This is a genomic window from Cognatiyoonia sp. IB215182 (assembly GCF_033963905.1).
GTDB lineage: Bacteria > Pseudomonadota > Alphaproteobacteria > Rhodobacterales > Rhodobacteraceae > Yoonia.
This window is the reverse complement of sequence record NZ_JAXBMB010000008.1, coordinates 221,655-273,701: the sequence shown is the minus strand read 5'-3', so window position 1 is coordinate 273,701 and position 52,047 is coordinate 221,655. Positions and strand designations below refer to the sequence as shown.

Annotated in this window: 50 protein-coding genes (1 of these 50 cut by a window edge); 22 read left to right on the top strand and 28 right to left on the bottom strand. The window is 57.7% G+C overall.

The features are described 5' to 3' along the window. The first annotated feature begins 673 nt into the window (after positions 1-673). Positions 674-1,534 (top strand): sulfotransferase domain-containing protein, encoded by an 861-nt coding sequence (locus SLH47_RS18285; protein ID WP_320241477.1) that lies wholly within the window; start codon positions 674-676, stop codon positions 1,532-1,534. Positions 1,535-1,572: 38 nt separating this feature from the next. On the opposite strand, the gene SLH47_RS18280 is transcribed toward SLH47_RS18285, so the two are convergent. After that, positions 1,573-2,247, bottom strand: coding sequence for a hypothetical protein (locus tag SLH47_RS18280; RefSeq protein WP_320241476.1), 675 nt, complete (start codon positions 2,245-2,247; stop codon positions 1,573-1,575). Positions 2,248-2,785: 538 nt separating this feature from the next. Between SLH47_RS18280 and SLH47_RS18275 the strand changes: the two genes are divergently transcribed. The 7 genes from SLH47_RS18275 (at position 2,786) to SLH47_RS18245 (ending at position 14,004) form a co-directional block, all read left to right on the top strand. Next, the gene (locus SLH47_RS18275) at positions 2,786-4,606 is read left to right on the top strand and encodes a CDC27 family protein (protein ID WP_320241475.1); all 1,821 of its coding nucleotides are present in this window, start codon (positions 2,786-2,788) and stop codon (positions 4,604-4,606) included. A 107-nt stretch (positions 4,607-4,713) separates the two neighbouring features. Continuing rightward, positions 4,714-7,173 carry a hypothetical protein gene (locus tag SLH47_RS18270; RefSeq protein ID WP_320241473.1) on the top strand — a complete coding sequence of 820 codons (2,460 nt, stop codon included), beginning with the start codon at positions 4,714-4,716 and terminating at the stop codon, positions 7,171-7,173. A 290-nt stretch (positions 7,174-7,463) separates the two neighbouring features. Next, positions 7,464-9,164, top strand: a complete 1,701-nt coding sequence (locus SLH47_RS18265) for a glycosyltransferase (RefSeq protein ID WP_320241472.1) — start codon at positions 7,464-7,466, stop codon at positions 9,162-9,164. Continuing rightward, a complete protein-coding gene (locus SLH47_RS18260; RefSeq protein ID WP_320241471.1) occupies positions 9,161-9,970 on the top strand; it encodes an ABC transporter permease in 810 nt (269 codons plus the stop codon). The genes SLH47_RS18265 and SLH47_RS18260 overlap by 4 nt, the downstream gene beginning before the upstream one ends. Beyond that, complete coding sequence (locus SLH47_RS18255) at positions 9,967-10,632, top strand: ATP-binding cassette domain-containing protein (RefSeq protein WP_320241469.1); 666 nt, start codon at positions 9,967-9,969, stop codon at positions 10,630-10,632. The genes SLH47_RS18260 and SLH47_RS18255 overlap by 4 nt, the downstream gene beginning before the upstream one ends. Before the next feature lie 260 nt (positions 10,633-10,892). Beyond that, positions 10,893-12,185 carry a hypothetical protein gene (locus SLH47_RS18250; protein ID WP_320241467.1) on the top strand — a complete coding sequence of 431 codons (1,293 nt, stop codon included), beginning with the start codon at positions 10,893-10,895 and terminating at the stop codon, positions 12,183-12,185. Positions 12,186-12,768: 583 nt separating this feature from the next. Then, the gene (locus tag SLH47_RS18245; protein ID WP_320241465.1) at positions 12,769-14,004 is read left to right on the top strand and encodes a class I SAM-dependent methyltransferase; all 1,236 of its coding nucleotides are present in this window, start codon (positions 12,769-12,771) and stop codon (positions 14,002-14,004) included. 224 nt (positions 14,005-14,228) lie between these two features. Here SLH47_RS18245 and SLH47_RS18240 read toward each other — a convergent pair whose 3' ends face one another. From SLH47_RS18240 to SLH47_RS18220, 5 genes are all read right to left on the bottom strand, one after another. Next, positions 14,229-17,498, bottom strand: coding sequence for a carboxypeptidase regulatory-like domain-containing protein (locus SLH47_RS18240; RefSeq protein WP_320241464.1), 3,270 nt, complete (start codon positions 17,496-17,498; stop codon positions 14,229-14,231). Positions 17,499-17,500: 2 nt separating this feature from the next. Then, a complete protein-coding gene (locus SLH47_RS18235; protein WP_320241462.1) occupies positions 17,501-18,364 on the bottom strand; it encodes a hypothetical protein in 864 nt (287 codons plus the stop codon). A 4-nt stretch (positions 18,365-18,368) separates the two neighbouring features. Beyond that, the gene (locus SLH47_RS18230) at positions 18,369-18,860 is read right to left on the bottom strand and encodes a hypothetical protein (protein WP_320241461.1); all 492 of its coding nucleotides are present in this window, start codon (positions 18,858-18,860) and stop codon (positions 18,369-18,371) included. A 43-nt stretch (positions 18,861-18,903) separates the two neighbouring features. After that, positions 18,904-19,281 (bottom strand): hypothetical protein, encoded by a 378-nt coding sequence (locus tag SLH47_RS18225; protein ID WP_320241460.1) that lies wholly within the window; start codon positions 19,279-19,281, stop codon positions 18,904-18,906. 110 nt (positions 19,282-19,391) lie between these two features. Then, the gene (locus tag SLH47_RS18220; protein WP_320241459.1) at positions 19,392-19,817 is read right to left on the bottom strand and encodes a hypothetical protein; all 426 of its coding nucleotides are present in this window, start codon (positions 19,815-19,817) and stop codon (positions 19,392-19,394) included. A gap of 268 nt (positions 19,818-20,085) precedes the next feature. Here SLH47_RS18220 and SLH47_RS18215 point away from each other — a divergent pair, with 268 nt between their 5' ends. Beyond that, entirely contained in the window at positions 20,086-20,814 is a 729-nt protein-coding gene (locus tag SLH47_RS18215) for a helix-turn-helix transcriptional regulator (RefSeq protein WP_320241458.1), read from the top strand. Between the two features lie 543 nt (positions 20,815-21,357). Here SLH47_RS18215 and SLH47_RS18210 read toward each other — a convergent pair. The 3 genes from SLH47_RS18210 to SLH47_RS18200 all read right to left on the bottom strand — a co-directional run bounded on the left by SLH47_RS18210 (position 21,358) and on the right by SLH47_RS18200 (position 24,428). Further along, positions 21,358-22,155 (bottom strand): ATP-binding cassette domain-containing protein, encoded by a 798-nt coding sequence (locus SLH47_RS18210; RefSeq protein WP_320241456.1) that lies wholly within the window; start codon positions 22,153-22,155, stop codon positions 21,358-21,360. Beyond that, positions 22,155-23,309, bottom strand: coding sequence for an ABC transporter permease (locus tag SLH47_RS18205; RefSeq protein ID WP_320241455.1), 1,155 nt, complete (start codon positions 23,307-23,309; stop codon positions 22,155-22,157). The genes SLH47_RS18210 and SLH47_RS18205 overlap by 1 nt, the downstream gene beginning before the upstream one ends. Before the next feature lie 99 nt (positions 23,310-23,408). After that, a complete protein-coding gene (locus tag SLH47_RS18200) occupies positions 23,409-24,428 on the bottom strand; it encodes a sugar ABC transporter substrate-binding protein (protein ID WP_320241453.1) in 1,020 nt (339 codons plus the stop codon). Between the two features lie 179 nt (positions 24,429-24,607). On the opposite strand from SLH47_RS18200, the gene SLH47_RS18195 reads away from it, so the two are divergent. Further along, entirely contained in the window at positions 24,608-25,780 is a 1,173-nt protein-coding gene (locus SLH47_RS18195) for an ROK family transcriptional regulator (protein WP_413785656.1), read from the top strand. A 39-nt stretch (positions 25,781-25,819) separates the two neighbouring features. Here SLH47_RS18195 and SLH47_RS18190 read toward each other — a convergent pair whose 3' ends face one another. Together SLH47_RS18190 and SLH47_RS18185 are read right to left on the bottom strand one after the other, a co-directional pair. Further along, positions 25,820-26,302, bottom strand: coding sequence for a protein tyrosine phosphatase family protein (locus SLH47_RS18190; protein ID WP_320241450.1), 483 nt, complete (start codon positions 26,300-26,302; stop codon positions 25,820-25,822). Positions 26,303-26,314: 12 nt separating this feature from the next. Then, positions 26,315-26,569: a DUF1272 domain-containing protein gene (locus SLH47_RS18185; protein WP_320241449.1), complete on the bottom strand. Its 255-nt coding sequence runs from the start codon at positions 26,567-26,569 to the stop codon at positions 26,315-26,317. Positions 26,570-26,631: 62 nt separating this feature from the next. On the opposite strand from SLH47_RS18185, the gene SLH47_RS18180 reads away from it, so the two are divergent. Next, on the top strand, positions 26,632-27,627 hold the full coding sequence (locus tag SLH47_RS18180; RefSeq protein WP_320241448.1) for a GlxA family transcriptional regulator: 996 nt from the start codon (positions 26,632-26,634) through the stop codon (positions 27,625-27,627). A 16-nt stretch (positions 27,628-27,643) separates the two neighbouring features. Here the strand turns inward: SLH47_RS18180 and SLH47_RS18175 are convergent, their stop codons facing one another. The 7 genes from SLH47_RS18175 to SLH47_RS18145 all read right to left on the bottom strand — a co-directional run bounded on the left by SLH47_RS18175 (position 27,644) and on the right by SLH47_RS18145 (position 32,852). Beyond that, positions 27,644-28,552, bottom strand: coding sequence for a metal ABC transporter substrate-binding protein (locus tag SLH47_RS18175; RefSeq protein ID WP_320241447.1), 909 nt, complete (start codon positions 28,550-28,552; stop codon positions 27,644-27,646). Further along, complete coding sequence (locus tag SLH47_RS18170) at positions 28,549-28,884, bottom strand: hypothetical protein (RefSeq protein ID WP_320241446.1); 336 nt, start codon at positions 28,882-28,884, stop codon at positions 28,549-28,551. Before SLH47_RS18170 ends, SLH47_RS18175 begins: the two co-directional genes overlap by 4 nt. After that, on the bottom strand, positions 28,881-29,651 hold the full coding sequence (locus tag SLH47_RS18165) for a DUF4198 domain-containing protein (RefSeq protein ID WP_320241443.1): 771 nt from the start codon (positions 29,649-29,651) through the stop codon (positions 28,881-28,883). The genes SLH47_RS18170 and SLH47_RS18165 overlap by 4 nt, the downstream gene beginning before the upstream one ends. A 15-nt stretch (positions 29,652-29,666) precedes the next feature. Then, positions 29,667-30,836 (bottom strand): ABC transporter permease, encoded by a 1,170-nt coding sequence (locus tag SLH47_RS18160; protein WP_320241440.1) that lies wholly within the window; start codon positions 30,834-30,836, stop codon positions 29,667-29,669. Continuing rightward, positions 30,833-31,501: an ABC transporter ATP-binding protein gene (locus SLH47_RS18155; protein WP_320241438.1), complete on the bottom strand. Its 669-nt coding sequence runs from the start codon at positions 31,499-31,501 to the stop codon at positions 30,833-30,835. Before SLH47_RS18155 ends, SLH47_RS18160 begins: the two co-directional genes overlap by 4 nt. After that, positions 31,501-32,079, bottom strand: coding sequence for a hypothetical protein (locus tag SLH47_RS18150; protein ID WP_320241437.1), 579 nt, complete (start codon positions 32,077-32,079; stop codon positions 31,501-31,503). Before SLH47_RS18150 ends, SLH47_RS18155 begins: the two co-directional genes overlap by 1 nt. 86 nt (positions 32,080-32,165) lie before the next feature. Then, positions 32,166-32,852 carry an endonuclease/exonuclease/phosphatase family protein gene (locus SLH47_RS18145; protein ID WP_320241435.1) on the bottom strand — a complete coding sequence of 229 codons (687 nt, stop codon included), beginning with the start codon at positions 32,850-32,852 and terminating at the stop codon, positions 32,166-32,168. A gap of 46 nt (positions 32,853-32,898) precedes the next feature. Here SLH47_RS18145 and SLH47_RS18140 point away from each other — a divergent pair, with 46 nt between their 5' ends. Beyond that, positions 32,899-33,567, top strand: a complete 669-nt coding sequence (locus SLH47_RS18140) for a hypothetical protein (RefSeq protein WP_320241433.1) — start codon at positions 32,899-32,901, stop codon at positions 33,565-33,567. Positions 33,568-33,574: 7 nt separating this feature from the next. On the opposite strand, the gene SLH47_RS18135 is transcribed toward SLH47_RS18140, so the two are convergent. Beyond that, positions 33,575-34,582, bottom strand: a complete 1,008-nt coding sequence (locus SLH47_RS18135; protein ID WP_320241431.1) for an FAD-dependent oxidoreductase — start codon at positions 34,580-34,582, stop codon at positions 33,575-33,577. Positions 34,583-34,629: 47 nt separating this feature from the next. Between SLH47_RS18135 and mnmD the strand changes: the two genes are divergently transcribed. Continuing rightward, positions 34,630-35,310 carry a tRNA (5-methylaminomethyl-2-thiouridine)(34)-methyltransferase MnmD gene (mnmD, locus tag SLH47_RS18130; RefSeq protein ID WP_320241429.1) on the top strand — a complete coding sequence of 227 codons (681 nt, stop codon included), beginning with the start codon at positions 34,630-34,632 and terminating at the stop codon, positions 35,308-35,310. Next, on the top strand, positions 35,300-36,160 hold the full coding sequence (locus tag SLH47_RS18125; RefSeq protein WP_320241427.1) for a DMT family transporter: 861 nt from the start codon (positions 35,300-35,302) through the stop codon (positions 36,158-36,160). Before mnmD ends, SLH47_RS18125 begins: the two co-directional genes overlap by 11 nt. Positions 36,161-36,181: 21 nt before the next feature. Here SLH47_RS18125 and SLH47_RS18120 read toward each other — a convergent pair whose 3' ends face one another. Beyond that, on the bottom strand, positions 36,182-38,188 hold the full coding sequence (locus SLH47_RS18120) for a lytic transglycosylase domain-containing protein (protein ID WP_320241426.1): 2,007 nt from the start codon (positions 38,186-38,188) through the stop codon (positions 36,182-36,184). 148 nt (positions 38,189-38,336) lie between these two features. On the opposite strand from SLH47_RS18120, the gene dapA reads away from it, so the two are divergent. Beyond that, complete coding sequence (gene dapA, locus SLH47_RS18115) at positions 38,337-39,209, top strand: 4-hydroxy-tetrahydrodipicolinate synthase (protein ID WP_320241424.1); 873 nt, start codon at positions 38,337-38,339, stop codon at positions 39,207-39,209. A 30-nt stretch (positions 39,210-39,239) separates the two neighbouring features. Here dapA and SLH47_RS18110 read toward each other — a convergent pair whose 3' ends face one another. Continuing rightward, on the bottom strand, positions 39,240-39,446 hold the full coding sequence (locus SLH47_RS18110) for a hypothetical protein (RefSeq protein WP_320241422.1): 207 nt from the start codon (positions 39,444-39,446) through the stop codon (positions 39,240-39,242). Between the two features lie 484 nt (positions 39,447-39,930). On the opposite strand from SLH47_RS18110, the gene SLH47_RS18105 reads away from it, so the two are divergent. Continuing rightward, on the top strand, positions 39,931-40,923 hold the full coding sequence (locus SLH47_RS18105) for a hypothetical protein (protein WP_320241420.1): 993 nt from the start codon (positions 39,931-39,933) through the stop codon (positions 40,921-40,923). A gap of 28 nt (positions 40,924-40,951) precedes the next feature. On the opposite strand, the gene SLH47_RS18100 is transcribed toward SLH47_RS18105, so the two are convergent. Then, positions 40,952-42,148, bottom strand: coding sequence for a winged helix-turn-helix domain-containing protein (locus SLH47_RS18100; protein ID WP_320241417.1), 1,197 nt, complete (start codon positions 42,146-42,148; stop codon positions 40,952-40,954). Further along, positions 42,145-42,588: an ion channel gene (locus SLH47_RS18095; protein ID WP_320241415.1), complete on the bottom strand. Its 444-nt coding sequence runs from the start codon at positions 42,586-42,588 to the stop codon at positions 42,145-42,147. The genes SLH47_RS18100 and SLH47_RS18095 overlap by 4 nt, the downstream gene beginning before the upstream one ends. Before the next feature lie 60 nt (positions 42,589-42,648). Here SLH47_RS18095 and smpB point away from each other — a divergent pair, with 60 nt between their 5' ends. Next, complete coding sequence (gene smpB, locus SLH47_RS18090) at positions 42,649-43,122, top strand: SsrA-binding protein SmpB (protein ID WP_320241413.1); 474 nt, start codon at positions 42,649-42,651, stop codon at positions 43,120-43,122. Here the strand turns inward: smpB and SLH47_RS18085 are convergent. Further along, positions 43,119-43,760 carry a LysE family translocator gene (locus SLH47_RS18085; protein WP_320241411.1) on the bottom strand — a complete coding sequence of 214 codons (642 nt, stop codon included), beginning with the start codon at positions 43,758-43,760 and terminating at the stop codon, positions 43,119-43,121. The two genes, smpB and SLH47_RS18085, sit on opposite strands and share 4 nt — an antisense overlap. 113 nt (positions 43,761-43,873) lie before the next feature. After that, positions 43,874-45,058: an LLM class flavin-dependent oxidoreductase gene (locus tag SLH47_RS18080; protein WP_320241409.1), complete on the bottom strand. Its 1,185-nt coding sequence runs from the start codon at positions 45,056-45,058 to the stop codon at positions 43,874-43,876. Between the two features lie 205 nt (positions 45,059-45,263). Here SLH47_RS18080 and sseA point away from each other — a divergent pair, with 205 nt between their 5' ends. The 3 genes from sseA to SLH47_RS18065 all read left to right on the top strand — a co-directional run bounded on the left by sseA (position 45,264) and on the right by SLH47_RS18065 (position 48,444). Next, a complete protein-coding gene (gene sseA / locus SLH47_RS18075) occupies positions 45,264-46,130 on the top strand; it encodes a 3-mercaptopyruvate sulfurtransferase (RefSeq protein ID WP_320241485.1) in 867 nt (288 codons plus the stop codon). Next, positions 46,130-47,314 (top strand): amino acid aminotransferase, encoded by a 1,185-nt coding sequence (locus SLH47_RS18070; protein WP_320241407.1) that lies wholly within the window; start codon positions 46,130-46,132, stop codon positions 47,312-47,314. The genes sseA and SLH47_RS18070 overlap by 1 nt, the downstream gene beginning before the upstream one ends. Before the next feature lie 173 nt (positions 47,315-47,487). Further along, positions 47,488-48,444: an L-malyl-CoA/beta-methylmalyl-CoA lyase gene (locus tag SLH47_RS18065; RefSeq protein WP_320241405.1), complete on the top strand. Its 957-nt coding sequence runs from the start codon at positions 47,488-47,490 to the stop codon at positions 48,442-48,444. A gap of 10 nt (positions 48,445-48,454) precedes the next feature. Here the strand turns inward: SLH47_RS18065 and SLH47_RS18060 are convergent, their stop codons facing one another. Next, positions 48,455-49,480 (bottom strand): hypothetical protein, encoded by a 1,026-nt coding sequence (locus tag SLH47_RS18060; RefSeq protein ID WP_320241404.1) that lies wholly within the window; start codon positions 49,478-49,480, stop codon positions 48,455-48,457. Between the two features lie 149 nt (positions 49,481-49,629). Here SLH47_RS18060 and SLH47_RS18055 point away from each other — a divergent pair, with 149 nt between their 5' ends. Continuing rightward, positions 49,630-50,592 (top strand): acetyl-CoA carboxylase carboxyltransferase subunit alpha, encoded by a 963-nt coding sequence (locus SLH47_RS18055; RefSeq protein WP_320241402.1) that lies wholly within the window; start codon positions 49,630-49,632, stop codon positions 50,590-50,592. Further along, on the top strand, positions 50,593-51,270 hold the full coding sequence (locus SLH47_RS18050) for a M50 family metallopeptidase (protein ID WP_320241401.1): 678 nt from the start codon (positions 50,593-50,595) through the stop codon (positions 51,268-51,270). Between the two features lie 96 nt (positions 51,271-51,366). Here SLH47_RS18050 and SLH47_RS18045 read toward each other — a convergent pair whose 3' ends face one another. Both SLH47_RS18045 and SLH47_RS18040 read right to left on the bottom strand, forming a co-directional pair. Continuing rightward, positions 51,367-51,615: a hypothetical protein gene (locus SLH47_RS18045; protein ID WP_320241400.1), complete on the bottom strand. Its 249-nt coding sequence runs from the start codon at positions 51,613-51,615 to the stop codon at positions 51,367-51,369. Between the two features lie 3 nt (positions 51,616-51,618). Next, positions 51,619-52,047: the 3' portion of a pyridoxamine 5'-phosphate oxidase family protein gene (locus SLH47_RS18040; RefSeq protein WP_320241399.1), read on the bottom strand. The gene runs 180 nt beyond the window's last position; the window shows 429 of its 609 coding nt (coding positions 181-609); its start codon lies beyond the right edge, outside the window — the gene reads right to left on this strand; its stop codon occupies positions 51,619-51,621.

Sequence of the window (52,047 nt, the reverse complement as noted above, 5' to 3'; positions counted from 1 at the left end):
CTGCGCCAGATCGCCATAATCAGGGCATCTGTGACCATCTGGGAGGTCATCTGATCGCTCATGCGAACGCCCAGAAGGTCGGTATCTCGGCGGTCCGGCTGAAGCCAGCAAATGATCCCACGAGGATTATTCCGCAAAACGTGTAAGCTGCAGCAGGAAGTGGATAGAGTGTGATCGCGCCTCCGGCAATCATGCCCGCCGCCAATGCGATAAGGAATGACTGCAGGAGACCATCGGCTTCCGGAAGAATGGTCAATCGCGGGCATGCCCAGAGTGCCCCTAGAAACGCGGCCTGGATCACACTTCGCCTGTACGGGACACTGGATTTGGTATCTCAGGCGGGAAGCGAAAGTTCGTTGTAGCTCCCAAATGACCTATTCATGCCAATCAAAACGGATGTTTTTTCACGATCAGATGGTTGAGTAATTGGCGGTTGAGGTCTTTCCCGCTTTGACGCCTAACCACCTCTTATTTGCCTTGAACGGCCTCTTGGCTTTAGTGATCGTTGTATCTTCTTCCCTCGCTTCGAAGGAAGGGCGTCCTGAAGTCAGTCTTGTTTCGGGGTCTACAACCGTGCTCCTATTTCAATCCATGAAGCCGCTTCTTTTGGGGATAATAGCCAGCTAAGAAGACATCCGTGACGGCGAGGCACCTCTGGCGGCTGGAGAAACACATGGCAGAAATGCAAGATTTGTCGAAAGAAGCGCGGGACGTGCTCAGGTGGACGAAAGCTCCACGCGGCCAGATCGACATTTCAAAGTTCCCCGATTTCCTGATCGTTGGCCCGCAACGTACCGGCACAACTTGGCTTCATGCGAATCTGACAGTTCACCCTGAAATTTTGATGTCATACCCAAAGGAGATACTGTTTTTTAATCGACTCAAGAAAGTCGATGCCCCAACATTCCAATCGGATGAGCTTGCGTGGTATCTGCAGCATTTTGAGGAGACGACTGCACGAAAACTGCGCAAAAACGCAGCGTGTTTGTGGCGTTACCGTCAACCATACAGACCGGTCTTCAGAGGAGAAGCAAGCGCGAGCTACGCGGCATTGGATCCCGACCTGATTGATGAGGTCGTTGCCATAAACCCAGCCATAAAGATCATCCTGATGTTACGAGACCCGATAGACCGCGCATGGTCCCATGCAATTAAGGACCTCGTATGGCGCCCAGGACGCGAGCCGGACGATGTTGCTGATGCCGAATTTGTCTCGTTCTTCAAAAAATCCTATCAGTTGCGTTGTGCAGCGTACGTCAACAATCACGAGAATTGGACATCACGGCTCCGACCAGGACATCTGCAGGTTTGTTGTTTTGAAGACATTGCAAACTGCCCCGCATCTTTGCTGATCCAAGTCTTCACATTTCTTGGCGTTTCAGCCGACAGGAAGTATGTTTCTAGACGTGCCGGTAAGGTGGTGGGCACATTCGGCAAGAAGGAAATCCCTGATCGTTGGCGTTCATTTCTACTTGAGTTGCTGGGGGACGAACGCAAACGAGCGGCAGACTTCTTCGATAGGCCATGGCGATAGGTGATTCAAACTGGATGTGTTCGGTGCCGGGGTGTGGATTAGCGTAAAGAATGCAACGGTTGCGCCGATGTCTGCGCAGCATCTGACTGAACACTGTCCTTGATGTAGCCGTCTTCGACTCTTTCGGTTTCGCCGACAGAGTCCTGGTTTAACATCTCTTCGAGGAGCGCGTCTGTCTCGCGTTTTCGCAATTCCGCAATCGATTGCATCGTCACTGGTTCTTTGGCACCGAGGAACGCATCATTGGCACGGTGTCGTTCTAGCAGCCAGCTACGCGCTGGACCCAATATCTCCTCAATGGTCATCCGATGTAATTGACTGTCAAGGAGGTGATCGCGCATGCGCCAAAAGTGCAGAACACGCGGCGCGGCAAACCGGTCGGACAGGATGTCGATCATGGTGGGTTCGTTAAAGTTGTATTCGTAAGGTAGGGTCACAACGCGAATGTCACTTTCGAAAAGCATCTCGCGCATCATCGATTGATCACGGTCAAGGTTTTCGGCAATCATCGTCGCCTCCGCTTGCTCGAGGAAGGCGAGCATGCGTGGGGTGTTCTGGATACCTATCAATCCACAATTGTATCGCGGGACGGACAGCGGAAGTTCTTTGCGCCAGATCCGCCGGTTTAGCGCAAAGTTAGTTCGAATGACCGGCGCGGCTGCAAACTCATGATGCTCAAGTACATCAAAAATGTCACTGATATCCGCGACCACGAAAGTGTCAGCGTCAAGATAAACCGTACGTTCAAATGGTGATCGACAGAGAGCCTCAAACTTTGGTCGAAACCATGAGCGTCGTAGAGTATTGATTTTATCGAACGGATGATCCTCCGGAACAGATCCGTCGGTGAACAGTTCGATCTTTGCTTCTGGTGACACGGCTCGGAGGCTCCGCGCCGACGTGACTGCAAGGTCAGTGTATCCTTGACCACTCGCGCCGTAGACAAATCCGTAGTTCCGCGAGGGTTCGTGCAAATCAAGTGTTCCGTCTGTTGGCGAGAGCGGATGGCTCATGACGCTATGGATGTTTCTTTGAGCGGGAAACACAAACAACTTTGTCGCTCACACGCCCCGATAGCGTTAATGGACCCGCCTCAAGAGGACCACAAGCAGAAAAGCCAGGGCCAACGAAACGATGCCAAACGTAAGATCTGTCATTGCATTGTTGTTGTTTCAGGGAAACGTTATGCGGTAGCTGATATCGGCGATTGGCCGAACAACAGCCAGATGTACCAACAAAGGGACTATTACGGTGACGCTGCAAAAGACTCCCGATTGGACACTGCTTGATACTGCCGATATCGACCAGGCAGCCGGGCGGGCCGCCTTGCGTCAAGGAATCATCAAGCCCCTGGTCATGCGCGGCGACTATAGACGCGCCATTTCGATCCTTGAGGTGATCGTTGAGAATGGCGATGAAAAGCAGGACTATCTGCAACTGGCGCGGCTAGAGGGGCAAGCAGGGCATCCAGAGAAAGCTTTCGAAACGCTCAGAGCAGCGCTTCGCAATCAGCCGGGCGATCTGGATATTAGTAGAGCATACCTTGCGGCCAGTTTGAAACTGGATGACGTTCATGTTGCAGATGCCGCTGCAAGGGAACTGATGCATCTTTGGGACAAAGACGGCAGCATCGCGGATAGTGCAACAAAAGCGCTTTATCGGGCGGGCGATATTCCCGCAGCACTGGACGCCGCTGACGTTTCCATCCGGCTCAACGAAAGCGACTCAGCAGCGATCACCTTTGCTGCATCGGTCTACAACACCGCCGGACAAGCCACACGCGCACGCGCAGCCTTGGTCCGAGAAGGTGGCGCAACCTCGCAGCCACAAACTGGAAAGCGAGCGTTCGAACTGGCCCGGGCACTTTACCAGCTGGATCCGGCTGCTGATGACGCACGCCTGTTCCTCAAAAACTGCTATGACGCAGAGCCGCAGAACTATCGCTACGCACACTTGTTCTCAAACTGCTTGTACTCACGGGGAGAGTATCAGGCGGCATTGGAAGTGATCGAAGCTGCCCGCACCATGGAACGGTCGTTCGTCGCGGCAGTACTTTATGCCAAATGCCTGAGGCAGTTGCGGCGCTACGACGAGGCGGTCGCGGTTCTGGACCCGATCGTAGAAGCACCGGACGTCGCCGAAAGCGTTCTGCGTTTTGCAACAGGTGTCTATCTTTTGGCGGGAGATGCGCGGAAAGCAGACACGCTGGACGCGCGCTCAAAATCCTCTGCCAAACGCAGGATTCCGAGTAACCTTATGACCGCTTTGGACGGTCTTTCGGCCCGCTTGCCGCAAGCAGACATTCGTCAGGCACGCCTCGATTGGTCCTGGCAACATGTGCGCGCAAGTGCCAAGGTTCCGGTTGATCAGCAAGCCTGGGAAGATCAGGTGAGATGGATAAACCTAGCGGACAATTTGTTTCGCGACTGTCTTGAGCATGTCCCATCGGAGATCGGCGCAATTGCAGATCTGATTGATGGGACCGCCGAGAATACACGCGTACTTACTGAAGCACGCCGAGAGGAACGCGGGGTCATTCTGGCAACTGCACATGTCGGTGCTCTATTCGCTGGACCTGTTGCCCTCGCTGAAACCGGACTGCCAGTTTCTATTGTTGCATCGACACCCGACGTGGATGGCGGTCGCGTCTCCGCATATGAGAATGCGCGATTGATCTCGGCCACGTCTAATGATGTGCTTTCTTTGACGCGAACGATCTTGCGTCACCTTGCCGAAAACCGTGTCGTAGTTATTGCGATCGATGGCACGAGTTTTCCTGGCATGCCACGATACGACCTGTTCGATCGCTCGATTGCACTCAGCGACTTTGTTCCGCGACGTGTCTTCAAGGCAAATGTTCCAAGCTTTTATACGGATGTGCGTTGGTTGAACGGAAGGTTGCACGCTGAACTGACCCAGATGCCAGTCCCAGTTGACCAGGACTCTGAAGCCGAAGACAAATTTGTGGCGCAGTGGATGAGGGCCTACGTAACCGAGATTGAGCATTTGTTCGGCAACAGCTCGCATAATTTGCGCATGAGTGGTGGCTTTTGGAACACTATTAAGATGTAGTATTTCACGGCCTTGCGCCAGATCTTAATCATCTGTTAACGATTGGGGGGCGGCGCGAGCAGTCACGTGCTGTCACAGAAGGCATTTTGGATAGCGGTCTCTCGCGCATGCATTTCACCTCGACGGCCAGGGAGCGCTTTACGGTTACCGGAATAGGGACTTGTCGTATCGACGGGCCACTTCGCGTCGGCGCACAAAAGCGTGGCTATCAACGCATTATGTCCCGCGTCTATGGTTACTCGCACGCGATATCGGAAGTCGTGCAGCAGGTCAGATACTTGCATGGTGACTATCAGCCCGATCGCGCTTTGTGGCACATTATTGCACAGCGCGACTTTCAGAAAGTTGATACAGAAGTCTTCAAACCAGCTGATTTCAATCTGATCGAAATCTCTTCACGCAAACAACTATCCGTCGATGGGCATTCCGTACAGATTAATCACCTGAAGGCCGCATGCGCGCCATTCTTTGACGATGATGCACGCAAGTCCCGTTTTTGGCATGCTTTACGCGAGCGGGACACGGTGTCCCAGCGTTCCATGATTGCAGATTTCGGCGACAAGTTTACGCTTTCAGGCGACCAAAAACATGTGCTGAGCCGTCTGCGCCTAACTGAAACCACTGACGAGGAGTTGGCTCGGGGGCTAGCCTTTGTCGGTGACGCTCTTGGGCAAATTCTAGTCGTGACCCATGTGAATGCGGTACGACGCTGCGGGAGACTGATCAAAAATCGCGACATCTGTGTGAGCCAAGTTGAACGCGTTGCGACTGAGGCTGGATTTGCCGTCTTCAATCCAACGATGCTAATGCATAAAATCGGGCAGGACCGAGCCATTGAAGATGAAAGTGAAAGCTTCGCCCATTTTACAGATGAGTTTTCGGAGCAGCTGTTCTGCGCGTGGCAGTCAGAACACCTTGATCGCATGATCAATGACAGGTTCGCGGTCAGCACATCTCGTTCAGATTTGCGAAAACTTGAAAGCCATTTGTCCGCACGCCTCACATTCGATGGCGTGAAAAAGATGATGCCGCGTGTAAACGCGCTGACACCTCGTGTGGAACTCACAGCAGATTTTGAGATCATCAGGATGCGCCTGATGTTCAACGCCAACCTTGTGCCGGATGCGCAAACGCTCGCCGCCGCGGTCGTCAAGAATGGCACGATCGATCGCAACCTATTCTTTCATGCGACGCGGCACGCATACACTCGCAAGGATGCGGAACTTTTGTGGCATTGCCTTTCACTCGTGTGCAGCAAAGGACTGGCGAATGAAAACCCATGGTTGGATGAGGCGCTTGAGTGGCTGGCGATGCTTGATCCACGCTCAGCCATTGTTGCCTACCTCAGTCTTTTCGCAGAATACCCAAATCAAATTGGCACATACGCTGAACGATTTCGCGACCTAGTTCTCGCGCATCCCCATCTTATGCCGAGAGATGAGGTCAGTACCTTGGTTACGGCGCTCACCTCAAGACGAATTCACCCGAGCATTTCAGCAGATTTGGCTATTGCTCTTGGTGTCGATGCGCTGGCGATCCTTTGTGAAATGATGACGCAGTCGAGCGAACGTTTCATGGCGGCGTATTGCGTTCTAGCAAAGCGTGACATGGCCAATGCAACACAAGCGGTTCAGGCAGTCTTGTTGGCCACAGCGCAGACGGCACAGCAGTGTGATGCAAGAGTTCAGGCCATGCTAAAGCAGTGCCAGGTTGTGTCTGATCCAGCTAGGCGACACGTGTTGCTGCGCGATGTCCTTGCCTGGCAACCGGAGAACCTCAAAGCGGTCTCATTGATGGCCGACCTCACGGAGAATTGCCGCCAGGCTGGCAGGGCGGCTTACCAACAAAGAGATCTTGAGAGGCTCAAATCCATGCTGTTGCAAGCAGGGAGGCATCTTCCGAAAGTGGACGAAATTCCCTACTTCATTTCCCGTATTCACTACGAAAGAGGCCTGTATGCCAAGGCTTTGGACATGGCAAATCTGGCAGTCTCGTGGGGACCCAACCGTGCGCGCAACTGGAGCGTTCTTTTGCGCCCTGCAGTCAAATTGCGGCGACATGAAATAGCCGAAGAGGCCGCATCCGCAATGATCCGCTTTGCTGCAAGGGATGAGCAAAAGCTGGTCGCTGAAGCAGAAAAGCGTCTCAGTTGGGCACGAGAAAAGCTATGGGCACGTGCGCTGGTCGTCGAAAATGCCAATGACGCTCTGGCCATTGCCAACAGGATTGCTTCAGCGCCCGAGTTGGCCAACAGGGTTGAGCATGATCTGCCCATTATGATGAACGAGCTGTGCGTGCAATTCGCGCGGCACCTGACCTTCGGTGAGGTGTCTGAGGCAATTGCCATATTACGAGGCATCGCCCCGATCTATGCTGCGTTTCCAAGCTGTTGTGGGATCGTATTTGAAACCGCAAGGCGCGTGCGCTCGTTGGCCTTGCTGCAGCCGCTTCTTCAGCAACTCGCCATGCCAACTGATGGAAACCTAGCTGATGACTTTGCTGTGCGAGCTTTCGGTGCAGCCTTGCTCAATAGCATCAAGACGAATCAAGTGACGGGGCTCGGATGAAGCACGAACAGATTTTTGAGCACTGTCGCCTAGCAGCCGATATTGGCGCCGCGCCTGTCACCGCTGAAGACTTAGAATTTGCACAAGGGCTGCAACGTACCGCACGACAAACGCACGAACTGGAGCACGCGATAAGTGCGCTTACGGCCCTGCTTCGCGAACGGCGCGAAGACGAGACACTGCTTGTCATCCTTCTGGAACTGATGGAGCGCAGAGGCGAGAACCCTGATATGTTCCGGAATTGGTCAGTGCTGGCAGAGGCCTATCCCGAGAACGAAACTTGCTTTCGCATGCAAATCCGCTGGATGCGGCGAGAAAAGCGTGTGGCCGAAGGGCTCGCGTTGGTGTGTGCACGCTATCTGAAGCGCGATAGCATATCTGATGACGCTGCCGGTTTTCTCGTGGGTCTTCAGGAACTGAAGCTACGCGAGGAAACAGACAAATTCTGGCTAGAACTCGCACCAGAAACAAAACAGTTTCCGCAGGTACAGTTCGCCTATATGCGGAACCTGCTGGATCAGGAGCGGTATCTTGAAGCTGCCGAAATCGCAAAAAGGCTTGCTGGCACATCACATCAACAGGCAGACGATCACCCGTCAGTGCAAAAGGCGCTGTATTTCGGAGAAGTTTGCAAGCTACTGGCGCGTTCCGGAGTCGAATCTGCGCCTGCTTTGCTAGCAGACGCGTTCGTTTCACGTACGATTCAAACCGAGCTCTCGGGCAAAATTGGAACTTTGGCTATGTTCAGTAGTCAACTTGGCGCGGGTGGTGCAGAGCGTCAGTTTGTACGCATCGCGGCTGCCTTGAATCAGCTGGCAGACGTCGGTCAAGTGGATGCCCGTTACGGGCTTGTTGGCCCATTGCAATTGGCCATTCATCACTCCGATCCTTCCGTGGGCAAAGACTTCTTTCTGCCTTACCTGACAGATGCGGGGCTCGATGTGGCGGTTCTGGACAACATGCGTGAGCCTGAAGTGCAGAATCCTTTCGAGGAGATGGGTCCAACGGGAGGCGTTTTCCATCTTCTCCCGAAGAAGGTGCGCAAGGGCGTTCGCCGCCTGGCCGCCAAATATCGTGCGGATCGACCGGACACCGCATATATCTGGCAAGACACCGGCATGCATGTTGCCGCGCTTGCGGCACTGGCAGCGGGCGTGCCACGCATTGTGCTTTGTTTTCGAAGCACGCCGCTGAAGATTCGCAAAGACTTCTTCAAACCGAGTTTTGAAGGGTATTTTGAAAGACTCGTGCGCGTTCCCGGTGTCTGCGTCGCCTGCAACAGCAGGATCATGGCCCAAAAGTACGCCGATTGGTTGGGAATCTCGGCCGACGCCGTATTGGTGATCCCAAATGCTGCGACCGCACTTGCGTCATGCGGCGATGACGATGAGGCATCGGCTTGGCGGAGCATTTGCGACGCATCGCAAGGCTGCTCAAAGACCGTTCTAGGGGTCTTCCGACTGCACCCGGTCAAACGGGGCAGCCTTTGGATCGAAGTCGCAGAGAGATATATCAAAAGAGACCAGCACACCCGTTTCGTGATTGTTGGAGCGGGCGACGAGCATCAGCGACTGCAAGCGCTCATCGATGAAAAGGGTCTTGGCAACAGGGTTTTTCTGGCGGGACGCCGCAAGGCCGTGGGCTTTTGGCTGGAAAAAGCAGATGTCGTCTTGCATTGCGCTCGCCATGAAGGGTTGCCCAACGCAATACTTGAGGCACAACTGGCGGAACGACCTGTGATTGCGACGCCCGCTGGTGGCACACGGGAGGCACTGCTCCATGGTCAATCGGGTATCTGTCTGTCCGCAGTTGAACCGTTCCCTTATGATGAAGCTCTGGAAGCGCTGGAGACGTTGCTCTCAGATCCTGCGAAACGTGCTACGTTTGGATCGAGAGGGAGCGACTTTGTTCGGGACAACTTTTCCATGGATGCATCATTGAAACTAACGTTGAACCTATTGGCCAGCCCGATCACGGGCGCAGCAGAATGATCTCGACAGGGCCAGCACCAGCTGGTTTGCAGCATGGCTCAACAATTGTTGGCCGCGTGCACGCTCTTATGTTGCGCGAACAGCGGACTCGTTTTGCGGGGAGCATTTTTGGCTATGGATGGGCTTACTTCACACCGATCGCATGGATCGTTACGATAGCGCTGTTTTTTGATTTTCTTGGTCGAACGTCGCCACTGCTTGTACCAACGCCCATTTTTGTGGCGACAGGTATCCTACCCTATGTGCTATTTCGCCAGACGCTGACGTCCATGATGCGTGCGCCCAAGGCAAACCGTTTTATGGTCTATTTTCGCCCCACATCGCTGTCGGAAACCCTGCTGGCCAGCGGGCTGCTGGAGCTGATGAACATGCTCATCGTCGCCTTTACGCTGCTGACCACCATATCGCTGATGTATGGGGTGGCACCGCCAGATAGTCTTTTCAAGGTTGTCATTGCCCTTTTGGTGACGTGGTGTTTTGCATTTGGGTTCGGTCGCTTTTTCGGGATATGTGGGCGATTGAGCCCAACGTTTGAGCGGGTTCTTCCTATCCTCATCAGGCCGCTTTTTTGGGTATCTGGCATATTCTATATCGCTTCCGAGCTTCCTGGCCCGGCCCAGTCTTTGTTTTGGTTTTCCCCTCTTTTTCACACGATTGAGTACCTGCGCGAAGGTTTCTTTCTTGGGTTTTCTTCGCCGATTTCGGCTATTGGCTATCCAATGTCATTGGGTTTGGGTTTCTTGCTCGGCTCCATCGCACTTGAAAACTATTGGTTGCGCAGCCGACCAGACCGGGGCGTGCTATGATTGTGTTTTCGAACGTCTCCCGGTTCCATCGGAACGAACGCAAGGTGGCTGTTGTGCTAAGAGACATCAGCCTTGTAGTCCCGCCTGGTGGACGTGTCGGGATTTTCGGATCATATGGTGCCGGCAAATCAACGCTTGCTCGACTAGCAAGCAAGGTCGAATATCCGGACGAAGGCACAATAACACAAGTAGGCCACGTTTCGTGGCCGATCGGATTTTCTGGCTTCCTCCAAAAGGAGATGACGGGCGCCGACAATATTCGCACCGTTGCAGGCTTGATGGGATGCAACTCCAGAAAACTGTTCGCTTATGTGACGGCGTTCACCGGTCTGGGCACGATTCTTGACTTCCGCGTAGGTACCTACGCGGCTTTCGAGCGTGACAGACTTGCAGTTGCACTTGCTTTGGCATTCCCTGCAGACACCTACGTGATGGATGGCTTACCCGGTCTGGGCGGCACAGAATTTCAGTCACGGTGCTTAGGGGAGTTGGATAAACGGCTTCGCCATGCGAGCCTTCTTCTCTTGTCCCGAAACAGGCGACATCTGGAGTCTTTGTGTGATACCTTCTTTGCACTGAATGATGGGGTTCTGTTAGCAGCTGCTTCTGCAGATCATGCCGAGGCACTCTCGATGCCTGTAATTGGGGAGAGGACTGCGTGACCAAATCCTCGACTGAGCAAAATACTGATGATGACAAGCAGCGCAGCGCAGCCTGGAGTGATCACGTTTCTGCTGCGTCGCGCACGTCAGCGTCTTCAACAGCGAAGCCGGACGCCTCATTGGATGAAGATGCCTTGATCGACCGATGGCGCGCACGCGTCATATCCGCAGATAGTGGCGACACAACGCAAGAGCGACAGCACACTGCAGACGGATCAGCCGGAGATAAGCAGTCATTTGCGAAGCAACGCCGGGCAAAGATGCCGGAAGTCAGAGGAAATTCTGTCGAAACAGATGCGGCAATCCCGACACAACCAGAAGGCTTACTGCACAAACTGCGCCATCGCTTCACCCGAGGAAGGCATCCGACACAGCTAGAGAAGCCCGATGATCAATGGTTGCCCCGTTCCACCGAGGCATCGCAAGATTGGCAAGCCGCCGATGCAGTCCTGCGACAAACGGCTGCGAATCGCCGCAAGCTGCACGCACGTTTCGCAGCAAAATTCGTCGTCGCGGTGCTGCTGCCAACGGTCGGGGTTTGGTACTACGTCAGTCACGTAGCAATACCTCTTCATACAGCAAGCGCTGTCATCTCAGTGACCAAGCCCTCACCTGACGCCAATGCAGCTGGACTGGGAATTCTAGGCGCGGTCAGTGGTGGTGGGCAGATGCGTGAAGCATTCATGGTTCTGGAATACATGCGCTCGCCCGCGGCTTATGCCGCACTTGAAGAAGATTTGGGTCTTATCAGCTATTATAGCGGTGATAACATGGACCCCATAGGGCGCGTGCGGGATCTCGACGTCGTACAAATCACGCAGGCCCAAAGCCTTGGTCGCTACATCAGGTCATCAATTGATGTCCAGAGTGGATTGATCTCTACGAGCATTCGCGCGCGCAGTCGTGAGGACGCGCTCGGGTTCCTGACGGCGCTGTTGGCCACCGCCGAACTGCATATGAACGACCTGTCTGCGCGCCTGTTCGACGAACGGATGGAGCAAGCCAACCGGGCCGTCACTCGAGCCCGCGATCAGCTAGAAAGTGCGCAGCTGCGTCTTGTAGAAGTTCAGATCGAGAACGGTGAGGTTGACCCGCAGGCAACGGTGGCAGGCATCTATGAAGCCATCAACCTTCTGGAAGCAGATCGTTTGGATTTGGAGAGGCGTATTCTGGCCTTGGAGGCTGCTGGAAACGACGGCTCGCCGATTGTGTCGCAGTACAGGAGTTCGCAATGGGAGATTGATCAACTGATTGCTGTCCAGCGCGCGCGCCTAGTCGACAACAGTAGCGGCAGGTCGCTGAACGAAAAACTCTCCGCGCATGAAGCGGCAAAGGCTTCCGTGTTAGTCGGTGAGCAGATTTTGGCCGCCGCTCTGGCAAGCCAAAACGAAGCGCGGCAAGCGGCCGAGCTTGGCGTCAGCCGCTTTCAGATTGTCGTTCCGCCACAGGCCCCACAGATTGCGGACTACCCGCAACGTTGGCAAACGACGGCACTTGCCCTATTCATATTTATCTCCTTGCTTGCTGTCTTCAGTATCGTCAAGCCAAGATGAAACCGAGTGTCAGTTCACGCGGTTAACAGCGCGCCGAGACTGGCCAAACATGAACCAGCAATCCCTGGAAAGTCCAAACATGACTGCAGAAGAGCCAATCGCATTGCCACGCATGACAACGGACGCTGACCTTGCGAGAGTAAAGACCGCGCTGACGCAGGTGCCGGAGGGTGCCATCGCTGTTGAATTCGGTCCCTGGCTGGGCGGGCTTTCGCTGACGCTGGCAGAGAAATTCGACCTCCATGTTGTCGACAGGTTCTTGTGGACGTCAGATCATGCCAAGAAAGCCCCGCAAACTGGGTTGGCTGTGGGTAATGACTTCGCCTCGCAACTTCAGCGGAATTTGGAGAGTGCCGGAAGGTCCGCAACTTTACATCGATCACTGTTCGAGAACTTCGTCTGGTCCGGAGAAAGTATTGGTCTGATTATGATCGACGGCCCAAAGACCGCGCCAGCGCTTAGGGCTTGCCTGTCGGGCGTAGCAGCAGAATTGGCGACAGCCGGGTCTCTTTTGATAAAGAACGGCCTCAATCCACTTTATTCTGACCTCGCAACATATCTCGAACGCCTTGTCGCCGCTGAGGTGTTTGCGCTGCCTGACCAATCCGTTTTGGCCGACTGCAACATCATTGAGCTCAAACCCGGCCGTTACCTGAAGATGATCAACGAAATCTCGCCATCTGATCCCACATGGAAGCTTCGCGCGACACTGCGAAGAGAGATTGCGCTTGCCGATGATCATCCGTATCACTTTCTAGAAGTTATCGCCGCGATCGGTGCCGCGAAGTGGGACGAAGCCTATGCCGCGCTTTCGGTAATGCATCCTAACACGAAGCTTGCGGAAACCTGGAATACGATAAACCTCCGGCCGCTCAAGACACAAAGCAATGCGTCGCTCATCGATCAGATTTCGGATGCTGTGGGCTTCCATCACCAAGAGAGGCAAGCTGGCGATCTCCCCATCGACTTGGGCGAAAGTCGCGACGAAGCGCTTTGTGGCTTTTGGGTCAATGCACACCGTCCAGAGAGGCAGGCACCAACATACCACCCGCAAATTCTGACGAGGGCATTTGAGTTTGGCTATATGCGATGGCCAAACAGAATTCGACAACATGTCTACGGCAAAGACGTCCTGGATGTTGGCTGTGGCCCGGGACTTCACGGCCTTGGATATTTGGCGGCTGGCGCCAAGTCCTACGTAGGTGTTGATCCGATTTTGATCGGCGACCGAGACCGGGCAAAGAATCTGACGAACAAAAGGAAGATGCCCTTTGGCTGGACACCAAATCAGATCTCTGAGGTAATCCCGAACTGGTATGCATCTGCAGAGGCCATTGGCGATACACCCTTGGAACGCCGTTTCGATATCTGCACACTTCACAATGTGACTGAACATCTTCATGGGCTGGACGCAATCTTTGACGATATTGCGGCACGGTTGCGGATTGGTGGAAGAATCCTGTACCATCACCACAACTTTTACGCGTGGAATGGGCATCATTTGCCTCCAAAAACCGTTTCAAACATGGACCAGACAGATCCAAAACAACTTGAGATGATTGACTGGCGACACATCAAGTATGTGCCCGAGCCAGACCATTATATTTCACGTGGCCTGAACCGGATCAGACTGGATGAATTGATCGCAATTACCCGCAGGCGCTTCATAATTGAAGAGTTGATAGAAATCCCATCACAGCCTCAAACCGGACTTGGTCGCCTGACAGATGAAATCAGGGCGCAACACCCTGATCTGACGGAGCGTGAGCTCACCACGCAAAACCTGTTTTGCGTAGCTAGGCTTGCTGCACGTGCGTGAAACCTGCCAAAACCCGCAACTCCAGCGAAATGCGGTTCACCTAAACGTCTAGCATCGTTTACCGTGTTGAAATCTTTGATTGCAGGCAGCGTTACGTCATTCAGTTTTTTGCCTTTTGCTTTGGACTTATACGCACGAGCAGCAACTTGCCGGAAACGAACTTAATCTAAACGCCCAATTAGAGAAGCAGACATCTATTTGAAAGTCGGTTTGACCTAACACACCTAATTCATCACTCGCAAAACCACGCGGCGGTTCAATGCGCGACCGGCATCCGTATCGTTGGACGCTGCAGGTGAGATTTCGCCGAGCCCTGCTGCTTCCAATTGGCTGGCGGGAATGCCATTGGACACCAGCCAACGCACGACGCTTGCCGCGCGTCTTTCAGACAGATCCTGATTGAACGCGTCGCTACCCGTTGAATCGGTGTGGCCTTCTACGGTGAACGTTGCGCCTGCCGAGGCTGCTACAAAGGCTCTGACTTGCTCCAGCGTCGGCAGCGAGGCCAGAGTGAATGTGTCCTCACCGAAGTCAAAGAATATGCCATAAAGATCGATTTCACCTGTACTTGTGATCGCTGTAGCAATGTCCTCTGCCGTCTCGGTCCGGGTTTCCATAACCACCTGAACGCTTGCCTGCTCAGCGGATGCCAGAACGAGGCTGGATGATTGATCGGCATATCTTGGGTGGCGCAGGATCAGGTCAGTTTCTCCGGGCTGGACACCGTCTGCGATGAAGCGCCCCGTCGCATCCGTTTCAACGATAACACCACCGATCTGGACTTCCACACCGGCGAGTCCTGTGCCCGTGCGGCCATCTTCAACAAATCCTGTAATCGTGCCCGGTAAAATTGGATCGAGTTCAAGGCGGATTGTCTCGCTTTCCCCAGGGCCGAGCCGCAGGCTGACGCTGCCGTCGACATAGTCGCGCGCACTTCCAGCGATTGTCAGATCGCCGGCCTGCACACGCCCGAATGTGAAAGTTCCGTCGCTGGCGGTCATCACTTCTCGATCCCCCAGGCGAAGCATGGCCGCTGGAATGCTTTGCCCAGAAAGGCGGTCCACAACCTCGACCGATACTGCGCCATAAGTGATTGGGTCGAGTGACATCACGGCTTCGGTCGTCTCACCGCGCGCGACGTCGGTGTCCATGTTACCTGGTTCAAAGAGCGTCGCGGAGGCTTGGATGGATACGGCGCCAGCCGGCACGCCAATCAGACGTGCGACACCGTCCGCGTCTGTTGTCGCCTGAAGGGTGCCGACGGCAATAGTTGCACCTGCGATGGGTTCTCCGTCAGCCGCGTTGACCACATTGACCTGTAATTCTCCGGTCAGAATTGGGTCTAATCGGATCACGACATCGGTTGTTTCCGTACGACGGACCAGCAGCGTGGCAATGCCGTCCTTGTAGAGCGGCGCTGAGGCAGTCGCCTCGAACTGACCTGCGGGCACTCCCGCAAAAGCGAACTGGCCTGCATCAATGGCTTTTCCGCGCCGCGTGCCCAGACGGACGACCGCGTCCGGCAACGGCGCATCATCCCGAGCGTCTAGTACCGTGACGTTGACCGCGCCTGTGGTGATGGGGTCCAGCGCCAATGCAACGGAGGCCGTGTCCGCGCGCGGGATCGCTGCGTCGCGCGATCCGGCCACATATCTCGGGTGCGCTGCTTGCACAACAATCTCGCCAGCGGGGCGGTCCGGGAATATTGCGATGCCGCGTTCGTCGGTTTCGGCACGCGTACCCCCTGCTTGCACCGAGGCGCCTGGCAGTGGTGCGCCGGTCTCAGCATCGGTCACTGTAACGCGCAGGGTTCCCGTCGTAATGGGTTCCAATTGCAGGGTGACTTCGACGACCTCGCCTGCGGTGACGCTGCCAGAGACCGTGCCATCTCGGTATCCGACCGCTGTCGCGCCAGCGAGAACCCGTCCCGCTGGAATGTCTGAAGAGATGACACGCCCATCGGCATCGGTCTCTGCGCTGAATGCGCCGATCTGAACCACTGCGCCCGACAGCGGCGCGCCTGTTTCCTGATCAAGCACAACAATCGCAATCTGCCCGTCTGTTACCGGCTCTAGCGCGATCAGGACTTCACCTGTGCCACCTTCGGGCACTGTGACGCCGGACGACGCGCTGCGATAGCCGTCAATCGACGCTGTCGCGGTGACGGCCCCGGCCGTAAGCCCGATAAGGTTTAGCTCTCCCAGTTCCGATGTTTGGTCCTGGATTTCTCCAACGACAACAGAGGCATTGGAGAGGGCGAGATCTGTCGATGCATCCGTCACTACGACCCGCAACGCGCCCAGCCCGATCGGAAATAATGCAATGTCGCGCTTTGTCAGACCCTCTTCCAAAATGCCAAGCGGCACGTCGGTTGACACGTAATCAGGATGAGAGACGCGCGCCGTTTGTGCCTCACCCGGCGCGATCCGGATGACGCGGTATGCGCCGTCGGCCTCGCTTGTGCCACGTCGCTGTCCGACACCGATGGACGCGCCGACGATTGGCAGGCCGCTGACGATATCGCGCACAGTGCCATTGATTGCTGCCACGGGCGCCCGCTGTGGCGGCCGAAAGGCCTCCAGCGCGATTTCGATCTCTTTGGTTTGATCTTGCACAATGGCAACCTTCAAAATGACGGGACGATAGATGATGCCCCGCGCAATCAGGGCAGCCTCCGTCGTGCCGCTTAACATGATGCGCACGTTGCCGACTGGCAGGGCGGCCACTTCAAAACGTCCCGCGGCATCTGTTTGCACCGATGTCGCTGCAAGCGTATCCGCCAATGTCGTCCCCAAAGGTGCCACCTGGAAGATCGCCTCTTCAATCGGCTCGCCTGTCTGTGCATCACGGACGATGGCAGACAAGGCCCCCATCGGCGGCTGCTCGGACTGGCGGACTTCTATGACCGCCTCGGTCACTTCGTCCGCGACGACGGCAATGTCGACGGTTGTTTCTTCAAACCGGTTCTGGGGGGCGATAAATGCATCTTCGCCATTTTGGCTGACAATGATCTGACGCTGACCCGCGGCAATGCCAGGCAGGAAGAATGACCCATCGCCATCTGATACGGTAGATCGTGAACCGATCTCGATCCTTGCTAGGTTCACTGGTCTATCAGAGCCTCCAAAACGGACCGTTCCCTGGACATCGCCAAGCGGTGTTTCTTCGGGTGATACTTCCGGTTCGGCAAACAGAAGGCCCTGAGAGAGGATCGCATCAATGGCTTCGTTAATGGCATCTAAGCGCGCCGGGTCGCTCGCCGCACTTCCAAAAGTGCCTTGGATAGCCCCAAAAGCGATCATCTTCTCATCGATGGACAACGCCTTGTAACGATCAACGATTAACGCTGCATCGGAAGTCTCAAGCGCTTCTGCGAAGCTGTCATATTCCGCGGTTTGTGCTTGCGCCTGAAATGCGCCAAGCAAGAACGCAAGCATCGGCAGGACCAGCCAGAGCCTGCTGCCAAAGCGCCTTGAAATCCCGAACCTCGCCATGATCAATCATTCCGCCGATAGGCATTGGTGATAAACGACACGAACAGGCGCTGATGCAGGACGAGTTCGGCAGGAACGGCATCGGGTGGATGGCAGTCTTCGACCCGTTGCAGCAGGCCGCGCAGATGGTCGACAAGCTCTGCCAGCTTGGCGTCATACGCGCGCTGCAGCCCCGCAAGCTGCTCTTGCATCCGCACTTTCTCGCCACCCCACGCATTCTGCGAGACGCTGTGAAAGCCAGCGAGCATGTCGCCCACAATGATGACCCTGCTTTGGAATGTCTTGTAGCGCGTGTAAATCGCCCGCAGCCGCTCATACACGACGAGGTGTGTCTCCATCTCAGCGGCGACTTCTGCGATACAGACTTGACAATCCGGGTCCTCATTGCAGCTCACCATGATGGGTGGTGCCCCCTCTGCAGGGCGCGGCTCAACATCCCGGTCTTCTTCCAACAGCATCTGAAGCTCTGCGATGGCCGAGCGGTTTTCGGCAACACGATCCTGCAATGCTTTGATCTCTGCCTGTGCGATGCTCATGCGTTCTTCGAGGCTGGCCTCGCGAGGGAGCGTGTCGTCCTTGATCTCACCAGATCCGTCCGGGGAGCCCCCTTCAACGGCTTCCGTTACTTCGGGCAGATCAGACTTCGGCTTGCTGGGGTCATAGCTCTCAATAATCTCACCAATGCCGCCTTCTGATGGTGTCTCTGGGCCAAAAACCTCCGCGTCCTTGTCAATGATGGGCGGCAGGTCCGTCGGCGAGATTTCCGGGCCGATCACATCCGAACTGCTCTGCGCGTATGCGGGCAAGACTGGGCCTGTCATTGCCACAGCAATGGTCGCCATAGCGAGAAAACGAAGCTTAAGCATTCTTCTACTCCCCTTGTGCCGGTGCGACTGGCCTGCCACCGTCAAACAGGATCGGCGGCACCTCAGGCGGGACTGAGTCCCCGGTCCAAAACAGCATGACAAAATCGGTCGGCGCGTCCGCGCTCAGCGCGATGCCGATGCTGTCATCGATGCGTCCGGTAAAACGCCATGTGCCAGTGGCATCTGTCTCTGCCTCAAGGTCAGGCCGGTTCCAATAGTGGCGATGCAGAGACACTTTGACCGGGCTTGCGGCGTTTTCGGTGAATACCGTGACAACGGTCGGGCTCATCACATCGATACCGGGGACAAAGAAGTAACGCGCGTCGCCTTCCAAGTCTCCGGACGTGATGATCGCCCTGCCGCCCAATGATTGGTCAGCCTCAAGGATCAGTTCTTCAAACGGGACCTGGTCGTCTCCAATGTTCAACGGCGCGGCCACTGCCGCAGCCGGAACCATGGTGCTGGCGATAAATGCCATCAGTGAAGTTGCACGCATATGGTTTCCCCAAGAATGGCTCATCAGCTATGAATTCCGCGGTCTAGTTGGTGACCCACTCGATGTATTCGGCATCGATTGGGCCGCAGTCGGCATCAAAATACGTCCCGGTAGCGGTGACGATGCCACCTTCGATGAAGGCCCATTGTTCGTTTTCGATATTGTCGGCCCCTTCGACATTGGACTGGACCTCTACGGTCAAAAAGGCACCGTCAAGCTGACCCAGAATGCCGCTCAGGTAGCCCCAAGTTTCGCCAGATTGAGCAAACACGTTTCCGAAGGCATAACCGTCTATCGCCTCGCCTTCGATCTCTTCGAGCGAAATGGCACCGCGATGTGTTTCGGTCTCAATCCGGTAACAAGAGTGTTGAAGTGGTGCGGCTGGAGCGGTGATGCGCAGGTCGGAAACATGTTCGACCATATGTCCACTGGTTGTGGTGTCCGCAGCAGACGCGACGGGCAGCAAAGCTGCTGCTAAAAAAAATCGAACCGAGCGATAACATTCAAGTTGCATAAAGGACCTTTGATCAATCAAGGATTGTCCACGACGCAAGCCGCGCTTGACATCACGTTGCGTACGTCATCAGGCGTATCGGACGGATAGGAGACCTTGTAGCTGCCATCCGGCAAAACGTTGTTTGCAGCCTCTGTCCAACCGTTGGAAAAAACCGCCCGTGAATACGCGTCAAGGCGGCAACGCAGGTTGCGCCCTTCGGGATCTATTGCCTCAAAAACAATAGTGCAGATCCCATCGGTTTCGCCCTCGACCGAACGATCAAGGGTTTGGCCCGTGCCCGCGACCATGTATGCCTGCTCAAACGCGACACACGCGCCGACACTCTCAGCAAACGCCAACGTCTCTTGCTGAAACTGTTCAACCATCGCTGCAATTTCTTCGGCAGTCTGGGCAAAGGCGGATAGCGGTGCCAAGGCAATTGCCAATATGAAATGACGCATCTCAAATGGTTCCTATCGTGCTAACATCGTGCACAGACGCGAAGCCTTGTCCTCGCCGCGGAACGGTGACCGCCGCGCGGCATGTTGATCCTCGGCAGTCAGCACATCTGCCAGTTAGCGAATGATGAAAAACAAGCCGACACGTTAGCAAGAGCAGGCAGGTTCGGTTTTCCGAACCCCTCACCTGTTTTTTTTGGCGACTGTCCGCCTTATGCTGGCCGTGCTATCGTTCCGGCATCCCATTGAATTCAGGAGGTGGCCCAGCTTTATGATCATCAATGACGTTCATCGGGAACTCATCGAAAGCCTTGAGCGCGCGGCGACAGCTGAACAGAAGGCGGCAGTCACACGGGGCTACTGCGCAGGGCACGGCTTTACGCAGTTCTTCTATGGCTTTGTGAGCTATCCGGATGACATCATTGATAACAACGGCATGTTTCATACAACGTTCAACAATGAGGTTTGGGATCTTCACGCGGAAGGGGGCGGCATTCAGAATGATCCCATCGCAACACGTATCAATGAAATTCATCTGCCCGAGGTCATGGACAACACGGCAATAGCGCGTGACGAAAAATTCTCTGATCACCCCCTTACGGATTATTTCCTCGGAAGTGACTGGAATCTGGGTGTTATCTATCCGTTCAAATCAATTGGCGGCATTGGCGCGCTGACCGCTTTTGCAGACAATGGTTCCCGCCGTGAGCAAGTTGGCATCGTCGAGCAAGGCCTCCGCAGCCAAATGATTGGTCTCGCCGGTTTGTTTCACGAGGCAATCGTCAACAGCCGCGCCGCCCACAAGATGTTTTCGATGACGGACAAGGAACGCGACGCGCTCGCATTCGTCGCAGCAGGTTACACGATATCAGATCTGGCCGATCATCTGATGATCAGCGAACGTGCCGTTGAAAAACGTCTATTCCGGGCGCGGCGAAAGCTTGGCGCGAAGAACACGGCCAACGCTGTGTATCGTGCTGCCGTCCGCGGGATTATCTAGTTTTCGGTTCAATCGATGCATCGTGGTTGAAAGCTCTGACAGCGACGCGATCACTTAGTGAAAACTGTGTGCTGAGAATCTCAACTCCTCTACAAGGGCGCCGCCGCGTCGGCACAATTGGGCGGGTCCTCAACTCCCTGGGGGCTGTACTCATTGATTTCTGGCTCGCGCCACGGTTCAGGATTCGGAAACGAACGGCGAGGTCAAAAGCTATGCTGATCGCCGCGGCTTACCTCAACGCCCCTCGCGTGACGTCCAGCGTCGCGGTGAAATGGAGTACGTGGACACCTTATTAGCCGAACCAAAGGCGGCATGAACACAAAGCGACTGCCCTCGGCGACAGCAAGTGCCACGCATTGAACAGTTTGTCACCGCTGGTCAGGTCGACGATTACGTCGGCGCAAGGGCGTTGTTGAGTAGATTGCCAACGGTCTACTCATGCATAGTAGCGTTGCAAGAAAGGGGCATCCGCGCTTGCATGCCGGTCGAAAGCAGCGGTCCAAAGATCTTCCTATCCGCTATCGCACTAGCGGCAATAATCATCTACCGGTTATGATTGCTGACCCTAGCACCCATTGTCTCGGCGGGTGGCTCTTTCGCACCAGTCATGAACGCCACGGCATCGGACATTGTGTAGTCCATCGGATCGATCACGCAGAGCCTGCGACCGAGGCGGTGGACGTGGATGCGGTCAGCGACTTCAAAGACGTGGGGCATGTTGTGACTGATCAGGATAATGGGAATCCCCCGCGACCGCACATCGAGTATAAGCTCAAGCACCTTGCGGGACTCCTTGACGCCTAGGGCTGCGGTCGGTTCGTCCAGAATGATCACTTTTGAGCCAAATGCGGCGGCGCGGGCCACAGCGACGCCTTGCCGCTGCCCGCCGGAGAGTGTCTCAACCGGTTGGTTGATATCCTGGATCGTCATCAGGCCCAGCTCATTGAGTTTTTCGCGGGCAAAGGACTGCATCGCCGCCTTGTCTAGTTGCTTTAGAAGCGCGCCGCGCCAGCCGGGTTTGCGCAATTCGCGGCCCATGAACATGTTGTCGGCAATCGACAGGGCCGGGCTGACCGCAAGGGTCTGATAGACTGTCTCAATCCCCGCATGGCGCGCGTCGTTGGGAGACGCGAAACGGACCTGCTGCTGTTCCAGTTCGACCTCACCGCTATCGGGCACAACCGCGCCGGACAGCGCCTTGATCAATGTGGACTTGCCCGCGCCGTTATCGCCGATCACGGCCAGGATTTCGCCCGGATAGAGATCGAAATCGCAGTTATCGAGGGCAACGACTTTGCCATAACGCTTGGTCAGATTACGGCCTTTGAGGATGGGTTCCATTACGCGGCCACCTTTCTGATCCATTGGTCGATGCCCACGGCAAGAATGATCAGCGTGCCGATCAGCATGAAGGTCCACTGCGGGTTCACGCCGGCCATACCGAGGCCCAGCATGAACACCCCGACAATCAGCGCACCAAAGAACGCCCCCCAGATCGAGCCGCGCCCGCCAAAGAGCGAGATGCCCCCGATCACCACGGCAGTGATGGATTCGATGTTGCCTTCCAGCCCCGTCGAGGCGCTCGGCGATACAGAGGCAAAGCGCCCGATCAGGGACCACCCTGCAATGGCCGAAATCATTCCGGCAAGCATGTAGACCGACATCAATGTGCGTTTGACGTTCACGCCGGCAAGCTCTGCCGCCTCCGGATCGTCGCCCACCGCATAGACATGGCGGCCCCAGGCGGTGGAGCGGAGCATGTAAGCCAAAAGGAATGTCAGGCCGATCAGGACCAGAACGCCATAGGTGATCTTGGTCTGCCAGATCAGGTCGAGCCAGAACTGGTCGGTGTCGTTGGGGCGGATACGCTCATACGTAATGCCACGCAGCTTTTCGATCCAGATCACGAGTTGCTCATTTGGTTTCAGGCCCAGCCATTGCAGCATCGGCGCCTCTTCACGGATCGTGCGCGCGCGGATCGTTTCGTTGCGGGAATAGATGTAGTTGGCCGCGAGCACGATCTGCCAGACCCCAAGTGTGGCGATGAAGGGCGGGACCTTGATGCGGGTCACAAGCCAGCCTGACAACGCGCCAATCCCGGCACCTGCGGCAAGTCCGCAAGCCACAGCGACAGCGGGCGGCAACCCGTAGGTGAAGGTGAACTTGCCCATGATGACAGAGCAAAAGACCGCAATCGCACCAACGGACAGATCAATCCCCGCCGTCAGGATGACCAGTGTCTGCGCGAGTGCCAGAATGCCAACCACCTGTATCTGTTGAAAAACCAGCGTCATCTGCGGCAGAAAGCGTGGCCCCAGCCAACCGGTGAAGATCAGGATCGCACAGACGAGGACAATCAGCGGGACAAGCGAGGGCGTCTTGTGCAGCGCGCTTTGAAACCGCATCAGCGGGGATTTGTGGCTGACCTCGAAAGCGGCCACCGTTTGCGAAGCGCCTTCCAGACCGGCTTCGTAATTGTCGGACTTGTCCGCCATGGCGACCTCCCCCAATGAGTGTTGCCTGTTGCGTCTTGCAAAAGGGCGGGCCGTAGCCCGCCCCTCAGTTTCCAGCTTGTGCTGTAATGTGTGTCGCGATCAACCCCAGCAGAGCTCGGTGCCCTCTTCAACCGAGATGCTGTCGACCCCATCAACCGCGCTACCGGTCACCAGTGCAACACCAGTGTCAAAGAAGTCTTTGCCCGGCGTATTCTCTGGCAGTGTGCCATCGGCGGCATATTGGGCGATGGCTTCGATGCCGAGCGAGGCCATGAGCAGCGGATATTGCTGCGATGTTGCACCAATCACCCCATCGGCCACATCGGCCACGCCGGGGCAGCCACCATCGACCGAGACGATCAGCACATCATCTTGTCGCCCCACCGCAACAAGCGCCTCATATGCGCCTGCGGCGGCGGGTTCGTTGATCGTGTAGACGACATTGATGTCAGGATCGGCGGCAAGGCAGGTTTCCATCGCCGTGCGGCCGCCCTCTTCGTTACCCGCCGTCACTTCGTTGCAGATGATCCGTTCGTCGGTCTCATCACCCCACATATTCGGATCAACCACATCGATGCCGAAACCGGTCAAAAAGCCCTGATCGCGCAACACGCCAACCGTTGGCTGGCTGATCGCGAGGTCGAGCATCGCGATCTTGGCATCCGTCGCCGCATCGCCCAGCGTACCCGCAGCCCATTGCCCGATCAATTCACCGGCAAGGAAATTGTCGGTGGCAAATGTCGCGTCGGCGGCATCAATAGGGTTGAGTGGGGTGTCAAGCGCAATCACCAGCAAGCCGGCGGCACGGGCCTCTTCAACCGGATCAACAATCGCCGCCGTATCCGATGCGGTGATCAGGATCCCCGATGCCCCGTTGGCGATGCAGGTCTCAATCGCGGCAACCTGTGCCTCATGGTCACCATCGACCTGACCGGCATAGGAATTGAGCGTAATGCCAAGCTCGGCGGCCTTCGCCTCGGCGCCTTCACGCATTTTCACAAAAAACGGGTTGGTGTCAGTTTTGGTAATCAGGCAGGCCGAGGTGCCGTGGCCATCGGCCATGGCAGCACCGGCAGACGTGATTGCGGCAACGGCGGTGCCGATCAAAAGCTTTTTCATTTTATCCTCCCAGACATTTGTCAGCGGGGCCTCCACCCCGCCTATTCAACGCCAGGTTTCCCCAACGTACAGCGCCTAGAAGGACAGATTCCAAATCCGCTGTCAATTAATTAGTTAACTTTCTTTATTAAAAGACTACCGCTATACTGATGTCTGAAGGAGTGCTGCAGAACGCTCGCATGGATGACGGTTTGATCAGATCAATTAGCCTTGGGCTAAGCCAGCGTGGCGTTCGCGATCATAACGAACGCCTGTTGCTGTCGCTGATCCAGCGCCATGGCGCGATGCCCGCGAGCGATCTGGCGCGATATGCAGGGCTTTCGCCGCCGACGGTGTCAACGATCCTCAAACGGCTCGAGGCTGAAGGGCTGGTTGCACGCGGTGATCCGGTGCGCGGCAAGGTTGGCAAACCCTCGGTCCCGATGGGGTTATCACCGGATGGTGCGTTTTCGTTTGGGCTGAAGATCGGGCGCCGGTCAGCGGAACTCGCGCTGATCGATCTCTGCGGCGTCATGCGCCACGAGCGCCACCTGACCTATCCCGAACCTGTCGCGGCAGAGGTGTTCGACTTCGTCGAAAAGGGAATTTTCGAAATCTCGGAGAGCCTGCCAGAGGCACAGAGACAAAGGATTTGCGGCCTAGGCGTCGCCGCAGCCTTTGAGATCTGGAACTGGCCCGAACAGGGATCAATCGCACGGACAGAGTTCCTGACATGGCGGTCCGTTGATCTGCGTCAAGACTTGCAATCGCTCACTGGTTTGCCGGTGTCGCTGATCAACGATGCCACGGCGGCCTGTCAGGCGGAACATACTTACGGGCGTGGGAAAGAGTTTCGCGACTATGCTTATTTCTTCATCGGCGCCTATATCGGCGGCGGTGTCGTGCTGGATCACGCTGTCTATGAAGGACGGCAAGGCAACGCCGGTGCGCTTGGGTCATTGCGGACCATCGGGCCCAATGGCGAAAGCATGCAACTGGTTGAAATGGCGTCGATCCGCCAGTTGGAGAAGCGCCTGCGTGAGGTCGATCTTGATCCAAGGGTACTTTGGACTGACCCCGACAGTTGGACCGCCCTGTCGCGCTATGTCGATCCCTGGCTAGGCCAGACCGCGCAAGAGCTTGCAAAAGCCGCGCTCTCAACCTGTTCGGTCATCGACTTTGAAGCGATCCTGATTGATGGCGCGTTCCCAAGCGACATTCGCGAGGATCTAGTCGTCCGCGTGCGCCGCTATGTGACGACACAGGATATGCGCGGCCTGATCCCGCCACGGATCGAGGCTGGCTGCATCGGCCGCAAGGCCCGCGCCATTGGCGCGGCTACCCGGCCAATCAACACGCAATTCTTTTTGTAAGCGATACGGCCGGGCTCTTTGAACCTTAGCTGTTGATCGTCAATAATCATCGCCCGCATATCGATTGGGCTGACCCTTCGCAGCCGAGTCACCGATAAAATCCGCCCAGTCATCACCCGGTCGCCAGATGCTCTCCATCATGGCAAAAGCCTCTTCCTCCGGCAGATCATCATAGGTCTTCGCATAGCGATAGAAGAACGCGCTGACCCTGGCATTATAGATGCAATGCACGTGAATTTGTGACCCTGCATCATTGTCGAGCGCCGCCTTGAAATCTGCAAAATCCTGGTCGGTCGGGCTCTCGAAATCCACCGGTATGTGGGTGTAGCGCATGCCGAGTGCGGCGACCTTGTCGGCCTCATCAGGCAACGCGTCCTTCCCGTGGCCCAACCCCAGATTGACAATATGGGTCACGCCCAGATCGCGGATCTCGGCCAGTTGAGCGGTATCAGGCTGCCCGGATGTGGTCAGGCGCGCATTCACGCGGCGCCAGTTCAGGATGTGGTCTGGATCATTCGTCATCTCGTTACTCCTTCAGGCATGAAGATGCGCGCAAACCGCATGCGCCTTGGTGAACCGCTTGTCAGAGGCTGGGAATTTGACCAATTTCCCGGCGGGCCGCACCGGGCGCTGCACGAAATTCCCACCGCAATTGGGGCAGGTATTGTCAAATCTCTGCTCCACACACTCGGCGCAAAATGTGCATTCGAACGAACAGACGCGCGCATCGGTCGCGTCCGGTGGCAAGTCCTTGTCGCAGCATTCGCAGTTGGGCTTCAAAATCAGCATCACGTCATCTCCTACTCAGGTGACGCTAGACTATGGATTTTCGATTTGGCAGAAATGCCAATATGACTGCAAAAACTGCCAAATCCCATCCATCACGAAAACGGCTGGTCGTCTTTGTCGTCTACCCCGATATCGTGCTCCTTGACCTTGTTGGCCCGTTGCAGGTCTTTTCACACGCGCCCGATCCGGTGATGCAAGGCAACGGTTATGAATGCATTGTTGTGTCGGTGAGTGGCGGCCTCATCGAGACCAACACTGTGGTGTCCATCCCAAGCGAACCCATCGCCCGCGTTCTTGATCGTGACATCCACACATTGATTGTCGTCGGAGGTGACGGCGCGATTCCGGGCAGGCGTGATGCCACGCTGATCAGTGCAATCAATCGGCTCGCCGAACGGGCTTATCGCGTCTGCTCGGTCTGTTCGGGTGCCTTGGTGCTGGCTGCCGCCGGATGGCTCGACGGGCGGCGCGCCGTGACCCATTGGGATGATTTTCAGATGCTGACGGAAGAATTTCCTCATGTGAAGACAGAATTGGACCCGATTTTTATCAAGGATGGCAATGTCTGGACATCCGCTGGGATCACCGCGGGCATCGACATGGCGCTGGCGATTGTGTCGGAGGATCTGGGGCGCGCGTCAGCGATGGAGGTCGCCCGGTCGATGGTTGCGCAAATGGTCCGCTCTGGCGGGCAATCGCAATTCAGCCCCGCATTGATGCGCCAGGCCAGCGATGGCACCGGGCGCTTTGAGGCGCTGCATCTTTGGATGGCGGATCATTTGGCCGAGCCATTGCCCGTCGAAACCCTCGCGGCTCAAGCCGGGATGAGCGCGCGCAATTTCGCGCGGGCCTATGCGAAAGCCACGGGAACGACCCCCGCAAAGGCGGTTGAGGCAATGCGGATCGAGCGGGCTCAGGACTTGCTAGAGACGACACCCAAAAGCCTCAAACAGATCTCCACGCTCTGCGGGTTTGGCGATGAAGATCGCATGCGCCGCGCATTTCTGAGAACCCTGCACGTGTCGCCTGCGGATTACCGCAGCAATTTCCAAGTCTAAGGCCTTCCCAATCGCCTCAGTTGCCCGGATTCTGCGCTACCGCATCTGACAGGTCAGCAATCGCAACGTCAAAAGCGGCAATGAAGCTATCATCGATTACGCCTCGGGCCAATGTATTGAAGACCACGTTATCCAGTCCAAGCGCGGCGGTCGCCTCAAAGGCCGCTGGCGGCGGTGCCGCCTCCCAAATCAAAACGCGCGCACCGGTCTCGGCGACGAGCATTTCCAGCTCACCCAATTCTGTATCCGTGGGCATCACGCCGGGCTCCCATTCGAGCGATGCGATCGAAAGGTCGTAGCGCCGGGCAAGATAGTGGTAACGCGGGTGGGTCGCGATCATCGGTACATCCTGCGCGCGCGCAAGCGCCGCTTGCGCATCGGCATCTAACTGTTCCAGATCACTGCGTAATTCCGCGAAATTGGCATAGACTGCGTCGGCTTGGGCAATCTCACGCCCGGCAATGGCACCCGCAATCGCCTCCGCCTGCGCGATGGCCAGCATCGGGTTGAGCCAGGTGTAAGAGGCCAGTCCTTCATGCGAATGCTCACCACCGTCACCATGGCTGTGGGTGATACTTTCGGTCACGATAAACTGGTCGCGGATCGCGGCCGACGTATTAACCAGCCGCGACCGTGGCAACGACACGCGGTTGACCCAAGTGGCAAACCCCGCCCCGTTCAGCAGGATCAGATCGGCTGATTGGATCATGCTGATATCCGCGATGGCGGGCCGCCAAAAAGAGGGATCAACATCCGTGGGCACAGGGAAAACAACCTCTGCCTCATCCCCCAGCAGGCGTTCTGCAAAATATTGCAACGGATAGTTCACGGCGACGATGCGTGGCCGATCCTGCGCCGCGGCGGGATGAGCCGCTAGCAGCGCCAGAAGAGCAGCAAGCCAATGATATATGTGAACACGCCTCACGTCTGACAGTTCCGCGCAATGTCTTCGGGTGTCAGCAGCCAGTAATTGTCGTGGCTGCCCGTATCCACCTCAATCACCAGCCCGCCCGTGTGGTCAACGCTTTCAAGCGCAATGCTAGCCGTACCATCGCTTTCAAGAGCCAGTGTCGTCAGAAGCAGGTTCTCCGCATCCAAAACGCGGACCTCGCCCTGTTGCGCGACATTGCCGTTTGAGAACTTCGCCTCCACCGTCACCGTCTCACAATCGACCGAGGCGAAGACAATGAGCTGATGTGCCGCTGCACCGATTGGTGCCGCGATCAAACCACAGCCCAGCAGAAGATGCCTGATCACTGCCCGGTCCATTCTTCGAAATGCACCCAGATCACGGCGCCCAGCTCCACTGCCTTGTCCTGACCGTCCTGCGGCAGAGTGTAGTCAGCCGTGTTCAGCGCGGCAAAGCCCCACCAGCCGTCAGATGGCGGTGCGTAGGTGAAGACGCCATCGGCATCAGCTTTGACCGTCTGGGTGATCATCAGTTCATCCGGTGCTGTCGCCCCAGCGCCATCATTGAAGAACTCAACCTCAACCTCCGCGTAAGGCACCGGCGCGCCATCCATCTTCACGATACCCTGAAAGACGTTGTGCTCCCACAGACCAAACGGTTTTGAGAGCGGCACGATCTCTGTCTTCAGACCCAGCTCGGTGTCCCAGCCCTCGTCATCGCCGTACGCGGTCACATAGGTCTTGGTATAGTGGATGATGAACGCATCCTCGGCAGGTTCCCAATAGGGTTTGGGCTCCATCGCAAAAACGTAAGTGCCCGGACGCTCCAGCGGGTAATCAAGCGTATAGCCCTGCTCATCCATCACCGTCGCTGATTGCAGATCACCCAACAGGTCGGTGGTTTCGCCCTCATGCGTAACCGAGAACGCGGCTGGCATCTCAAGGATCATCCCGTCCATCTCGAACGGATGCGAAAACGACATGGTGAGTGCCACGCTGCGCCCGTCTTCCTGGCTGATCATCGGATCGCTGGGAATGATCATCCCGTAATGCGCCAGGGCCGGTGACACGGCGATCAGGCTCGCCAATGATGCGGTGACAAGATGACGTTTCATGAAAACTCCTGTTGGTTATGCGCCAAGGGCGAGCAGCCACCCCACCCAGGCTTCGGCATTGCGCGACACGAAAATGCCGCCAAGTGCAGCGATACCGCCTGCAATTAACAATAACGTAACTGTTTCTGCCGCCAAGAGCCGCAGCACCATATCGCGCCGTGCGCCCAGTTTGACTGCAGTTGCAATCTCGCGTGCCCGCAGGCGGTAGCTGAGGAATACGGCCAGACCAATCGCAGCAAAGGCCGCAAAGGCGATGATGGCAGTCACCACATCCAAGAGCGATTTGATGCGAAAGATGCGGTCTACCAGCCCCTGCACCACTTCGGCCGGTGCAATCAATTGCGTAGGGTTTTCGCTGTCCAGATACCGGCCTTTCAGGATCGTTCCGGACCGTGTGTCATTAGGGACGACAATCACCGCCGAGGTCGGGAAGTCATTCTGATCGCCATGGAAATGGAAGCTTTCGATATTGTCAGGCGTGATCCTCTGGTATTGCACGACGGCCGCATTGGCGAGCGCGGCGGTCCCGTCGGCGATATCGGCGGCGGTCACCACATCCTCATGCCCATGCCCGATGCCCTGGATCACCCAGGCCGTCTTGATGTCCACAAAGATCGCCTGATCGTCCGGCGAGTTTGTGGGGGCGAGGACGCCCACAATGGGCATCTCAAGCGGATAGACGCCATCAAGATCAAACAGGTTCTCAGGCGCCGAAACCAGCGTGTCGCCCACCGTTTTGCCCAAAGCCGCGGCCACATCCGCGCCAATGACCGCGTCCCCGAGAAACGAAAGACCGCGCCCCTCTGCCGGAGTCAGATCACGGAAGTCAAAATAGTCGAGTGTGGTGCCAACGATCCGAAACCCGCTTGACGAAAACGCCGTATGTACCGGGATCGGGATGCCAAGCCCGCTATCCCAGACCGTTTCCACCTCTTGCATCGGCACAGGATCAGGCCGTTCATCCGAGAAATAGAGGGCCGCCATCACCAGATCGAGCTGCGACCCGCGACTGCCCAGCAAAAGCGGCGTCGCCTCGCCCCGCGCCACCAGCGCGCGTTCGCTGGTCGACAGCAAGGTCTGGGTGGCCATCGGCACAAACAGGATCAAGGCGGCGACCAGCACCAGCACAAGGCTGCGCGCCCAGTGATAGCGCAGATAGGCGAAGGCCAAGTACAGCGCATTCATGCCGCTGCCCCCGTACGGAACTCCGCAAAATCCAGCACCCGCTCAAACCGCGGCAAAAGCTCATGATCATGGGTCACCGCAAGCACAGCGGCACCTGCCTCTGCTGCCTGCTCAAACAACAAATCAAGAATGCGCGCCTTGCTGTCAGGGTCCAGATTGCCCGTCGCCTCATCCGACAGGATCAGTTTTGGCTGCGTCACAAGCGCCCGACAAATCGCAACCCGCTGCTGTTCGCCTTGGCTCAGCGCATTTGGATGGCGGTCGAGCTTGTCGCCGATCCCGCATGCAGCCGCCAATCGCTCTGCCCTGTCACGCACCGCCTTGTCGAGAGTCAATGCAGGCGTGATACGATAGGGATAAAGGATGTTCTGCCGTGCCGAGAGGTAATCAAGCAAAGCGAAGTCCTGAAACACAAAACCGATCTGGCTGGCGCGAAAACGGCGGCGCGCTGTATCGGACAGGATCGCAACATCAGTTCCCGCCACATCGATCTGCCCGGCATCAGGCGTCAGAATGCCCGCGATCAGGTACAAAAGCGTGGTCTTGCCGCTCCCACTTGGCCCGACCACAGCCACCCTTTCCCCGTCTTCCAGCGAGAATTCGGGGATTCGCAGCTGAAAGCCGCTGTTGCCATAGGCAAATGAGAGGCTCTCGATCCGCACCATCAGTTGGTTTGCGGCGCCAGAAAGGTTTCGCCCGCCGCATCGCGGTTCACCTCGCGCAAGGTGAAATCAGTGATCCGCCACGCACCCTCAACCGGGGCCACCGTCAGATCCGCGCTATAGGTATTGCCCCGGACATGCAGGTGTTCTGCATGACCCACGGTGCCGATCACCTGCCAAGAGGCGTCGATGGCGAGCACCGCCCCCTCTTGCGCGACGTTGGTGGTCAGAAGCTTGATTTCATGGATCGTCTGGTCCGCCTCATCCAGACCACCGCCCGCCATGGCACCAACCCGCTCGAGATAGAGATACTCCAAAGCACCGCCATGGGTGACGCTGGCCAGTGTGTCGTAGATGGCGTCTTCGCCGGTTTCGGCAAAGGCCTCGTAAACCACGAGCAAGAGCGCGGGCGTCAACCGCCAGAAATCTGCCCGCGCCTCTTTGACCGTCATCGGTTCCAGACCCGGAGCCGCGAATGTATCGGTTTCCGAGATCTGATCACCCGTCGGCAAAAGTAGGAAAACGGTCAATCCGATCAGGCCAGCGGCAGATATGGCGGCAGCTTTGATTATGCGCGTCATGGCGGCCTGCTCGCGTAAAAAGGGGCGATTTTCGTGCAATGTGCGCGACTTCGAAGACAAGCGCAAGCGCACGGCCTGGGTCGGTTTTATGCAACTCCGATATCGGCCCAGATTGGCAAATGGTCCGAAGCATGGCGCGCCGGTCCTTCATTGACCACACCGGCCGCCCGCACCGCGAGGCCGCGCGAGACGGCGATCCGGTCAAGGGCTGCGATGGGCCGTGCAGCGTGGAAGCTGTGGCCGGGGGCATGCACGTCAAAGTCCTGCAGCACCTCCAACCCCTTGTGGGGCGACCATTCGTTGAAATCCCCGGCCACGACGACGCGCTCGGCTTCATCAACGGCACGCGCAATCGCACGCAATTGTCGGGTGCGATAGCGCCGCATCAGGCCCAGATGCGTCGCCACAAGACTGAACTGGTCCAGATCGACACGCACTGCTCCCCGAGGCTCAAGCCCCGGCAAGTCGATATGGGTCACGCGCCCATGCGCCAGCCCCTTGCGCAAAAGCACCGCATTGCCATGCCAACCCAGGCTAACATCATTGCGGGCAACAGGCACGACCTCAAAATCCGTTTCAGCGGCGATCATTGCACGGCACAAAGCGGTGGGTCGGGGCGCCAGCCGCCGATCCGCCTCTTGCAAGGCGACCACATCCGCGTGGAGGTCGTTCAACACCTGCAGAATCCGCCCAGGATCACGGCGCCGATCCAGGCCTTTTGCCTTGCGGATATTGTAACTGGCGACACGAAGCCCTTTATCAAACCTAGTCATGCTCTCAACATGGGGGCATCGCGGCAGAAGCCAAAGGGGGAGAGACATGGTCAAGGCGCTCTTTTTCGGTCAAAGCCCGATTGTCGCGATTTTGTGGGGGCTTTTGCTGCTCACATCGCTGACTGCCCTGTTTTTGGGCTTTTGGGAACTCAGCTTTGTTTCTTTTTCGACCTTTGCTTTGGCCGTTGCTCCTGCATTCCTGGCCTCTCGGCTGCATATCTCCCTCCCAGTGCCGTTTCTGGTCGCCACAACGCTGTTTATCTTTGCCAGCGTCTTCATGGGCGAGGCATTCGACTTTTACGAACGTGTCTGGTGGTGGGATGTGGCCTTGCATGCGGCCTCGTCCGTTGGCTTCGGTCTGATCGGCTTTCTCTTCGTCTTTATGCTGTTTGAGGGCGACCGCTACGCCGCGCCACCCTTTGCGATGGCCTTTATTGCCTTCTGTGTTGGGATGACGGTCGGTGCTTTATGGGAAGTGTTCGAATACCTGATGGACACCTGGTTCGGCCTGAACATGCAGAAATCCGGGCTGGATGACACGATGCAGGACATCATGATCAACGGGGCGGGTGCCGCATTGGGATCTTTTGCCGGATATCTCTATCTACGCGGACGTGGCGATGGCGTGTTCAGCCGCCTGATTGATCAGTTCATTGATCGCAATAAGCAGCTTTATCGCAAGTCCAAGGCACGCCTGCGCAAAGATACGCGCTAAAAAGCCGTCACATTGGCTTGAAGTCCTGCGGAACCGTATCGCGCTCTTCCAGAAGCGAGTCGGCCATGACCTCACCCACCTTGGGCGCCATCCCGAAACCGATCTTGAAGCCGCCATTGGCGATGAATTGACCGGGGCGCGTGGGATGCGCCCCTAAGACGGGTGCACGGGACCTGGTGCGCGGGCGCACACCAGCCCAGCGCGCAATGACCGGGGCATCCCGTAAGACTGAGAAAGCCGTTACGGCGCGGGCGATAATATCGTCAAGCGCAGCGTCGGTGTTGCTGGGATCGTCAAACTCTCGCTCTGACGTCGATCCCACTCCGACCGTCCCATCCCCATGCGGAATGATATGCAGCGCATCGGCGAAAAGCTGTGGCTGATCGATGGCATCATAGCGCAACAGGGCCGCCTGCCCCTTCACCCCATTGCCGCCAATCTCCTGCACGCCAGACCAGCCCGTGGCCCAGACGACAGCACCCTCCTCTGATCCTTCTCTGGTGACCTCTCCGCCCAAGGCTAGCACAGCATCGGCAAGCGCGTGCGTCGCCCGGCGCGGGTGGATCAGTGCCGAGAGCGTGTCGTGCACCACTAGGCCGGTGGGCGATGGCGGCATCCAGCTTGCCTCTCCGGCAGGCACGACCTCCCAAACCGCCTTGCCTTCCCAGAGCGTCGCCGCGTTGTCCGCCCGTTCACGCGCCAGGGCGACCGCTCGTTCGTCAGCAAGTGGCTGCAACCGCCCCGATCTGGCATAGCCTACATCGGCCCCGGTCAATTCCTCCACCCCGGCCCAGAAGTCCGCGGCCATGATCAGGCTTTCGAACTGAAACGCTTTCTTTTCGTTCCAGTTCTCTGGCACATGCGGGGCTAGGGCGCCGACCAGTCCGCCGCTCGCCCCGGCAGCGACACCGAACGGGTCGATCACGCGCACGAAGGCCCCGCGACGCGCGCAGGCATAGGCGACCGACAGGCCAAAGACCCCTGCCCCCATCACTGTGACATCTGCCGTTGCCATTCCGCATCCTTCCGCCCAAAGATGGCGCTGTTCTAAGGCGGGTGGGCATGACAGACCAGACGGCAAAACTCGACTGGAAAGGCGGCGTGCCCATCGCGCGGGCCTTTGATGACCCCTATTACTCGCTTGAGAATGGGCTGGCAGAAACCGAGCATGTCTTTTTGGCAGGCAATGACCTGCCCGCGCGGTTTGGCGGTGATTTTCATATTGCTGAACTGGGGTTCGGCACCGGCCTCAATCTGCTCGTCACATGGGCCGCGTGGGACAAGGCTGCCCGACCCGGAGAGTTGCATTTCACATCCTTCGAGGCCTTTCCCATGGAACCCCACGACATGCGCGCAGCGCTTGCCAATTTTCCAACGCTCTTTCCCTATGCCGAGACCCTGCTGGCTGAATGGACACCCGGCGCCGGAACGGTGGCGCTGACCGATGGCCCCACACTGCACGTCATCATCGGCGACGCACGGGAAACACTGCCGGTCTGGCAGGGCAAAGCCGATGCCTGGTTTCTCGACGGGTTTTCCCCCGCCAAAAACCCGGAGCTCTGGGAACCTGACCTGCTACGGGCCGTTGCCGACCACACCAAACCGGGCGGCACAGCGGCGACCTATAGCGCCGCGGGCCATATCCGGCGCAGCCTGACAGAGGCCGGTTTCGCCGTCACCCGCATCCCCGGCTATGGCCGCAAACGGCACATGACGCGAGGAAGGCTCACGCGTGCAGAATAACCCGCGCCTCGGCATCCTCCTAATGATCGCGACGACATTCGTCTTTGCGGTGCAGGACGGGATATCCCGCCATCTGGCGGAGAACTACAACGTGATCATGATCGTGATGATCCGCTACTGGTTCTTTGCTGCCTTCGTGATCACCATCGCCACGCGACAATCGGGGTCAATCCGGGCCGCCGCGGCCACAAAGCAACCGCTCTTGCAGATCACGCGCGGCACGTTGCTGGCGCTTGAAATCTGCGTGATGGTCAGCGCGTTTGTTCTTTTGGGTTTGGTCGAAAGCCACGCTATCTTTGCCTGCTATCCGCTGCTGATCGCCGCCCTTTCCGGCCCTGTTTTGGGCGAAAAGGTCGGCTGGCGGCGCTGGGTGGCCATCGGGATCGGTTTTGTCGGCGTGCTTGTGATCTTGCAGCCCGGCTACACCGTCTTTGCCCCCGCCGCCGCGATCCCTCTGCTTTCGGCACTGATGTTCGCGCTTTACGGCCTGCTCACCCGCTATGCTGCACGCCAGGACAGTGCGGCGACATCCTTCTTCTGGACCGGCACATCAGGTGCGGTGGTCATGACTGTCGCAGGCGTATGGTTCTGGGAGCCCATGAGCACCGCCGGTTGGCAATGGATGGCCGCGCTTTGTATCACCGGAGCTGGCGGGCACTGGCTCCTGATCAAGACCTACGAAGTGGCCGAGGCCAGCGCCGTCCAACCCTTCGCCTATCTGCAACTGGTCTTTGCCAGCGCCATCGGGCTGTTGCTACTGGACGAAACCTTGCGGCCCAACGTGGCCCTTGGTGCCGCGATTGTCGTTGGCGCGGGGCTATTTACGCTGTGGCGGGAACGTCAGACATAGATGGATGTTCGCCCATCGCACTTAGCCCCTCTCCGGTCTCACCACAGGCCTCACACTGGGCACATCCCCAACCACTTGCGGCAGCGGGCGGGCGATGGGGCGGATGAGGGGTTTGCGGCCGATGAGTAATTCGGTGAAGGCAATGGGAACCACTTCCCCGCTGAGACGCGCGCGGTAAACCGGCAGGCTCTCTGTCACGCGCATCACGTAATTTCGGGTCTCACGAAACGGGATATGCTCGATCCAGTCGACCACATCCATTTCACGCAAGCGCGGGTCGCCGCGTTCGTCCATCCAGATATTCGGGCGACTTGGCCCCGCGTTGTAACCTGCAGCGATGAGGACTGGCGTGGGGCCAAACTCTGCCTCCAGAATGTCGAGATACTTGGCACCGAGCGTCGCATTATACTCCCAATCGCTCGTCAAGCGTGCGCGGGAGTAGGGCAGTCCCAGAAAGCCCGAAACCTCCTCCGCCGTGGCTGGCATCACCTGCATAAGACCAAGAGCGCCCACAGGGCTTGCAATGCCGATATTGAACTCGCTTTCGCGCCTTGCAATGGCCAGGGCGAGAGCAGGATCAACCGGCAAATCCATGTCAGCCAGATCATGGAGCGGGAAATAGATAGAAGGGACAACAACGCCTTGCGCCGCCGCCGTCTTGCCCAGAAGCAAAGTGTAATATTGCTCATCGATTGTATTAAGATAAGCGCCCAAAGCCGCCAACGCCTCCGGCTCTAACTGGCGCGCGATATGGGCAAAGAAGGTGACTGCATGCCCGCGCTCGCCGCCTGCGCGCAAGAGAAGCGCGGCGCGGACCAGATTATCGTCGAAAACCGACGCATCCTGCCACTCTGGCACGGCGGCGGCAAAGCCCGGATCAAGCGGACGGCCGATTTTTTCGGCGGCAAGCAAGCCGTAGAACCCGGTCTGATACATGGCCCCTGCCCCGTAGGCCTCGCTCGCCAGGTCGGGGATGTTCTTTGCCTCATAGGTCCGGCCAATCCAATACCGCATCCGGCCAAGTGAAATGGGCGTGCGAACGATGCGGAGCGCGTTTTCGAAATGTGTCAGCGCCTGGGTTGGATCGCCCAGATAGGTGAGCGAAAGATAGCCGGCCAACCATTCCAGGTCGGCATAAGCCGCTCCGTCGCGCAGGTAATGGCGCGCGGCAATCTGATAGGCTTGCTCTGCGCGTCCTTCACGCATCTCGGACCGGGCGAGCACACGGCGCCAGCCGGCCCAGCTTTGCGGCTCGCCTAAGGCCGCGCGCGATGTGGAGCGGTCGATCAGCATCTCAATCGCTTCTTCGCGGTTGCCGCGACCAATGAGCCACGTGTAGCGGGCATGGGCAAAACCCGGATCTTCGCGCAGCTCTTCGGACACCGCGTTGTAAAGCGGCAGCATATTGCGGGTGCGCGCCAGATAGCCGATCCGCGCGGCAGCAAGCGCCTGCTGGTCATCATCCAGCAAGGGCAGCAAGCGCCGCGCCTCGCGCAAACGCGACTGCCAGAGCAGCGCATCCGCGCGGGCTAGGTGAAATGGTTCCAGCACATCGCCAAAGGCAGCGATAAGCTCTTTTTCTTCGTCTGCGCTCAAACGCAGCCCGATCCAAGCCTCGCGCAACATCGCCTTTGCGTCATCAATCCGGCCCGCATTCGTCAGCGCCTCTGCCAACCGCAGCGCGCCATCGCCGGTTTGTGGGGGCGTATCTGCAAACCACGCGATGATCTCATCCGGATCATGCCCTTTTTCGATGACCCGCTCAGCCTCTGCACGCAGACGGCGCCAATCGGGCCAGTCGGGATGCGATTGGGCAAAGGCCTGATAGGCGGCAAAACTGCCCTGCCCCTCGCGCAGCCGCAGCCATGTCAAAACGTCCTTGGTCAGCGGATCAGGCGCTATCAGATACGCCCGGTTCCAGCCGACTTCGGCTTCTTCAATCGCCGCAATGGCATCGGGATCCACAGATTGGGCCGAAACGGATGGCGCGGTCAGCAAGGCCGCTACGATTATGCCCAGAAGTCGCATCGGAATACCTGCACTGCCTCATCACAATTGATGATATGTCACCCCCCCACAATCGCAATGCACAAACTTGGCAATTGGCGGAAAGCGGTCTAGGTTCCGCCAGCTTTTAGAGGTGATTCAAGCCACCAGCCAAAGAAGGAAGCGTGCCATGTTCCAGGGATCTCTCCCCGCCCTCGTCACGCCGTTCGCGAACGGCCAGGTCGATGTGGACGCGCTCAAAAAACTGGTGAACTGGCATGTCGATCAGGGCAGCCATGGGCTCGTGCCGGTTGGGACGACGGGTGAAAGCCCGACGCTGACCCATGATGAACATGATCTGGTGGTCGAAACCGTTGTGAAAGAGGCTGCCGGTCGAATTCCAGTCATCGCTGGCGCAGGGTCGAACAACACCGCCGAAACCGTGCGGCTGGTGCAGGCGGCCAAAACGGCCGGAGCCGATGCCGCCCTTGTGGTGACGCCCTACTACAACAAGCCCACGCAGGCCGGGCTGATCGCCCATTTCACAGCCGCCGCTGATTGCGGGCTGCCCATCGTGATCTACAACATCCCGCCCCGCTCGGTCATCGACATGACGCCCGAGACGATGGGCACGCTGGCCCAGCACGAGATGATTATCGGGGTCAAGGATGCCACGGCTGACCTGTCCCGCGTGCCCAAGCAGCGCATGACCTGCGGCCCGGACTTCATCCAGCTGTCAGGCGAAGACGCCACCGCACTGGGGTTCAACGCCCATGGCGGCAAAGGTTGCATCTCCGTCACCGCCAATATCGCGCCCCGGCTGATCGCGGAGTTTCAGGAAAGCACACTGTCGGGCGACTATTCCACAGCGCTCACGCAACTCGACCGTCTGATGCCCCTGCACGAGGCGGTCTTCACCGAGCCCGGCCTTTGCGGCGCGAAATACGGGATGTCGCTGCTGGGGCTTTGCAGCGACGAGGTCCGCTCGCCGCTAACCACGCTGACCGATGGCACCAAGGAAAAGGTGCGGTCAGCGATGGTCCACGCGGGACTGCTCAACTAGATTGGTGATTTGGCCTATCGCTTGATCTGGTTACAGGTTTTCCTCCAGCAGATCCTCAAAACCGTCTAAGAAGATGACACTGGCGGTCACTGCCGCGACCACAACAAGCACCGCACCCGTCGCAACACCGCGATTGATGCGATCCGCGCGCTGTGCCTCCGTTTCATTCGGCGGCACGGCGCAAGCGGGCAAGGTCGCGATTACTGCGATCAAAACAAGTTTTGCAAGAGAGTTCATACTGGGGTCCTTCAGAATAGAAACGAACCAGAAAGCAGCGGACTTCGAAGCAAAATAACGAAAGAAAACCTTAAAATAACAATATCGTAGCCAGGCAACTCTTTGGCCGCGCCTTAGGCTAAGACGGGCAAGCCGCGTGCCACAATCTGTGTTCAAATCTTTCGAGCACGAAACCGCGCAAACCTTGGTGAAGTACGCGGAAATCTTGATTTGCGTTGATTGATAAACTCTGGTCCACGAAAATATGCTGCTGGAGTAGCCAAGAATTATTGGGTGAGCACAGGGTAGCCGTCAGAGATCAACTTTAGCATCAAGCTACGATCTGAAACATCGAAGCACTACAGTTTGAAACACACGCAATAGCGGGCGGCACGCGAGAGGGATCAAAACGACCGAAGGCGCGGGACTTGCCGCAGCATAGATCGCTAGATTTCATCAAACAGGTCCCCTACAAATCGCTGGAATACAAAGGCGAGGGACGAATATGGGTGCTTGGGGTGCCGGGCTCTATCAATGTGACGAAGCCGCAGATGTGAAGGAAACATTTGCGGATACGGTAAAACTCCCCGTTGATGTTGACGAACTCGTCGCCCGTGTCACTGGCAAAAGCGGCCTTGGTACTGACCCTCTCGCCGAGGAAGAGGTCGATGGCTGGCTTGTGATTGCCGATCAACTCCACCTTTTCGGGCTTGATCATCAACCCACGTTTGAGACCGCTCTGAACATCATCGACAGCGGTGCCGATCTGAAGGCCAAGGAAGACCTCGACATGAGCCCGCGCGACTTGAAGAAGCGCGCGCAAGTGCTCCAGGACCTCAAGGCCAAATGGGCCGCGCCCCATCCCAAGCCGCGCAAGCGCAGGATGATGAAAGGGCCCGAGAAATACCTCTTTGAAATCGGCGACGTCTGGATCATGCCTGCAGCGGGCGGAGCACCTTTGCCCTTTGATTGGCACGGCTATGATCCCGCAACAATCGATCAGCACTACAAACCGGAAGGCTGGGCCGGTTTTGCTGTTTTTGATCGGTGGCGACACGAAGACTTCTATGCACGCTATCTGATCGCCATCCTTCATATCGACGGGGCCGACAAGCCAACCTTGGAGGCTGCCGCCGACCTTCCGATCCGCCATGTGACCGACCAGATCCCCTATCTTGACGCGCATGATGAACTGAAACACCGCGATGTTGTCAGTGAGCAGGTCTATACCACCTATGTCCGCACCCCGGGCAAAACCCTGCGGATGTGGCAGGCAGAGCGGCTGGGGTCGCTGGGCGACATGGATGCTGAAGGGTTACTTGCTGCGCTGAAGGGCGAGTTCAAAGATGTGCACACCCCGCCCGCCGGTGTCGCGTCAATCGAGCACCTGATGACACTCACGTCCTTTCATCACAATTTTGGTTGGAGTGCGGATAACGACGATACCACGAAGATATCGGAAACGACTTCCATGCCGTTGTCTCGTTTTGTGAAATAATCTGATGGTAGTTGGCGGTATGATGGTGCTACCCCGCTCCGCTCAACCACCCAACCGCATATTGCACGCCTTCACAGCCGCCAAACGCCGCCGCGCGCTCCAGTTCTGTCTGAAGCGCCCGCACGCGGCCTGAGCCCATGCGCACACCCTTCTCCGGCCAGAACGCGCGGACGGCCAGCACCCCGTTTTCACGCTTCATGTCGATCCGGCCAATCAGCTGGTCCCCTTCGATCACGGGGAAGACGTAGTAGCCGTATTTGCGCTTGGCTTCTGGCACGAAAATCTCGATGCGGTAGTGAAAGCAAAAGAGCCGCTCCGCACGCTTGCGATCTCGCAGGGCCGGGTCGAAGGGGGATAGGATGCGCGCGCGCGGCACTGGCACGGGTATCTCACGATCCATAATGTCGGGCCGTGCGAAGGACCGGCGCAGTTTGCCGTCCCCCCCTTCGACATCCACTTCGATGATCCGGCCCTCCGCGAGAGCGGTCGCGCACCACGCCTTGGCCTCTGCCGGGGTCAGGTGGTCCCAGAACGCCATCAACTCCCCGCTTGTGGCGAAGCCAAGCCGGTCGAGCGCAGCGGTGCAGCACCAGTCGATTGTGTCCTCAGTCGTGTGGCGGCGGTTGAGGTGCTCCGGCGGGATCACCCGTTCGGTCAGGTCATAGACTTTGGTAAAGCCATCTCGTCGGACGACCGATACCTGCCCGGACCGCCACAAATATTCCAGCGCGGTCTTAGACGGATGCCAGTCCCACCAGCCGCCTGACCCGCGTTCTTCATCTTCGCCCACCTGACCAGACGTGCAATGCCCGTGATCGGCGATCCGGCGCAGCACCCCATCGATCTTTGTCATGAAATCCCCGCGGCGCCCGTCGCGCCAGCGGTTTTCCATTCGTGCGGCATCGCGTTGAAACCGCAGCCGCCAATGGGCGAAGCTTTCGATGGGGATGACAGACGCATCATGGGTCCAGTGTTCGAACACCTGCCGGTCACGTGCCAAGAGGTGCTGCAGCGCCTTGGGGCGATATTGCTGCCGCCGCGACCAGAGGATCAGGTCATGGGCGCGGGCAAAGGTGTTCACACTGTCCACCTGCACAAAGCCCAGATCGTCGATCACGCTTTTCAGGTCCGCCCCTTTGCCGGAGCCGCTTGGCCGAGATGCGAGCAGGTGTTGGTTGAGAAACAGTTGCCGCGCCTGGCGGTTGCGCAATACCGGTACGCTCACGTCTCGGCCTTTGTCATCTGTAGTTGCTGCAACCGAACCTGACGCAAAGCCTCCACCAGCAACGCCGTCACCAGCCCGATATTCAGCAAACCATTGGCCGCTGCCATCCCACCCAGAAGACGCCATTCAACCGGAAGTAAGACATCGCCAAACCCCAGCGTCGTAAAGGCCACCAGAGAGAAATAGACAGCCAGCTCAAGCGTGTCGAAAACGCCCAGCGCCATCATCGCGAGCGCCCAGGCCCAAACACCGGCGGTCATCTGCGCCATGATCCAAACAGCTGCAATGCACAGAACCAGGATCAACTTGGGGCGGTGCGGGGCACGGGCAAGCCAGGGGCGGTAGCGCATCAGCCAGGTTTCCATCAGCCAATAGCTGACCCCCGCAATCATGATCGAAAACAGCATCAACGCTGTCCCCAAGGCCAGTTGAATGAACATCCCTGCGTCTCCCCGGCGCATCTTGTATGAGGGCGCGCCATCGCTTATCTCGGCCCAACTATGGCCAAGAAACCGGAAAACAAAAACTACAAAGTCGTCGCCGAAAACCGGCGCGCCCGGTATGATTATGCCATTGAGGATGATCTGGAGGTCGGGATAATCCTGACCGGGTCCGAGGTGAAATCCCTGCGCAACGGACAGTCCAACATTGCCGACAGCTATGCATCCGTCGATGATGGTGAGCTGTGGCTGACCAATGCCTATATCGCACCCTATGACCGGGCCATGTTCAGCCATGACGAACGGCGCAAGCGCAAACTTTTGGCCAGCAAGCGCGAGGTCGCCAAGCTCTGGAACGCCACCAAGCGGGAGGGGATGACGCTGGTCCCGCTGGTCATGTATTTCAACGACCGAGGCCTCGTGAAGCTCAAGATCGCGACGGCCAAAGGCAAGAAGCACCACGACAAGCGCCAATCAGAGGCCAAGCGCGATTGGGGTCGCCAGAAGCAGCGGCTCTTGCGGCACGGCGACTAGCTCCGGCTGGTCAGGAGGCGCAGCCCGGCGAGTGCAAAGAACGTGCCCAAAACAGCCTGAATCCCGCGTCGCGCCTTGCCGTAAAAACGCACCATGACATCGGTCGAAAAGGCGATGGCGTATATCAGGTGCAAGATCACCGACAGAATAAACGTCCCCAGCACGATCACCGCGCCGACCCAGAATGGCGCTCCGTCCTGCAGCCCAAGCGATATAATCGCGATCCAGGACAGCGCCGCCTTGGGGTTGGTCATCTGGATGATATATCCGCGCCGCAGATAGCCGAGCTTTGTACGGCGCCCGCCGGCTAGTTCTTTCGCTTCAATGTCGTGCCGGGCGGCGGCCGACCTGAACGCTTTGTAGGCTAGCCATAAGAGATACACGCCGCCAAGCACCTTGATCACGAGCAAGGCCGATGCATAGGCCGCGAGCAGCGCCGAAAGCCCCAGCACCGTTAGGACAGCCCAGGTGAACGACCCGATGGCCACACCCATGGCCAGCGCCATGCCGGACCCACGCCCGACACTCATCGACGTGCCCATCACCGACAGGACATTTGGCCCCGGACTGGCAATCCCCAGCAAGAAGGCCGCATAGGCCGTCAGAATTCCAGGAAGATAAAGTGCAACATCCTGCATGTCTGTCCTCTCAAAGGGTCATGATGTTCGCACTATGTTCTCATGGAATGATTTTGGCAACTGAAAGAGTGGATCAATGCCAACCACGGAAGGCTGGCATTAATGCTTATCTGCTACTCCGCAGGCTCGGTCACATGGCGGCTTTCTTTTTCTGCTGCATAATTCGCCTGAGCAGTTTCGACGGCCTTTGCGTGAATCTCCGCCAGCTCCGGCCGCATCTTCTGCGCCCGCACGGCCGCGTTCATGGTCGACATATGTTGGCCCTGGAAATGCGGGAAGACTTCGCGGGCAATCAGTTCATAGCTTTTCCTGGTCGCCTCGAAATTCGCCCAATTGTGGGCCAGCATCAGATAAGCGCCGAAGCCGCCGTTGGACTGCTTCCAGAGCCGGTCGATCTGTGCGCGGCACATCTCGGGCGTGCCGATGGCGCCAAAGCCGCTGTCATTGATGAAATCGATCATCTCCTTGGCGTTCTGGCCGGGCATCGACATTTGCGGGAAGGCCGCGATTTCCTGGAAATAGTTGAACCAATGCTCGATCCCGTACTCCACGTCGCGCCGGGCCTGTTCAGCTGTTTCGGCAATATGGCAAAGCCCGACGAGGCGCCATTTTGATCGATCCACTTTCTGGTTGTAGTGTTTCGCCTCTTCCTCGATCACGTCCCAATGCAGGGCAAGCGCGTCGAACCCGGCAGCCGTTGTCGCTCCGATTGAGATCAGCCCGGTCCCATATTTGCCTGCAAGCTTTGGTCCGGTCGGTGAGGCAACGGCCGCAGTGGCCAGATCAAAGTTCGAATAGGGGCGCAGATGCAGGCGCGCATCCTTGAGCACCCAGCGGTCATTTTCGAAATTCACCGGCTCGTCCGACCTGAGTAACCGCGTGATGATATCCAGCCCGTCCGCCAGCAGACCGCGTGTGTCTTTCTGGGAGAGCCCGATCATCGTCGCATCCGTTGGCAGCGATCCAGGCCCAAGACCCAGCATGGCTCGGCCCCGTGTCAGGTGATCAAGCTGCACGATCTTTTCCGCCACCCAAAGCGGGTTGTGATAACTAACCGAGACAACGCCCGTGCCCAGTTTGATCCGGCGGGTGCGAGGCGCGGCAGAGGCGATCATGATCTCCGGGCTTGCCGAAATCTCGGACCCGGCGGAATGGTGTTCGCCAAACCAGACCTCATCATAATCGCAGCGATCGAGCCACTCGACCAATTCCAGATCCTGCTCAAGCGCGAGGGTCGGGTTGATCCCGGGTTTATGAAAAGGCGCCAGAAAAATACCAAAACGCATACGTTCAGTCATTGCAGTTCCTCCCATTTTTGGCCATCGCGACCGGCGATTGACCCTAGGGAAGGTTAGCGTGGTCAAGACAGAAACGCCAAATCACATCTGGGATGCGCGCCGCCTGCCAAAACTGCTTGCGGCTTTCCCTGCGATGTCCCGCATTGCCTTGTCTTGGCGGGCGGCGCGCGGTAGCTCTGAGGGCACCACAGACAATGGGCGTGACATGACACCTGCCACAGCAGACGATCCGAAAACGCTGGTCAGCACAAACTGGCTTGCCACGCATCTGAAAGATCCCGATCTGAGGATTTTCGATGCCTCATGGTATCTGCCTGATATGGGTCGTGACGCGCATGCGGAGTATCTCGCCGGGCACGTCCCCGGCGCGCGGTTTTTTGACATTGATGAGATCAGCGACGGCCGCTCAGAATTGCCACATATGGCACCACCGGTCGAGAAATTCATGTCGCGGATGCGGGCGATGGGTGTGGGTGACGGGCATCAAGTCGTTGTCTATGACGGGATGGGCATCTTTTCCGCCGCGCGGGTCTGGTGGCTGTTCAAGCTGATGGGTCAACATGACATCGCGGTGCTTGATGGCGGGCTGCCCAAATGGGTCGCAGACGGGCACAAGACCACGACAACGCCGCCCACGATCCGTGACCGGCACATGACCGTCAAAACGGAGCCACAGCGGGTGCGGGATGTGACGGAAGTGGCAAGGGCCGCAAAACTCGGCGATCACAGTATCATTGATGCGCGCGCCCCTGCCCGCTTTCGGGGTGAGGCGGAAGAGCCGCGCGAGGGCTTGCGTGCCGGCCATATTCCGGGATCGCAGAATGTCTTTTATCAGGACCTTCTGAACGATGATGGCACGATGAAACCGCCCACGACTTTGCGCACGATTTTCAAGGATGCCGGTATCGATCTGCAAAAGCCCGCGATCACGACCTGCGGGTCGGGGATCACCGCCGCGATCCTGTCGCTTGCCCTTGAGAGGATGGGCAAGACCGATCACGCCCTTTACGACGGCTCATGGTCCGAATGGGGCATGTATGCCGACCTTCCCATTGCAACCGGAGCCACCTGATGCTGGAAAACCTCACCGCCCAACCCGCTGACAAAATCCTGGCGCTCGTCGCGAAGTTTCAGGCCGATCCGCGCAGCAACAAAATCGATCTAGGCGTTGGCGTGTATAAGGACGCATCCGGCAACACGCCGGTCATGCGGGCGGTCAAGGAAGCCGAGGCGCGTATCCACAAGAGCCAAAAGACAAAGGCCTATACGGGCCTTGCAGGTGATCCGGTCTTTCGGGACGCGATGCGCGATCTTGTTCTGGGCGATAGCGTGCCTGCCGAACGTGTCGCGGCTATTGCGACACCCGGCGGTACTGGAGCGGTGCGGCAGGCGCTGGAACTGATCCAGCTCGCAGCACCCCGCGCCACGATATGGCTATCGCAGCCGACATGGCCGAACCACCCGTCGATCATCAAGTATCTGGGCATGAACATGGCCGAATACCGTTACTTCGACGCTGAGACGCGCGGCGTGGATCTGGCCGGGGCGCTGGCTGATCTGGAACGCGTCAATGCGGGCGACGTGGTGCTTTTGCACGGCTGCTGCCACAACCCGACCGGCGCAAACCTGACTTATGAGCAAATGGCACAGGTCATCGGTGTGTTGCAGAACCGGGGGGCGGTGCCGATGATCGATATTGCCTATCAGGGTTTTGGCGATGGGCTGTCGGAAGATGCGAAAATCACCCGGCAGATTGCCAGCAGTTTTGAGAACTGCCTGATTGCGGCGAGTTGTTCAAAGAACTTCGGGATTTATCGAGAACGAGCGGGCATCCTGATGGCTGTCGCCAAGGACGCCGATCAACAGGCGCTGACCCAGCAGAATCTCGCCTTCCTGAACCGCCAGAACTACTCCTTCCCCCCCGATCACGGGGCACGGGTCGTCTCGACCATTCTGACTGATCCGACATTGCGCGCCGATTGGGAGGCGGAATTGGAAGAGACCCGCAAAGGAATGCTCGATTTGCGTCAGCAATTGGCCGATGAGTTGCGGCGTCTGACAAATTCGGACCGGTTCGATTTTCTGAGCGCGCATCGCGGCATGTTCAGCCGGCTGGGGACGACACCGGACAAAGTAGATGTCTTGCGGGACGAATACGGCGTTTACCTTGTGGGCGACAGCCGGATGAATATCGCAGGATTGAATAAGGAAACCGTGCCTGTGCTCGCCAAGGCAATTGTCAGCGCAGGTATCTGAACCGGGGCGAAGGAAATTAGCTAACTTCCTTCCGAACACAAAAATTTTCGCGAAAATTTTTGCGCCGCAGCGTCGCTTATGCTGCGCGTGCGAATTGCGCTTGTGAAGCGCCGCGTAATATTCTACTCCCCACACGACTACTGACGAAACAATCATTCGCGAGGATCGGATCCATGTCATTTCGCCTTCAGCCCACACCACCGGCGCGCCCCAATCGTTGCCAGCTGTTTGGACCGGGATCGAACACCAAGCTTTTCGTGAAGATGGCCGCCTCGGCGGCGGATGTCATCAATCTTGATCTTGAAGACAGCGTGTCGCCCACGGACAAGGATGTGGCCCGCGCGAATGTCATTCAGGCGATCAACGAGGTTGACTGGAACACAAAGTTTCTGAGCGTTCGGATCAACGGGCTGGACACGCCGTATTGGTACAAAGACGTGGTCGATGTGCTGGAACAGGCGGGTGACAGGCTTGATCAGATCATGATCCCGAAGGTGGGCTGTGCAGCGGACGTCTACGCGGTTGATGCGTTGGTCACGGCAATCGAGACGGCGAAAGGGCGTAAGAAGCCCATCACCTTTGAGGTCATCATCGAATCCGCCGCAGGCATTGCCCATGTGGAAGAGATCGCCGCGAGCTCCCCCCGTATGGCGGCGATGAGCCTTGGGGCCGCGGATTTCGCGGCCTCCATGGGCATGCAAACGACAGGCATCGGCGGCACGCAAGAGCAGTACTACATGTTGCATGGCGAAACACGGCACTATTCCGATCCGTGGCACTGGGCGCAGACGGCAGTCGTTGCAGCCTGCAGGACCCATGGCGTGCTGCCAGTGGACGGCCCCTTTGGCGATTTCAGCGATGATGAAGGCTACCGCGCGCAGGCGCGCCGCTCGGCCACTTTGGGGATGGTCGGCAAATGGGCGATCCATCCCAAACAGATCGCCCTCGCCAATGAGGTCTTTACCCCATCAGATGATGCCGTCGCAGAGGCCCGCGAGATCCTCGCCGCAATGGAAGACGCCAAGGCAAGGGGCGAAGGGGCGACAGTCTACAAAGGCCGCCTGGTCGACATCGCATCGATCAAGCAGGCCGAAGTGATTGTGCGCCAGTCCGAAATGATCGCGGGCTGACGCGAAGGGCTTATTGGCCCGCGAGGGTCAGTTGACCTGCGTTGAAGGCGTCACGACAATCTGTCGCGTCGCGCATGATATCGTCCTGCAGCAGCGGCGTGCTGGTCATACCAGGCCCGGCAAAGCGCATATCGTCGCATTCACCGTCATTGGACCACTCACCGCTATCGTCGCCAAAATCGATGCTGCCGTCTTTGGCAACGCCGCGCAGCGACAAGCGACCCGCCTGGAAGGCCGTGGCGCAATCAGTTGCATCGCGCAGCACATCATCCTGCAGAAGCGGGGTTGTTGTCATCCCTGCCCCTTCGAAGCGGGCATCATCGCATTCACCATCATTGGACCACTGGCCCAGATCATTGCCGAAATTGACGCCCGCAACGATCAGATCCGGCACGTCAGGAACGGCAACATCGCCCGCAAGGCCCAGCAAACCTGCCTCAAACGCGGTCCGACAGTCGGTGGCGTCACGCATGATGTCGTCCTGCAACAAAGGCGTTGTCGTCATGCCAGGCCCGGCAAAACGCATGTCATCGCATTCGCCATCATTGGCCCAGTCGCCATCATCATTGCCAAAATCAATCGTCCCATCTGCGGCCACGCCGCGCAGCGCCAAGCGACCTGCCTGGAAAGCGGTCGCACAGTCGGTCGCATCGCGCAACACATCATCCTGCAACAGCGGTGTCGAGGTCATGCCTGCGCCTTCAAAGCGGGCATCGTCGCATTCGCCATCATTGGCCCATTGCCCGTTGTCGTTACCGAAATTGACGCCAGCCACAACCAGACCATCCGCTTGCGGTGCATTAGCGCGTAGCGTGATCAGTCCAGCATCAAATGCCTTGCGGCAATCGGTGGCATCAGCGCGAATGTCTTCGTCCAGCAACGGTGTGCTGGTCATGCCGGGGCCTTCGAACCGCGGATCGTCACATTCGCCGTCATTCGACCATGACCCGCTGTCGTCGCCAAAATCGATGGATTGCGCCCAAACCGGGCTGGCCGAGATACAGGCAACAACTCCCAAAAGACCAAGAATTCGCATGATGTATTCCTATTTATGCGTGATCGGTGCGGCCTCTGTTTCATCGCTGCATGTGGAGGTCAAATGGCAATATCATGACATTCTGGTGCCGTTGCCATCATGCGACCCATACGCCATATATCTGCAAAGTTTTGGAATAAGGCGTGGTCATGACCCAATATCTCGACTTCGAAAAACCGCTGGCCGAAATCGAAGGCAAGGCGGAAGAGCTGCGCGCGATGGCCCGCGACAACCCCGAGATGGACGTGGAGAAAGAGGCGAGCGCGCTGGACAAGAAAGCCGCCGACCTGCTGACCTCGCTATACGCCGATCTGACACCATGGCGCAAATGTCAGGTGGCGCGTCACCCTGAAAGGCCCCATTGCAAGGACTATATCGAGGCGCTTTTCACCGAATATACGCCCCTTGCCGGTGACCGGAACTTTGCCGATGATCACGCGGTGATGGGTGGGCTTGCCCGGCTTGAGGGTAACCCTGTGATGGTGATCGGCCATGAAAAGGGCAACGATACCAAATCGCGGATCGAGCGTAATTTTGGCATGGCCCGCCCCGAAGGCTACCGCAAGGCGATCCGTCTGATGGACCTCGCCGACCGGTTTGGTCTGCCCGTCATCACGCTGGTAGACACGCCCGGCGCCTATCCCGGGAAAGGCGCCGAGGAACGCGGGCAGTCCGAGGCGATTGCGCGGTCGACCGAGAAGTGCCTCGAACTCAAAGTGCCACTGATCAGCGTTGTGATTGGTGAAGGCGGGTCAGGTGGCGCGGTGGCCTTTGCCACCGCGAACCGGGTCGCGATGCTGGAGCACTCGATCTATTCGGTGATCAGCCCCGAAGGCTGTGCCTCGATCCTGTGGAAAGACGCCGAGAAGATGCGCGAGGCGGCAGAGGCTTTGCGCCTGACGCCGAAAGACCTGCACGAGCTTGGCGTTTGTGATCGGATCATCCCCGAACCCGAAGGTGGCGCGCATCGGGACCGTGCGGCGGCGATCAAATCCGTGGGCGAGGCATTGGTGCAAATTCTGAACGAGTTGCGCGATCTGTCGGGCGACAAACTGCGTGGCGACCGGCGCGGCAAATACCTTGATCTGGGCGCGAAAGGCCTTGCAGCATAAGTGGCGTTTCTTAAGGGCCATTGGCAGCTCTTGCTGCTGACCGCACTTGTCTTTGCGTTCTGGCAAACGCCCGTTGTCGTCCCTTTGAAAATCCTGATCGTCTTCTTTCATGAACTGTCGCATGCAGTGGCCACGATCCTGACCGGTGGTGAAGTGATCAGCCTCAGCGTGTCGGCTGATCAGGGGGGGGTGGTCTGGAGCCGGGGCGGCAACCGCTTTCTGACGCTCACCGCAGGATATCTTGGCTCCCTGCTGATCGGTGTGGGCCTTTTGGTCGCCGCAACGCGCAGCAAGGCGGATCGGGCGATCATGGCAGGATGTGGTGCGATGATGCTGGTCGTCGCCGGGCTTTACATTCGGGATTTCTTTGCACTGTCCTTTGCGATTAGCATAGGCGTCGCAATGCTACTGATGGCGCGTTTTCTGGACCATGCGGCCAATGATCTCGCACTGCGGGTCATGGGGCTGACCAGCATGATTTACGTGCCCTATGACATTTTCAGCGACACGATTGCGCGCTCAAACCTGCGGTCTGACGCGCGCATGCTGGCCGAGGAGTTCGGCGGAACAACGATGATGTGGGGCGGGTTGTGGCTGGCGCTAAGCCTTGTCGTGATCGGCTTATGCCTGCGCCGTGGTTTGGGGCCAAACAGCAACCTTGCGTTCAGAAGCAAGTAGACACGTTATTATGCAGATAGATGTTTATCTAAGAGGCCACCCGCTCCACCGATAACGAATGAACGCTCGCGTCAACTCACTTCTTTGAACGACGAGCTAGTATGGCCCAATTGCATTATCGATAGCCTGAGAAAGCATATCGATGCTGAACATCAGATAAGCCAACATCAAAATGACATCCATGTGGCGCGCAAAATAAGTAAGCCGAAGCCGGCGAAATATGTTCTGCTGAAAATCGCTTAAGAAAGGTCGAACTCTGTCCTCGCGCCAGTTCTGAATAATGCGAGAGGCCCAAAGGAAAAATGCGCAGAGCGCAGCCTGTCCAAAAAACTCGACATAGTTCATGGCTTACCACATCGTCTTTGCGGCACGTTCGGGCCATTCGGCGTCATAGGCGGCGCCGTCAAACCCCTCCTCTTGCTCGGCGAGCAGCTCTCCGACTGTCGGCAAACCGGCGCTTTCATCGCCCGATGACCAGACCCGCGCCCGCATCAGCGCGCGGGCGCATTGGCTGTAAACCTCGGCCACTGTGATCACCACGACACTGCGGGGCTGACGACCCTTTTGATCAAACCGGGCCAAGAGGTCGGGTGCTGTCGACACGATCGCCGTGCCGTTCACGCGCATCACGTTGTTTGAGCCGGGGATGATGAACATCAGGCTGACCCGCCCGTCAGCCACGATATTGCGCAGCGTGTCCATCCGGTTGTTCCCGCGCCAATCGGGCATCAACAGAGTCTTGGGGTCCAGCATCTGCACCACCGGGCCATCATCACC

Coding starts and splice junctions, on each gene's coding strand:
- SLH47_RS18205 (WP_320241455.1), bottom strand. CDS start 23,309: ATGGCGGACAAGTCCGACAATTACGAAGCCGGTCTGGAAGGCGCTTCG.
- mnmD (WP_320241429.1), top strand. CDS start 34,630: ATGACAGACCAGACGGCAAAACTCGACTGGAAAGGCGGCGTGCCCATC.
- smpB (WP_320241413.1), top strand. CDS start 42,649: ATGGCCAAGAAACCGGAAAACAAAAACTACAAAGTCGTCGCCGAAAAC.
- SLH47_RS18150 (WP_320241437.1), bottom strand. CDS start 32,079: ATGACGCGCATAATCAAAGCTGCCGCCATATCTGCCGCTGGCCTGATC.
- SLH47_RS18195 (WP_413785656.1), top strand. CDS start 24,608: ATGGATGACGGTTTGATCAGATCAATTAGCCTTGGGCTAAGCCAGCGT.
- SLH47_RS18070 (WP_320241407.1), top strand. CDS start 46,130: ATGCTGGAAAACCTCACCGCCCAACCCGCTGACAAAATCCTGGCGCTC.
- SLH47_RS18080 (WP_320241409.1), bottom strand. CDS start 45,058: ATGACTGAACGTATGCGTTTTGGTATTTTTCTGGCGCCTTTTCATAAA.
- SLH47_RS18250 (WP_320241467.1), top strand. CDS start 10,893: ATGCCGGAAGTCAGAGGAAATTCTGTCGAAACAGATGCGGCAATCCCG.
- SLH47_RS18200 (WP_320241453.1), bottom strand. CDS start 24,428: ATGAAAAAGCTTTTGATCGGCACCGCCGTTGCCGCAATCACGTCTGCC.
- SLH47_RS18065 (WP_320241405.1), top strand. CDS start 47,488: ATGTCATTTCGCCTTCAGCCCACACCACCGGCGCGCCCCAATCGTTGC.
- SLH47_RS18285 (WP_320241477.1), top strand. CDS start 674: ATGGCAGAAATGCAAGATTTGTCGAAAGAAGCGCGGGACGTGCTCAGG.
- SLH47_RS18225 (WP_320241460.1), bottom strand. CDS start 19,281: ATGGTCGAACATGTTTCCGACCTGCGCATCACCGCTCCAGCCGCACCA.
- SLH47_RS18060 (WP_320241404.1), bottom strand. CDS start 49,480: ATGCGAATTCTTGGTCTTTTGGGAGTTGTTGCCTGTATCTCGGCCAGC.
- SLH47_RS18230 (WP_320241461.1), bottom strand. CDS start 18,860: ATGCGTGCAACTTCACTGATGGCATTTATCGCCAGCACCATGGTTCCG.
- SLH47_RS18160 (WP_320241440.1), bottom strand. CDS start 30,836: ATGAATGCGCTGTACTTGGCCTTCGCCTATCTGCGCTATCACTGGGCG.
- SLH47_RS18255 (WP_320241469.1), top strand. CDS start 9,967: ATGATTGTGTTTTCGAACGTCTCCCGGTTCCATCGGAACGAACGCAAG.
- SLH47_RS18120 (WP_320241426.1), bottom strand. CDS start 38,188: ATGCGACTTCTGGGCATAATCGTAGCGGCCTTGCTGACCGCGCCATCC.
- SLH47_RS18185 (WP_320241449.1), bottom strand. CDS start 26,569: ATGCTGATTTTGAAGCCCAACTGCGAATGCTGCGACAAGGACTTGCCA.
- SLH47_RS18270 (WP_320241473.1), top strand. CDS start 4,714: ATGCATTTCACCTCGACGGCCAGGGAGCGCTTTACGGTTACCGGAATA.
- SLH47_RS18140 (WP_320241433.1), top strand. CDS start 32,899: ATGGTCAAGGCGCTCTTTTTCGGTCAAAGCCCGATTGTCGCGATTTTG.
- SLH47_RS18240 (WP_320241464.1), bottom strand. CDS start 17,498: ATGGCGAGGTTCGGGATTTCAAGGCGCTTTGGCAGCAGGCTCTGGCTG.
- SLH47_RS18180 (WP_320241448.1), top strand. CDS start 26,632: ATGACTGCAAAAACTGCCAAATCCCATCCATCACGAAAACGGCTGGTC.
- SLH47_RS18165 (WP_320241443.1), bottom strand. CDS start 29,651: ATGAAACGTCATCTTGTCACCGCATCATTGGCGAGCCTGATCGCCGTG.
- SLH47_RS18085 (WP_320241411.1), bottom strand. CDS start 43,760: ATGCAGGATGTTGCACTTTATCTTCCTGGAATTCTGACGGCCTATGCG.
- SLH47_RS18055 (WP_320241402.1), top strand. CDS start 49,630: ATGACCCAATATCTCGACTTCGAAAAACCGCTGGCCGAAATCGAAGGC.
- sseA (WP_320241485.1), top strand. CDS start 45,264: ATGACACCTGCCACAGCAGACGATCCGAAAACGCTGGTCAGCACAAAC.
- SLH47_RS18215 (WP_320241458.1), top strand. CDS start 20,086: ATGATCATCAATGACGTTCATCGGGAACTCATCGAAAGCCTTGAGCGC.
- SLH47_RS18190 (WP_320241450.1), bottom strand. CDS start 26,302: ATGACGAATGATCCAGACCACATCCTGAACTGGCGCCGCGTGAATGCG.
- SLH47_RS18235 (WP_320241462.1), bottom strand. CDS start 18,364: ATGCTTAAGCTTCGTTTTCTCGCTATGGCGACCATTGCTGTGGCAATG.
- SLH47_RS18045 (WP_320241400.1), bottom strand. CDS start 51,615: ATGAACTATGTCGAGTTTTTTGGACAGGCTGCGCTCTGCGCATTTTTC.
- SLH47_RS18135 (WP_320241431.1), bottom strand. CDS start 34,582: ATGGCAACGGCAGATGTCACAGTGATGGGGGCAGGGGTCTTTGGCCTG.
- SLH47_RS18260 (WP_320241471.1), top strand. CDS start 9,161: ATGATCTCGACAGGGCCAGCACCAGCTGGTTTGCAGCATGGCTCAACA.
- SLH47_RS18220 (WP_320241459.1), bottom strand. CDS start 19,817: ATGCGTCATTTCATATTGGCAATTGCCTTGGCACCGCTATCCGCCTTT.
- dapA (WP_320241424.1), top strand. CDS start 38,337: ATGTTCCAGGGATCTCTCCCCGCCCTCGTCACGCCGTTCGCGAACGGC.
- SLH47_RS18110 (WP_320241422.1), bottom strand. CDS start 39,446: ATGAACTCTCTTGCAAAACTTGTTTTGATCGCAGTAATCGCGACCTTG.
- SLH47_RS18095 (WP_320241415.1), bottom strand. CDS start 42,588: ATGTTCATTCAACTGGCCTTGGGGACAGCGTTGATGCTGTTTTCGATC.
- SLH47_RS18265 (WP_320241472.1), top strand. CDS start 7,464: ATGCAAATCCGCTGGATGCGGCGAGAAAAGCGTGTGGCCGAAGGGCTC.
- SLH47_RS18145 (WP_320241435.1), bottom strand. CDS start 32,852: ATGACTAGGTTTGATAAAGGGCTTCGTGTCGCCAGTTACAATATCCGC.
- SLH47_RS18210 (WP_320241456.1), bottom strand. CDS start 22,155: ATGGAACCCATCCTCAAAGGCCGTAATCTGACCAAGCGTTATGGCAAA.
- SLH47_RS18105 (WP_320241420.1), top strand. CDS start 39,931: ATGGGTGCTTGGGGTGCCGGGCTCTATCAATGTGACGAAGCCGCAGAT.
- SLH47_RS18155 (WP_320241438.1), bottom strand. CDS start 31,501: ATGGTGCGGATCGAGAGCCTCTCATTTGCCTATGGCAACAGCGGCTTT.